51 protein-coding genes (2 of these 51 cut by a window edge) are annotated in these 55,696 nt (G+C 62.0%); 25 read left to right on the plus strand and 26 right to left on the minus strand.

The annotated features are described in order from the left end of the window. A protein-coding gene (locus QLQ16_RS01440; RefSeq protein WP_283222901.1) for an MFS transporter crosses the window boundary here: on the minus strand, nucleotides 1-1,179 show its 5' portion. The gene continues 33 nt to the left of window position 1, outside the view; only the first 1,179 of its 1,212 coding nucleotides appear in the window; the start codon lies at nucleotides 1,177-1,179; its stop codon lies off the left edge, out of view. 109 nt (nucleotides 1,180-1,288) lie between these two features. Here QLQ16_RS01440 and QLQ16_RS01445 point away from each other — a divergent pair, with 109 nt between their 5' ends. From QLQ16_RS01445 to feoB, 4 genes are all read left to right on the plus strand, one after another. Then, the gene (locus tag QLQ16_RS01445) at nucleotides 1,289-3,271 is read left to right on the plus strand and encodes a DNA topoisomerase IV subunit B (RefSeq protein ID WP_283222902.1); all 1,983 of its coding nucleotides are present in this window, start codon (nucleotides 1,289-1,291) and stop codon (nucleotides 3,269-3,271) included. Nucleotides 3,272-3,362: 91 nt separating this feature from the next. Beyond that, complete coding sequence (gene parC / locus QLQ16_RS01450; RefSeq protein ID WP_283222903.1) at nucleotides 3,363-5,726, plus strand: DNA topoisomerase IV subunit A; 2,364 nt, start codon at nucleotides 3,363-3,365, stop codon at nucleotides 5,724-5,726. Nucleotides 5,727-5,921: 195 nt separating this feature from the next. Next, nucleotides 5,922-6,164: a FeoA family protein gene (locus QLQ16_RS01455; protein ID WP_283222904.1), complete on the plus strand. Its 243-nt coding sequence runs from the start codon at nucleotides 5,922-5,924 to the stop codon at nucleotides 6,162-6,164. Continuing rightward, complete coding sequence (feoB, locus tag QLQ16_RS01460; protein ID WP_283222905.1) at nucleotides 6,157-8,052, plus strand: ferrous iron transporter B; 1,896 nt, start codon at nucleotides 6,157-6,159, stop codon at nucleotides 8,050-8,052. Before QLQ16_RS01455 ends, feoB begins: the two co-directional genes overlap by 8 nt. Before the next feature lie 22 nt (nucleotides 8,053-8,074). Here feoB and QLQ16_RS01465 read toward each other — a convergent pair whose 3' ends face one another. Next, nucleotides 8,075-8,842 (minus strand): helix-turn-helix transcriptional regulator, encoded by a 768-nt coding sequence (locus QLQ16_RS01465; RefSeq protein ID WP_283222906.1) that lies wholly within the window; start codon nucleotides 8,840-8,842, stop codon nucleotides 8,075-8,077. Nucleotides 8,843-8,920: 78 nt separating this feature from the next. On the opposite strand from QLQ16_RS01465, the gene QLQ16_RS01470 reads away from it, so the two are divergent. The 3 genes from QLQ16_RS01470 (at nucleotide 8,921) to QLQ16_RS01480 (ending at nucleotide 12,258) form a co-directional block, all read left to right on the plus strand. Then, entirely contained in the window at nucleotides 8,921-9,388 is a 468-nt protein-coding gene (locus QLQ16_RS01470) for a DUF3237 domain-containing protein (RefSeq protein WP_283222907.1), read from the plus strand. Nucleotides 9,389-9,459: 71 nt separating this feature from the next. Further along, a complete protein-coding gene (locus tag QLQ16_RS01475; RefSeq protein WP_283222908.1) occupies nucleotides 9,460-10,467 on the plus strand; it encodes a Bug family tripartite tricarboxylate transporter substrate binding protein in 1,008 nt (335 codons plus the stop codon). 63 nt (nucleotides 10,468-10,530) lie between these two features. Further along, nucleotides 10,531-12,258: a tannase/feruloyl esterase family alpha/beta hydrolase gene (locus tag QLQ16_RS01480; RefSeq protein WP_283222909.1), complete on the plus strand. Its 1,728-nt coding sequence runs from the start codon at nucleotides 10,531-10,533 to the stop codon at nucleotides 12,256-12,258. 18 nt (nucleotides 12,259-12,276) lie between these two features. Here QLQ16_RS01480 and QLQ16_RS01485 read toward each other — a convergent pair whose 3' ends face one another. Genes QLQ16_RS01485 through QLQ16_RS01495 form a run of 3 tightly spaced genes read right to left on the minus strand, consistent with a single transcriptional unit; the run spans nucleotide 12,277 to nucleotide 15,409 of the window. Continuing rightward, entirely contained in the window at nucleotides 12,277-13,587 is a 1,311-nt protein-coding gene (locus tag QLQ16_RS01485; RefSeq protein ID WP_283222910.1) for a DUF1254 domain-containing protein, read from the minus strand. After that, nucleotides 13,584-14,543: a Bug family tripartite tricarboxylate transporter substrate binding protein gene (locus tag QLQ16_RS01490; RefSeq protein WP_283222911.1), complete on the minus strand. Its 960-nt coding sequence runs from the start codon at nucleotides 14,541-14,543 to the stop codon at nucleotides 13,584-13,586. Before QLQ16_RS01490 ends, QLQ16_RS01485 begins: the two co-directional genes overlap by 4 nt. 41 nt (nucleotides 14,544-14,584) lie before the next feature. Then, entirely contained in the window at nucleotides 14,585-15,409 is an 825-nt protein-coding gene (locus QLQ16_RS01495) for an IclR family transcriptional regulator (RefSeq protein ID WP_283222912.1), read from the minus strand. 98 nt (nucleotides 15,410-15,507) lie between these two features. Between QLQ16_RS01495 and QLQ16_RS01500 the strand changes: the two genes are divergently transcribed. From QLQ16_RS01500 to QLQ16_RS01510, 3 genes are read left to right on the plus strand one after another with little or no spacing between them, the layout of a single operon-like run. Continuing rightward, on the plus strand, nucleotides 15,508-16,668 hold the full coding sequence (locus QLQ16_RS01500) for an acyl-CoA dehydrogenase family protein (RefSeq protein WP_283222913.1): 1,161 nt from the start codon (nucleotides 15,508-15,510) through the stop codon (nucleotides 16,666-16,668). 41 nt (nucleotides 16,669-16,709) lie between these two features. After that, a complete protein-coding gene (locus QLQ16_RS01505) occupies nucleotides 16,710-17,678 on the plus strand; it encodes a Bug family tripartite tricarboxylate transporter substrate binding protein (protein WP_283222914.1) in 969 nt (322 codons plus the stop codon). Between the two features lies 1 nt (nucleotide 17,679). Next, nucleotides 17,680-18,903, plus strand: a complete 1,224-nt coding sequence (locus QLQ16_RS01510; protein WP_283222915.1) for a CaiB/BaiF CoA transferase family protein — start codon at nucleotides 17,680-17,682, stop codon at nucleotides 18,901-18,903. 9 nt (nucleotides 18,904-18,912) lie between these two features. Here QLQ16_RS01510 and QLQ16_RS01515 read toward each other — a convergent pair whose 3' ends face one another. The 6 genes from QLQ16_RS01515 to QLQ16_RS01540 form a co-directional block, all read right to left on the minus strand. Beyond that, nucleotides 18,913-19,428 carry a DUF1993 domain-containing protein gene (locus QLQ16_RS01515; protein WP_283222916.1) on the minus strand — a complete coding sequence of 172 codons (516 nt, stop codon included), beginning with the start codon at nucleotides 19,426-19,428 and terminating at the stop codon, nucleotides 18,913-18,915. A gap of 43 nt (nucleotides 19,429-19,471) precedes the next feature. Further along, on the minus strand, nucleotides 19,472-19,675 hold the full coding sequence (locus tag QLQ16_RS01520) for a hypothetical protein (RefSeq protein ID WP_283222917.1): 204 nt from the start codon (nucleotides 19,673-19,675) through the stop codon (nucleotides 19,472-19,474). Nucleotides 19,676-19,775: 100 nt separating this feature from the next. Continuing rightward, nucleotides 19,776-20,234 (minus strand): RidA family protein, encoded by a 459-nt coding sequence (locus QLQ16_RS01525; protein ID WP_283222918.1) that lies wholly within the window; start codon nucleotides 20,232-20,234, stop codon nucleotides 19,776-19,778. A 91-nt stretch (nucleotides 20,235-20,325) separates the two neighbouring features. After that, on the minus strand, nucleotides 20,326-21,225 hold the full coding sequence (locus QLQ16_RS01530; protein ID WP_283222919.1) for a transglutaminase family protein: 900 nt from the start codon (nucleotides 21,223-21,225) through the stop codon (nucleotides 20,326-20,328). A 6-nt stretch (nucleotides 21,226-21,231) separates the two neighbouring features. After that, nucleotides 21,232-23,892 (minus strand): circularly permuted type 2 ATP-grasp protein, encoded by a 2,661-nt coding sequence (locus tag QLQ16_RS01535; protein ID WP_283222920.1) that lies wholly within the window; start codon nucleotides 23,890-23,892, stop codon nucleotides 21,232-21,234. 14 nt (nucleotides 23,893-23,906) lie between these two features. Next, a complete protein-coding gene (locus tag QLQ16_RS01540; protein ID WP_283222921.1) occupies nucleotides 23,907-27,299 on the minus strand; it encodes a transglutaminase family protein in 3,393 nt (1,130 codons plus the stop codon). Nucleotides 27,300-27,420: 121 nt separating this feature from the next. Here QLQ16_RS01540 and QLQ16_RS01545 point away from each other — a divergent pair, with 121 nt between their 5' ends. The 4 genes from QLQ16_RS01545 to QLQ16_RS01555 are packed head-to-tail and all read left to right on the plus strand — an operon-like array spanning nucleotide 27,421 to nucleotide 32,542. Further along, nucleotides 27,421-29,907, plus strand: a complete 2,487-nt coding sequence (locus QLQ16_RS01545) for a DNA internalization-related competence protein ComEC/Rec2 (RefSeq protein ID WP_283222922.1) — start codon at nucleotides 27,421-27,423, stop codon at nucleotides 29,905-29,907. A gap of 58 nt (nucleotides 29,908-29,965) precedes the next feature. Next, a complete protein-coding gene (locus QLQ16_RS01550; RefSeq protein ID WP_283222923.1) occupies nucleotides 29,966-31,417 on the plus strand; it encodes a circularly permuted type 2 ATP-grasp protein in 1,452 nt (483 codons plus the stop codon). Between the two features lie 16 nt (nucleotides 31,418-31,433). After that, entirely contained in the window at nucleotides 31,434-31,565 is a 132-nt protein-coding gene (locus tag QLQ16_RS15790; RefSeq protein ID WP_431310364.1) for an alpha-E domain-containing protein, read from the plus strand. After that, entirely contained in the window at nucleotides 31,565-32,542 is a 978-nt protein-coding gene (locus QLQ16_RS01555; protein ID WP_283222924.1) for an alpha-E domain-containing protein, read from the plus strand. Before QLQ16_RS15790 ends, QLQ16_RS01555 begins: the two co-directional genes overlap by 1 nt. Nucleotides 32,543-32,686: 144 nt before the next feature. Here QLQ16_RS01555 and xth read toward each other — a convergent pair whose 3' ends face one another. From xth to QLQ16_RS01585, 6 genes are read right to left on the minus strand one after another with little or no spacing between them, the layout of a single operon-like run. Then, on the minus strand, nucleotides 32,687-33,454 hold the full coding sequence (xth, locus tag QLQ16_RS01560) for an exodeoxyribonuclease III (RefSeq protein WP_283222925.1): 768 nt from the start codon (nucleotides 33,452-33,454) through the stop codon (nucleotides 32,687-32,689). A gap of 17 nt (nucleotides 33,455-33,471) precedes the next feature. Then, a complete protein-coding gene (locus tag QLQ16_RS01565) occupies nucleotides 33,472-34,044 on the minus strand; it encodes a DUF4337 domain-containing protein (protein ID WP_283222926.1) in 573 nt (190 codons plus the stop codon). Nucleotides 34,045-34,053: 9 nt separating this feature from the next. Then, entirely contained in the window at nucleotides 34,054-34,542 is a 489-nt protein-coding gene (locus QLQ16_RS01570) for a dihydrofolate reductase (RefSeq protein WP_283222927.1), read from the minus strand. Nucleotides 34,543-34,573: 31 nt separating this feature from the next. After that, nucleotides 34,574-35,413, minus strand: coding sequence for a thymidylate synthase (locus QLQ16_RS01575; protein WP_283222928.1), 840 nt, complete (start codon nucleotides 35,411-35,413; stop codon nucleotides 34,574-34,576). 34 nt (nucleotides 35,414-35,447) lie between these two features. After that, nucleotides 35,448-36,890 carry an FAD-binding oxidoreductase gene (locus QLQ16_RS01580; RefSeq protein ID WP_283222929.1) on the minus strand — a complete coding sequence of 481 codons (1,443 nt, stop codon included), beginning with the start codon at nucleotides 36,888-36,890 and terminating at the stop codon, nucleotides 35,448-35,450. Nucleotides 36,891-36,924: 34 nt separating this feature from the next. Beyond that, nucleotides 36,925-37,332, minus strand: coding sequence for a DUF2069 domain-containing protein (locus QLQ16_RS01585; protein ID WP_283222930.1), 408 nt, complete (start codon nucleotides 37,330-37,332; stop codon nucleotides 36,925-36,927). A gap of 21 nt (nucleotides 37,333-37,353) precedes the next feature. On the opposite strand from QLQ16_RS01585, the gene QLQ16_RS01590 reads away from it, so the two are divergent. Further along, complete coding sequence (locus QLQ16_RS01590; RefSeq protein ID WP_283222931.1) at nucleotides 37,354-38,613, plus strand: YihY family inner membrane protein; 1,260 nt, start codon at nucleotides 37,354-37,356, stop codon at nucleotides 38,611-38,613. A gap of 18 nt (nucleotides 38,614-38,631) precedes the next feature. Here the strand turns inward: QLQ16_RS01590 and QLQ16_RS01595 are convergent, their stop codons facing one another. The 4 genes from QLQ16_RS01595 to QLQ16_RS01610 are packed head-to-tail and all read right to left on the minus strand — an operon-like array spanning nucleotide 38,632 to nucleotide 42,374. After that, entirely contained in the window at nucleotides 38,632-38,931 is a 300-nt protein-coding gene (locus QLQ16_RS01595; protein ID WP_283222932.1) for an Mpo1-like protein, read from the minus strand. Between the two features lie 19 nt (nucleotides 38,932-38,950). Next, nucleotides 38,951-40,264, minus strand: a complete 1,314-nt coding sequence (locus QLQ16_RS01600; RefSeq protein ID WP_283222933.1) for a cytochrome P450 — start codon at nucleotides 40,262-40,264, stop codon at nucleotides 38,951-38,953. After that, entirely contained in the window at nucleotides 40,261-41,079 is an 819-nt protein-coding gene (locus QLQ16_RS01605; RefSeq protein WP_283222934.1) for an alpha/beta fold hydrolase, read from the minus strand. Before QLQ16_RS01605 ends, QLQ16_RS01600 begins: the two co-directional genes overlap by 4 nt. Further along, nucleotides 41,076-42,374: an O-acetylhomoserine aminocarboxypropyltransferase gene (locus QLQ16_RS01610; RefSeq protein WP_283222935.1), complete on the minus strand. Its 1,299-nt coding sequence runs from the start codon at nucleotides 42,372-42,374 to the stop codon at nucleotides 41,076-41,078. The genes QLQ16_RS01605 and QLQ16_RS01610 overlap by 4 nt, the downstream gene beginning before the upstream one ends. Before the next feature lie 114 nt (nucleotides 42,375-42,488). Here QLQ16_RS01610 and QLQ16_RS01615 point away from each other — a divergent pair, with 114 nt between their 5' ends. The 9 genes from QLQ16_RS01615 (at nucleotide 42,489) to QLQ16_RS01655 (ending at nucleotide 49,508) form a co-directional block, all read left to right on the plus strand. Next, on the plus strand, nucleotides 42,489-42,953 hold the full coding sequence (locus tag QLQ16_RS01615) for a CBS domain-containing protein (RefSeq protein WP_283222936.1): 465 nt from the start codon (nucleotides 42,489-42,491) through the stop codon (nucleotides 42,951-42,953). Nucleotides 42,954-43,040: 87 nt separating this feature from the next. Beyond that, nucleotides 43,041-44,138, plus strand: coding sequence for a chorismate synthase (gene aroC / locus QLQ16_RS01620; protein ID WP_283222937.1), 1,098 nt, complete (start codon nucleotides 43,041-43,043; stop codon nucleotides 44,136-44,138). After that, a complete protein-coding gene (locus QLQ16_RS01625) occupies nucleotides 44,138-45,328 on the plus strand; it encodes an MFS transporter (protein WP_283222938.1) in 1,191 nt (396 codons plus the stop codon). The genes aroC and QLQ16_RS01625 overlap by 1 nt, the downstream gene beginning before the upstream one ends. Then, nucleotides 45,325-46,197 carry an alpha/beta fold hydrolase gene (locus QLQ16_RS01630; RefSeq protein WP_283222939.1) on the plus strand — a complete coding sequence of 291 codons (873 nt, stop codon included), beginning with the start codon at nucleotides 45,325-45,327 and terminating at the stop codon, nucleotides 46,195-46,197. Before QLQ16_RS01625 ends, QLQ16_RS01630 begins: the two co-directional genes overlap by 4 nt. A gap of 9 nt (nucleotides 46,198-46,206) precedes the next feature. After that, entirely contained in the window at nucleotides 46,207-46,866 is a 660-nt protein-coding gene (locus QLQ16_RS01635; RefSeq protein WP_283222940.1) for a DsbA family oxidoreductase, read from the plus strand. 17 nt (nucleotides 46,867-46,883) lie between these two features. Beyond that, nucleotides 46,884-47,681 (plus strand): DODA-type extradiol aromatic ring-opening family dioxygenase, encoded by a 798-nt coding sequence (locus QLQ16_RS01640; protein ID WP_283223119.1) that lies wholly within the window; start codon nucleotides 46,884-46,886, stop codon nucleotides 47,679-47,681. Then, nucleotides 47,678-48,067: a thiol-disulfide oxidoreductase DCC family protein gene (locus tag QLQ16_RS01645; protein WP_283222941.1), complete on the plus strand. Its 390-nt coding sequence runs from the start codon at nucleotides 47,678-47,680 to the stop codon at nucleotides 48,065-48,067. Before QLQ16_RS01640 ends, QLQ16_RS01645 begins: the two co-directional genes overlap by 4 nt. Next, complete coding sequence (locus QLQ16_RS01650; RefSeq protein WP_283222942.1) at nucleotides 48,064-48,813, plus strand: formylglycine-generating enzyme family protein; 750 nt, start codon at nucleotides 48,064-48,066, stop codon at nucleotides 48,811-48,813. Before QLQ16_RS01645 ends, QLQ16_RS01650 begins: the two co-directional genes overlap by 4 nt. Beyond that, a complete protein-coding gene (locus tag QLQ16_RS01655) occupies nucleotides 48,813-49,508 on the plus strand; it encodes an SDR family NAD(P)-dependent oxidoreductase (RefSeq protein ID WP_283222943.1) in 696 nt (231 codons plus the stop codon). The genes QLQ16_RS01650 and QLQ16_RS01655 overlap by 1 nt, the downstream gene beginning before the upstream one ends. 34 nt (nucleotides 49,509-49,542) lie before the next feature. On the opposite strand, the gene QLQ16_RS01660 is transcribed toward QLQ16_RS01655, so the two are convergent. The 3 genes from QLQ16_RS01660 to QLQ16_RS01670 form a co-directional block, all read right to left on the minus strand. Beyond that, nucleotides 49,543-49,926, minus strand: a complete 384-nt coding sequence (locus tag QLQ16_RS01660; RefSeq protein ID WP_283222944.1) for a hypothetical protein — start codon at nucleotides 49,924-49,926, stop codon at nucleotides 49,543-49,545. Between the two features lie 28 nt (nucleotides 49,927-49,954). Further along, nucleotides 49,955-51,751, minus strand: coding sequence for an ATP-binding protein (locus QLQ16_RS01665; RefSeq protein ID WP_283222945.1), 1,797 nt, complete (start codon nucleotides 51,749-51,751; stop codon nucleotides 49,955-49,957). 74 nt (nucleotides 51,752-51,825) lie between these two features. After that, on the minus strand, nucleotides 51,826-53,757 hold the full coding sequence (locus QLQ16_RS01670; RefSeq protein WP_283222946.1) for a B12-binding domain-containing radical SAM protein: 1,932 nt from the start codon (nucleotides 53,755-53,757) through the stop codon (nucleotides 51,826-51,828). A gap of 113 nt (nucleotides 53,758-53,870) precedes the next feature. Here QLQ16_RS01670 and QLQ16_RS01675 point away from each other — a divergent pair, with 113 nt between their 5' ends. Then, nucleotides 53,871-55,025, plus strand: coding sequence for a J domain-containing protein (locus QLQ16_RS01675; RefSeq protein ID WP_283222947.1), 1,155 nt, complete (start codon nucleotides 53,871-53,873; stop codon nucleotides 55,023-55,025). Between the two features lie 29 nt (nucleotides 55,026-55,054). On the opposite strand, the gene gcvH is transcribed toward QLQ16_RS01675, so the two are convergent. After that, nucleotides 55,055-55,417, minus strand: coding sequence for a glycine cleavage system protein GcvH (gcvH, locus tag QLQ16_RS01680; protein ID WP_283222948.1), 363 nt, complete (start codon nucleotides 55,415-55,417; stop codon nucleotides 55,055-55,057). Between the two features lie 75 nt (nucleotides 55,418-55,492). Then, nucleotides 55,493-55,696: the 3' portion of a TRAP transporter large permease gene (locus tag QLQ16_RS01685; protein WP_283222949.1), read on the minus strand. It continues 1,074 nt past the right edge of the window; only the last 204 of its 1,278 coding nucleotides appear in the window; its start codon lies off the right edge, out of view — the gene reads right to left on this strand; its stop codon occupies nucleotides 55,493-55,495.

The raw sequence follows: 55,696 nt of genomic DNA on the forward strand, positions 1-55,696 counted from the left end.
GCTCTCGCGCACCGGCAGGTTCACCAGCGCCGCAAACACGCCCAGTGCCACGGCCAAGTACCAAACGATGTCGTAGCTGCCGGTCTTGTCGTACAGGTAGCCGCCCAGCCACACGCCCATGAAAGAGCCGATCTGGTGGCTGAAAAAGATGAAGCCGCCCAGCATGGACAAATGCGCCACGCCAAAAATCTGCGCCACCGCCGCGTTGGTGGGCGGCACGGTGGACAACCACAGCAAACCCATGACGGCCGAGAACAGATACACGCTGTTGGGCGTGAGTGGGGCCAACAGGAACAACACGATCGCCACCGAGCGTGAGAAATAAATCGTCGCCAGGATGTTCTTCTTGGCCATCTTTTGACCCAATGAGCCAGCGATGTAGGTGCCAAAGACGTTGAACAAGCCGATCAGCGCCAAGGCATAACTGGCCACTTGGGGCGGCAAACCGTGGTCCTTGAGGTAACTGGGCATGTGCACGCCGATGAACACCACCTGAAAGCCACAGACAAAGTAGCCGGCCATCAAGAGCTGAAAACTGGGGTATTTGAAGGCTTCGGCCAGAGCCTGGCCGATGGTTTGGTCGCGCTTGACTTGACCCGGTGCGCTCAAAGCCGGTTCGCGCAAGCCCCAAGCCAAGGGGATGATCAAAGCCGTGGCCGCGGCCAAGATCAACAAAGCGTTTTGCCAACCGGTGTTGCTGATCAACAGGCCCTCGACCGGCACCATGAGGAATTGGCCGAAACTGCCCGCCGCCGCCGCAATGCCCATGGCCCAGGAGCGCCGCTCGGCTGGTACATTGCGCCCGATGACGCCGTAAATCACGGCATAGGTGGTGCCTGCTTGTGCGGTGCCAATGATCACGCCGGTGAACAAGGCAAACAGCCAAGGCGTGGTCGCTTGCGACATGCCCACCAGACCCAGGGCATAGAGCAGAGCGCCCGCAATGATCACGCGAAAAGCACCAAACCGGTCGGCCACCATGCCCGCAAAAATGCCCATGAAACCCCAAGACAGGTTTTGGATCGCCATGGCCATGGCAAATTCCTGACGGCCCCAGCCTTGGGTTTGGGTGACCGGCTGTAGCCACAGGCCAAAGCCGTGGCGGATGCCCATGGACAGGGTGACGATGGCCGCGCCGCAGGCCAGCACCTGAAAAAGTGAGAGGGGTTTGTGTTGCATCCTTGGACTGTAACCAATGTCGGCGCACAGCAGCGTCGCGGCCAAGACCTGGATGAATACTGTTTATCCATCCAGTTTTGCGGCGCAATTCCCACTACAATCCGCCACCATGGCTACCCAAACATCTGTCAAAACCTCCAGCGAATACTCCGAAGGCTCGATCCGGGTCTTGAAAGGCCTGGAGCCGGTCAAGCAGCGGCCGGGCATGTACACCCGCACCGACAACCCCCTGCACATCATCCAAGAAGTGCTGGACAACGCCGCCGACGAGGCGCTGGCTGGGCACGGTAAAAAGATCAAAGTCACTTTGCACACCGACGGCTCGGTGGGCATCGAAGACGATGGCCGCGGCATCCCCTTTGGCATGCACCCCGAAGAAAAGGCCCCGGTGATCGAGCTGGTTTTCACCCGACTGCACGCGGGCGGCAAGTTCGACAAGGGCAAGGGCGGCGCCTACAGTTTCTCGGGCGGTTTGCACGGTGTGGGCGTGAGCGTGACCAACGCCCTGGCCAAGCGCCTGGAAGCCACCAGCCACCGCGAAGGCCAGGTGGCCACCTTGGTCTTCTCGGGCGGAGATGTGATCGAACCATTGGTCTCCCGCGCCCAAGAATCGGGCGACCGCAAGCAAGGCACCTCGGTGCGCGTGTGGCCCGACGCCAAATATTTTGACTCCGCCGCATTGCCCATGGGCGAGTTGACCCACCTCTTGCGCAGCAAGGCCGTGCTCATGCCAGGTGTGAGCGTGAGCCTGGTGAACGAAAAAACCAAAGAAACCCAGACCTGGCAATACAAAGGGGGCCTGGGCGACTACCTGAGCCAGACCTTGACGGCCGACCCGGTCATCCCCCTGTTTGTGGGGGAGGGTTTTGCCGATGCCAACAGCGACAGCTTTGCCGAAGGCGAGGGCGCCAGCTGGGCCGTGGCCTTCACCGAAGACGGCTCGGCCGTGCGCGAGAGCTACGTCAACCTGATCCCCACCAGCGCAGGCGGCACGCACGACAGCGGCTTGCGCGACGGCTTGTTCACCGCCGTCAAGAGCTTCATCGAGCTGCACGCCTTGCTCCCCAAAGGCGTCAAGCTCATGCCCGAAGACGTGTTCGCCCGCGCCAGCTATGTGCTGAGCGCCAAGGTGCTGGACCCGCAGTTCCAAGGCCAAGTCAAGGAACGCTTGAACTCGCGTGACGCGGTGCGTCTGGTCTCCAGCTTTGTGCGCCCAGCTCTTGAACTGTGGCTCAACGAGCATGTGGACTACGGTAAAAAATTGGCCGAGCTGGCCATCAAGGCCGCCCAATCACGCCAGCGTGCGGGCCAAAAGGTCGAAAAGCGCAAGAGCTCGGGCGTGGCTGTTTTGCCCGGCAAGCTGACCGATTGCGAAAGCAAAGACATCGCCGACAACGAGGTGTTTTTGGTCGAGGGCGACTCGGCCGGCGGCAGCGCCAAGATGGGCCGCAACAAAGAGTGCCAAGCCATCTTGCCCCTGCGCGGCAAGGTGCTCAACACCTGGGAAGTGGACCGCGATCGCTTGTTTGCCAACAACGAAATCCACGACATCTCGGTGGCCATCGGCGTCGACCCCCACGGGCCCAACGACTCGCCCGACATGAGCAATTTGCGCTACGGCAAGGTGTGCATCTTGTCCGACGCGGACGTGGACGGCTCGCACATCCAGGTGCTGCTGCTCACATTGTTTTTTCGTCATTTCCCTAAGCTGATCGAAGCGGGCCATTTGTATGTGGCGCGGCCTCCGCTGTTCCGCGTCGATGCGCCTGCACGCGGCAAAAAGCCTGCATCCAAAGCCTATGCACTGGACGAAGGCGAGCTGACGGCCATCATCGACAAACTGCGCAAAGACGGCGTAGCAGAAGGCAAGTGGAGCATCAGCCGCTTCAAGGGCTTGGGCGAGATGAGTGCCGAGCAGCTGTGGGACACCACCCTCAACCCCGACACCCGCCGCCTGCTGCCCATCGCGCTGGGCCCGCTGGACAACGCCGCCACAGAAAACCTGATGACTCAGCTCATGGGCAAAGGCGAAGCCGCTGCCCGCCGCGAGCTGATGGAGCTGCACGGCGATTCGATTGAAATTGACGTTTGAATTTCTTGTAGGTCGGAGTTTCAGCTCCGACACCTGTGTGCGCACCCCACGTCGGCGCTGAAGCGCCGACCTACACAACACCTGTCTTGCCATGACCACTGACCTGTTGACTCCCGAAACCACCGCCGCCCCTGAAGGCGACCACCTGGGCGCTTATGCCCAGCGGGCGTATCTCGAATACGCGCTGTCCGTCGTCAAAGGCCGCGCTTTGCCCGATGTGTGCGATGGGCAAAAGCCGGTGCAGCGCCGCATCTTGTATTCGATGGACCGCATGGGCCTGTCCTTCAGCGGCCCCAACAACGCCACAGCGGCCAAGCCCGTCAAGAGTGCCCGTGTGGTGGGCGATGTGTTGGGTCGCTACCACCCGCACGGCGACACGGCGGCTTATGACGCACTGGTCCGCATGGCGCAAGACTTCTCGCAGCGCTACCCGCTGATCGACGGCCAGGGCAACTTTGGCTCGCGCGACGGCGACGGCGCCGCCGCCATGCGTTACACCGAAGCGCGTCTGGCCCGCATCACCAGCTTGTTGCTCGATGAGATCGAAATGGGCACGGTGGACTTCATCCCCAACTACGACGGCTCGACCGAAGAGCCCAGCCAGCTGCCTGCGCGCTTGCCGTTCACGCTGCTCAACGGCGCCAGCGGCATTGCCGTGGGCCTGGCCACCGAGATCCCCAGCCACAACCTGCGCGAAGTGGCCGATGCCTGCGTGGGGCTGGTGCGCAACGACAAACTGAGCGACGCCGAACTGGTGGCCATCATCCCCGGCCCCGACTACCCCGGTGGCGGCCAGATCATCAGCCCGGCCAGCGACATTGCCGACGCCTACCGCACCGGTCGCGGCAGCCTCAAGGTGCGCGCCCGCTGGAAGATCGAAGACCTGGCCCGTGGCCAGTGGCAACTGGTGGTGAACGAACTGCCGCCCGGCGTGAGCACACAACGCGTGCTCGAAGAGATCGAAGAGCTGACCAATCCCAAGGTCAAGGCCGGCAAGAAAACCCTGAGCCAAGACCAGCAATTGCTCAAGGCCAGCATGCTGGCCGTGCTGGACGTGGTGCGTGACGAATCCAGCAAAGACGCCCCGGTGCGTCTGGTGTTCGAGCCCAAAACCAGCCGCATTGAACAACAGGAACTCATCACCGCCTTGCTGGCCCACACCAGCCTGGAGACTTCGGCCCCGATCAACATGACCATGGTCGGCATCGACGGCAAACCGATCCAGAAATCGCTGCGCCAGATCCTGACCGAGTGGATCAGCTTCCGCCAAACGACCATCACCCGCCGCAGCCAGCACCGCCTGAACAAAGTGCTGGACCGCATCCATATTCTGGAAGGCCGTCAGTTGGTGTTGCTCAACATCGACGAGGTGATCCGCATCATTCGCCACAGCGACGAGCCCAAGCCCGCCCTGATCGGGGCCTTCAAACTCAGCGACCGCCAAGCCGAAGACATCCTGGAAATCCGCCTGCGCCAACTGGCCCGCTTGGAGGCCATCAAGATCGAGCAAGAGCTGTCCGAGCTGCGCGGTGAGCAAGGCAAACTCGAAGAGATTTTGGGCAGCCCCGCTGCGCTGCGCCGCCTGATGATCAAAGAGATCGAAGCCGATGCCAAGACCTTTGCCGACCCGCGCCGCACGCTGATCCAGGAAGAGAAAAAAGCCGTGGCCGAAGTCAAGGTGGTGGACGAGCCGGTGACGGTGGTCGTCTCTGAAAAAGGCTGGGTGCGCGCCCGCACCGGTCACGGCCACGACGCCACCAGCTTTGCCTTCAAGGCGGGCGACGGCCTGTATGGCACCTTTGAATGCCGCACGGTGGACACCTTGCTGATCTTCGGCAGCAACGGCCGCATCTACAGCGTGCCCGTGGCCACACTGCCCGGTGCACGTGGCGACGGCCAGCCGGTGACCACGCTCATCGAGCTGGAACCCACCACACAAATCGCCCACTACTTTGCAGGCCCGTCCAACGCCACGCTGCTGCTCAGCGGCTCGGGTGGCTACGGCTTCATGGCCTCGGTCGAAAATATGATTTCGCGCAACAAGGCGGGCAAAGCCTTCATCAGCATCGCGGATGGCGAAACCGTCTGCGCCCCCAGCCATGTGAGCGGCTCCAGTGCCACCGTGCCGGCCGACAAACAGCCCATGCCAGCGGCCACCAGCGTCTGCTGCGCGAGCACCGGCGGCCGTGTGCTGACATTCGAGATCAGCGAACTCAAAACCATGGAAAAAGGCGGCCGGGGCCTGATGCTGATCGACCTCGAAGCCAAAGACACCCTGGCGGGCGCATCGGCCTACACCCGCAGCGTCAAGATCGAAGGCATCGGCCGGGGCGGCAAAGAGCGCGACGAAACGCTGGAGATCCGCAGCCTGAACAACGCCAAAGCAGCCCGCGCTAAGAAGGGCCGCGTGGCGGACTTGGGCTTCAAGCCGAACCGGGTGACGCGGGTGGAGTGAAGGCGCGGTCAGGCCTGCGTGGCGCTGACTGTTTTTTGAGCACGCCCCGCCAGCCCAGGCTGGACGCGGCATCGGGGACTTATCCCTGCACTTGTCCACAAACTTGGGCACGGCAGCTGGGGATACTTTGCGTTGGATCAGCCGAAATGAGAATGGTTCTCGATAAAATCGATCTGCTCCTTGAATTTGCTCCCGATGAACCTCGCTCAAGCCCCCTTGTCTGCCGTGCTGCGCGTGGCGCGGGTGCGTGTGATTGCGGGGCAGGAAGCCCAAGCCCGGCAACTGGAAGAGATTGGTTTTTTGCCTGGCGAGCCGGTGTGCGTGATGGCGCGTGGCTTGTGGGGCGGCGACCCGCTGGCGGTGCGGGTGGGTTTGTCCACCTTTGCTTTGCGCCGAGAAGAGGCCGCTTGCATCGAGCTGGAAGCGCCCGATGCGTGAGCAGCGCCTGCACCTGACGCCTCGCGGCACCTTGGTCGCGCTGGTGGGCAACCCCAATTGCGGCAAGACGGCGCTGTTCAACCGCCTGACCGGCAGCCGCCAGAAGGTGGCCAATTACGCGGGCGCCACGGTCGAAAAGAAAGAGGGCAGCTTGCCCATGCCCGAAGGCGCCCCGTTGCGGGTGCTCGATTTGCCCGGCGTTTACAGCCTCTACCCCCGATCGGACGACGAACGCGTGGCCTGCGATGTGCTGTTGGGCCGCTTGCCCGGCGAAACACGCCCCGATGCATTGGTGTGTGTGGTGGACGCCACCAATTTGCGCCGGGGTTTGCGTCTGGTCTTGGCCGTCAAGCGCTTGGGCCTGCCTTGTCTGGTTGTGCTCAACATGGCCGATTTGGCTGCGGGGCGTGGCCTGAAGATTGACCCCGAGGCACTGTCGAATGCCTTGGGTTTGCCGGTCGTCACCAGCGTGGCTGTTCACGCGGGGGGCGACGCCGCCATTCGCCAATGGTTGTTTGCCAGGCCGTGGACCTCGTGGTCACCTGTGCCAGAGGCGGCCGATGGCCCGCAGCTCAGCCAGGAGCACGATCGCATCGAGGCCGACCATGCGGTGGTGCAGGGCATCTTGCGCCGATTGGGTCTGGACTCGTTGGTGCCCGATGTGCTGAGCGACCGCATCGACCGTGTGGTGCTGCACCCATGGGCTGGGCCCGTGATTTTGTTGGCCGTGCTTTTCTTGGTGTTTCAAGCGGTGTTTGCCTGGGCGGTGGTGCCCATGGATTTCATCAAGGGGTGCACCGATGCCTTGGCCAACGCCGCTGTGCAGGCCTTGCCCGCTGGCTGGTGGCGTGATTTGCTGGTGCAGGGCCTGTTGGCCGGCATGGGCGGCGTGCTGGTCTTCTTGCCGCAGATCCTGATTTTGTTTTTCTTCATCTTGTTGCTGGAAGAGTCGGGCTACCTGCCACGCGCGGCGTTTTTGCTCGACCGCATCATGGGCGGGGTGGGGCTGTCGGGGCGCTCGTTCATCCCTTTGCTGTCGAGCTTTGCCTGCGCGGTGCCCGGCATCATGGCCACGCGCAGCATTGCCAACCGGCGCGACCGTTGGGTCACGATTTTGATTGCGCCCCTGATGACCTGCTCGGCCCGTTTGCCGGTCTACACCTTGCTGATCTCGGCTTTCATTCCGGCGGGCACCTGGCAGGGCATGCACCTGCAGGGCTTGGTCTTGCTGGGCCTGTACCTCACGGGGATTGCGGGCGGCATGGCGGTCGCCTGGGTGCTCCAGTGGCTCACCCGATCGGGGCGTCAGTCACGCCCTTTGATGATGGAGTTGCCGTCATACCACTGGCCCACTTGGCGCAATCTGGCCATGGGTTTGTGGCAGCGGGCTTGGATTTTCTTGCGTCGCGTGGGCACAGTGATTTTGTTGCTGTCGGTGGCCCTGTGGTGGCTGGCCAGCTACCCTGCTGCGCCAGCGGGCGCCTTGGGTCCAGCCATCGAGCACAGCTATGCCGGCCAAATCGGTCACGCCCTGCAGGGGGTGTTTGCGCCCCTGGGCTTTAACTGGCAGATCAGCGTGGCGCTGCTGACAGGCATGGCCGCACGCGAAGTGGCCATTGGTGCGCTGGCCACGGTCTATGCTGTGGTGGCCGGAGACGGCGGGGCGGCCACTGCGCTGGCCCCGGTGCTGGCTGGGCAATGGAGCCTGGCCACGGGCATGGCGCTGTTGGCTTGGTACATCTTTGCCCCGCAGTGCCTGTCCACGCTGGTGGCCATCCACCGCGAGAGCGGCAGCTGGAAGCTGCCCGCCATCACCTTGCTGTACCAGTTGGCCTTGGCTTATGGCGCGGCCTTCGTCACCTTTCGGGTGGTGTCGCTCTGGGCCTGAGGCCTTGAACCCTTGAACGGTATCAACCGGCGAACAAGGCAAACAACTCGCTTTTGAAGTGGATGCCCAGCCGGGCAAAGGCGCGGTTGCGGTAGGTCTTGACCGTGGGCAGGCTGACGCCCAGATCACGCGCGATGCCTTCTTGCGTCATGCCCGATAAAAGGCGTGCGCAGACGTCCCGCTCGCGTTCGGTCAGTGCGGGCGCCAGGCTTTGCAAGGGCTGCACCCAGTCGCTGGGGCTGCGCTTGCCCAGCCGGGGGCGCGTCAGCTCGATTTGCTTTTGCGCCAAGCTCAGCAAAGCCGGTGCCAGCGCTTCGAAGTCGGACAGTTGCCCATCGCTGAAAGGGCGCTGGTGGTCGTGCCGGTAAAAGTTGATCGCGAAGATCGCCGCGTTTTGCCGCTGGACGATCGACACCCGCTCGGCCATGCCGTGTGCTTCATAGACGCGGGTGCGGTGCGGCGCGGGCACTTCGGGGGCTGTGATGTGGCAAAGCACCATGCCATCGGGCGCTGTGTCTTGCACGGCCAGGGTGCGGTCACTGCGGTAGGGGCCCGACAGGTAGGCGTTCCAGCATTCACGGGTGGTGTCGGGAATGCCCAGGCTGGACGACATGAAGCGGGTCGGATCGCAACCGCTGCCGGTTTGGTAAATCGAATAAGACGCCGCCGGCACCAGCGGCTGGACATGGCCCAGCAGCGAGGTTTCAAACTCGCGCTGCCCCATCAGGCCGATGAGGCCTTGCAGCACCTGAACGGGGCTGCTGGTACACGAGGGGGTCCATTGGCGCATGACTGAAAAAAGGGGCGGGTTTTCCTGTCATCTTAAGGGAGGACAGACAGCCCAAGCCCTTAGGAATACCCTAGGCCCATGCTGAATTTGCCGACGCCTCCTTTGAATTTTTTTGCTGATTTTTCCGTGCAGGTCGACAAGCCTCAGGAAGTTGGCCAGACCCACCACGGCGTGCGCCGCCTGATCCCGATCTTGGGCGGTCAAGTGCAGGGCCAAGACTGGACAGCGCGCGTGTTGCCCGGTGGCGCTGATTTTCAGCTGATCGTCAACGAGCGCATGGCCGAGCTGGACGCGCGCTACACGATCGAGACCGATGGCGGTGATTTGATCTACGTGCAAAACCGTGCGGTGCGCACGGCTGCGCCAGAGGTCATGGCGCGATTGGTGCGTGGCGAAGCGGTGCCGCCCGAGTTGGTTTACTTTCGCTGCAGCCCCAGTTTTGAGACGGCTTCGGCTTCTTTGCGCTGGATCACCGAGCGTTTGTTTGTGGGCACGGGTGCCCGCCATCCGGACCGCGTGGTCATGCGTTTGTTTGAAGTGGCCTGATCCGCTTTGTAGCGGTTTCAAGCCCCCATTCTTTCTTTGATTTTTGACATCTTTCTTTGGAGACATTCACCATGAAAACCGTTTTGAACCCCTTGACTTCTTGGAACCGCCGCCATGCCTTGTTGGCCGTGGGTTTGGCCGCCAGCGCTGTGAGCCTGGGCGTGCAAGCGCAAACCCAGTACCCCTCACGTCCAGTGCGCATGATCGTGGGCTTTCCGGCCGGCACAGGCCCAGACATCGTGGCGCGTTTGCTGGCGCAAAAGCTGTCCGAGGGCTGGGGCAATATGGGCGTGATCGTGGACAACAAGCCCGGTGCCGGTGGCCTGATCGCCGCCAGCGAAGCGGCCCGCGCCACGCCCGACGGCTACACGATCATGTTGGGTGAAACCGGCCAGCTGAGCATCGCCCCCAGCAGCTACAACAAACTGCCTTACGACCCGGTCAAAGACTTCGCCCCCGTGAGCCAAGTGGTCAGCGCCGACTTTGTGCTCTTGGTCAACCCGCAAAAAGTGCCCGCCAAAAACGTCAAGGAATTTGTGACCTGGACGCAGCAGCAAAAGGGCTTGTTCATGGCCACCTTTGGCGCGGGCACGCCCGGCCACTTTGGAGCGTTCATGTTTGGGGACGCGGTCAAGCTCAAGCCCGAAGCGGTGCACTACAAGAGCACGGGTGATGCGCTGGGCGGCCTGTTCAGTGGCGATGTGCAAGGCGTGTTCGCCAGCGTGGGTTTGGCTGCGCCCAACGTGAAGGCGGGCAAGTTGGTGGCCTTGGGCAGCACCGGTGCCACACGCACCGGCGCTTTGCCCGACGTGCCCACCATCAAGGAGCAGGGCTTCAACAACCTGGAGTTTTCATCTTGGTTTGGCATCGTGGCGCCATCCAAAGTGCCGGCCGACATCCTGGCCAAGCTGAGCGCCGACATCCAAAAAGCCGTCAAATCGCCTGAGACCAAAGCCAAGCTCGAAGAGTCGGGCTTTCGCGTGACCGGCACGAGCCGCGAAGAGTTCACGCGCATCATCGCGGCCGACACCGTGACCTGGGGCAAGGCCGTGGCGGCCACCGGTTTCAAGGCCGATTGAGACAGATTGAAATAGATTGAAATAGATTGAAATAGATTGAAATAGATTGAAAAGGAGACCGGCATGAAATCGAAAATTGGGCACCGCACCCTCCAAGGGGCGGGCGTTTTGTCGGCCGTAGGCTTGCTGATGGCGTGCGGCACTTTGCCGGGTTCTTCGGTGGCGCCCCTCAAGGCGGCCACGGGCGCCACGTTGGCCAACTGCTCGGCCTTGGTCTCCTCTTTGAAATTGGCCAACACCCGCATCGAGTCCTCTGCGCCGGTGGCCGCAGGGGCTGTCATGCAGGGCGACCGTCCCGTGCCTGAGCACTGCCGGGTTTTGGGTCGCATGCACGAGCGCAAGGGCAGCGATGGGCGCGACTACGCCATCGGTTTTGAGATGCGTTTGCCTATGGCCTGGAACGGCCGGTTTTATTACCAAGGCAATGGCGGCCTGGACGGCTCGGTCCAGCCTGCCTTGGGCGCTTTGGGCGGTGGCCCGCTCACTGGCGCTTTGATGCAAGGCTTTGCGGTGATCAGTTCGGACGCAGGCCATTCGGGCCCGCAAACGACGGTGTTCGGCTTGGAGCCTCAAGCCCGACTGGACTACGGCTACCAAGCGGTTGAAAAGCTCACGCCCATGGCCAAGCAATTGATCGCGGGGGCTTACGGCAAAGGGCCTGACCGCTCCTACATTGGCGGCTGCTCCAACGGTGGGCGCCACGCCATGGTGGCCGCCGCCCGTGTGGGCGATCAGTACGACGGCTACTTGGTCGGTGCGCCGGGTTACCGTTTGCCTTATGCCGCGCTCACGCAAATCTGGGGGGCCCAGCAGTGGGCCACCATCGCCACACCCGGCGCGACGGTGAAGAACCCGATGAACCCGAACGGCACGCTGCCCGATCTGGCCAGCGCCTTCACCCCGCAAGAGCGCATCACCGTGGCCAAAGCCATTGCCGAAAAATGCGATGCCCTGGACGGCGTGCGTGACGGCATGGTGCAGGCCACACAGGCTTGCCAGGCCCAATTCAACGTGCAAACCGATGTGCCCACCTGCACCGGCGAGCGCCATGGCGCGTGCCTGAGCACGGCGCAAAAGAACGTTATCGCCAGTGTGTTCGCTGGGGCCAAGACATCATCTGGCCAAGCGTTTTACGCCAGCTTTCCGTATGACATGGGCATCGCCGGGGCCAATTGGGGCACATGGAAGTTCATCGATTCATTGATCCGCGATCCGCTGGCCATTGGCACCATTTTCAGCGTGCCGCCTATGCCGCTCAAGCCGCTCCAAGAAAACGTCACAGCACGTCTGGCCATGTTCTCGGCCACCAACGACAGCTACCGTGAATCGGGCTGGTCGCTCATGACGCCGCCCGGAGAGGCCAACCCCGCCAACATGGCCGCCTTGCGTGCCCGGGGCGCCAAAGTGGTGATGTACCACGGCGTGAGCGATGCGATCTTTTCGGCCGAAGACACCCGTCAGTGGGTCGAGCGCCTGAACCGTGTGAATGCCAACCCTGGCGCGGACTTTGCCCGCTACTTTCCGGTCCCCGGCATGAACCACTGCAGCATGGGCCCGGCCGCCGACCAGTTTGATTTGCTCGGACCGCTGGTGCAGTGGGTGGAGCAGGGCGTTGCACCCCAGGCCGTGGTGGCCAGCGTGCGCGGCGCGGGCAATGCCGGTGGCGTGAACACCGAGCTGCCCGCCGATTGGTCGGCCAAGCGCACCCGGCCGCTTTGCGCCTACCCCACCGTCGCCACCTACAAGGGCAGCGGCTCGGTGGAAGACGCCAGCAACTTCAGCTGCCGTTGAAATGCGCGGGGCGCCGACTCAGCCCGGTGCCTCACTTTGCATTTCGATGGCCGGGTATGTGTAGGTGTGGTTCTGGTGAACCTCGCCTGGCAGGTACAAGCGCAGGGCCAGATAAAACGGCTCTGCAGGCGCGGGTAGCCAGTTGCTGATGTCATCTGGGCGCTGGTGACTCAGCTGCAGCGTCAGCCCCCCTTCGCTGTCGTACGTCAGTCCGGCCGTGCGGTCTCCGATGGCAAACTTTTGCTCCGGGTGGTCGTAGAACAGGTAATCGGCTTTGCGGTACATCGTGAGCGACCAAAACGAATCCACCTGAGGCAGACCGCCCGGCGCAAATCGCAATTGGTAGCGGTTTGTGCCATCCAGCACCTGGCCTTGGCTGTCTCGAAAAGCCAGCAGGTAGAGCACCTCTTGCGAACCCAAAATGCCAATGTAGGCACGGGCCACGCGGGCGCGTGTGAGCCAGTCGCCATTGAAGTTGTCTTGTACTTCCACGGCGGTTCTCCAGCCCCCTGCCAGATCGGTGTCTTCTGGGGTGTCGATCTCCTGCAAGGTCGCCGCCAGGGCGGATTGAAGCAGGCTGATATCTGCGGGTACTTCAAGTCCTGGGCCGATACCCAGCTGCGCCCACTGCTGCAATGGCAAGCGGTCTCTGTCGGGCGGGGGATTGAGTGCCATGGCTTGGTTCACCACCCGCACAAAGCTGCGGGCATCGCCTGGCAATGCTTGGGGTTGGACCAGGCATTCACTCACCCGCTGGGCGGGACGTCCCTCGAGCGTGGTGATCTCGAATGCATCTTGCAGGGCATGCACGGGGCCCATGTCTTCATCGGCGTTGGCCAAGATGCGTCCCAAGACCCAGACGTGGGGCGTTGGACAGGCCACTGCAGTGCAACCCGCAGGCACAGTGCCTTGCCATTGGGGGCCATGCACAAAGAAAGTTTGCGCACCGTTGCCGGTGGTGCGTGTGCCAAGGTGTGCAAAAGGGTTGGTGTAAAAGTCCAGCAAGCCCAGCACGTAATAGCGCTCGCCGGTATCGGGCGTTTTGATCAGCACCGGCCCATCACTCAAATCGAGCCAGGCGTTGGTGTAGAGCGTGTCGTTGTTGGGAGTGACCACGCGGCGGTCGCTGGCGTTGAGCAATCGGCGTGAATGTGAAAACAGGTTGATCCAACGCTTCAATGACTCCGGGCCTGCCGTCGGGTCGGACAGCTCGCCTTGGGCATTTTTGCGTGGGCTGCTGGAGGCCCGCATGCGCGCCATTTCATAGATGGGCAGGGCATACAAGATGGCCTCCCGAGCCAGGGCGTTCAGGTCAGTCAGCTTGTTCATTTGCGCAGCGTCCGGTTGATGCGTTCCCACATTTGTGTGTCGCTGGCGATGAATCGGGTGAACTCGTCGGTGCCCATGAAGGCCGCTTCCCCGCCTGCACTGACCAGGCGTGTTTGGGCTTCAGGCTTTTGAATGGCCGCCTTGATGGCCGCTTCCAGTTTGCGCAGCACGGCCGCAGGCGTGTTGGCGGGAGCGTGCAGGCCATACCAGGAGATGACGGTGGCATCCGGGTAACCCGCCTCGGCAATGGTGGGAACATCTGGCAACTGGGCGGAGCGGGCTGAACTGGTGGTGGCCAGTGCTCGCAATTTGCCCGATTTGACATGGGGAAAGGCCACGCTGGAAGGCAGCACCGACATGGAAAAGGCGTTGTTGATCAGATCCAGCGCCAGCGGTGGTGCGCCTTTGTAGGGCACGGCCTCCAGTTCGATGCCGGTGGTGGATTTCAAAATCTCGACCGCCATGGTCTGCGTGGTGCCCGCGCCCGGATCGCCAAATTGCAAAACAGGTTTGGCCCGCTTGGCCATCTCCACATAGTCGCGAACGGTCTTGGCAGGCGAAGCTGCCGGCACGCACATGAAGCTGGGCGACATGGAAAACCGCGCTACAGGTATCAAGTCCTTCGGCGCCCAGCGCAAGGCGTTTTCCTGCATGGGGTTGTTGATCAAAAAAGGCGCTGACACCAGCAAGGTGTAGCCATCAGCGGCCGCGCGGGCCACCGCTTCGGCAGCCAGGTTGCCGTTGGCACCCGCTCGTGACTCCACCACCACCGCTTGCCCCAGTTCTGTCGTCAGCCCTTGGGTCATGGCGCGGGTTTGGACATCGACCACGCCGCCCGCCGGGTAGGGCACGATCACTTTCAGGGGGCGATCGGGGTAGGTATCTTGTGACTGAGCCAAAGCACTGTAAGCAGCGCTCATGGCCAATGCGGACAGGGTGAATGTTCTGCGTTGCATGAAGTCTCCTGGTCTGGGTTGCGAGGTGGATGGGTTGGGGTTCAGCGCACACCGGTTTGTGCATCGGCCATGCGCACCATGTCGGTCAGCCGTGGGCCGATGGTTTTGAGCAGTTCTTGTGGCTTGACGCGGTAGCCGGGCACGGCGCAATTGAAAAGCAGTTGGCGCGAGCCATAGCGGATGCGGGAGGCGACTCCCACGGCCAACACCCCCAAGCCTGCATCGCCCATGTTGATGGCAAAGCCGCGCTTTCTGTAGTGGCTGAGGCTTTCTTGCACACCTGTAAGGCAGCGTTCGTGGTCTTCAGGCCTTTGCAGGCGAACCCGTTCGAGGATGTCTTGTCGCGCTGATTCGTCCAGCGATGCCAGCAAGGCCCTTCCCATCGCGGTTTCCACAATGCCGCGCACGGCGCCCACGGCAGGCCGCTTCAAGGTGCCTTGCTCATGGGTGCAGGACTCCAGGTAAACGACGTCCAAATCCATGGCCACACCAATCGAAACGGCCCCCATCATTTGGGTGGCCATGGCTTGCATGGCTGGGCGTAACTGGTTGATCAGTGGTGTGCTGATCAGGTAAGGGTAGCCCAATGAGACGATGGCCGGTCCTATGAAATAGCGGTCCAGGCGCTCGTCATGGTCGAGGTAGCCCATGGCTTGCAGCGTGCGGCACAGTCTTGAGACGGTGGGCCTGGGGATGCCCAGCCGCTTGGCCAATTCGCTGTTGGCATGTGGGCGTGGGTCACTCACAAAGCATTGCAAGATCATCATCCCTTTGGCCAAGGTGCCTGCAAAACTGGGGTTGTCTTCGCGCAGCAGTTGCAACTCGGTTTGGTCACGCAAATGTTGAGGTGCAGTGTTCGCTCGCATGGGGTAATGGTCGTTGTTAGGTCACATGTGGGCGATAGAAGTTTCATTATTTGAAACATGCGTTCACACCTTAAGCACAATCGCGCACCATGGCAAGCATGATCAGAGACCCTCAAAAACTGCAAAACCTCCTGTCCGAAGTGCGTGCCTATGTGCGAGAGCAGTGGCATCCGCTGGAAAACACCGTCGAACAACTTGACCACGTGCCCGACGACATCGTCCAGGATTTGCGGGAACGCGGTTTTTTTGGCTGGAGCATTCCCGAAGCCTACGGCGGCCTGGGACTGAGCACCGAAGAGTTGATCCTGGCCGCTTTTGAACTCTCGCAAGCATCGGTTGCATTGCGGGCACGGGTGGGCACCAACACCGGCATCGGCTCCGAAGCCTTGGTGGCCGACGGTACCGAAGCCCAAAAGCAACGATGGTTGCCGCGCATGGCCACCGGTGAGCTGACCGGGTGCCTGGCATTGACCGAGCCCGATGCAGGCTCCGAAGCCAGCAATGTGCAGACCACCGCCCGCTTGGAGGGGGATCACTATGTCTTGGATGGCCGCAAGTGCTACATCACCAATGCGCCGATTGCCGATGTTTTCACCGTGGTGGCGCGCACCGAGCCCGGCACCAAGGGCAGTTCTGGCTTGTCGGCTTTCATCGTTGAGCGTGGCACGCCGGGTTTGCGCACCGGCCCGGCGTACAAAAAAATGGGGCAGGCGGGTTCGCCCGTTTCGGATGTGTTTTTTGAAAATTGCCGTGTTCCCGTGGGCAACCTGATCGGTGGACAGGAGGGCGTGGGCTTTAAGACCATCATGAAGGTGCTCAACAAACAGCGTTTGCACTTGTCGGCTCTGTGCACGGGACCGGCCATTCGCATGCTGGACTTGGCCATGGAGCACACCCAAAATCGGCAGCAATTCGGTAAGGCGGTGGGCAACTTCCAGTTGCTGCAGGCCATGGTGGCGGACAGCCAGACCGAGATTTATGCGGCGCAATCGATGATTTTGGAAGCCGCCCGTGCGCGTGACCGTGGCGAAGACGTGGCCCTCACCGCGTCAATGTGCAAATACTTTGCGTCCGAGATGTGCGGTCGCGTGGCTGACCGCTGTGTGCAGATGTTTGGCGGAGCAGGTTATGTGGCCGACTTCAGCCCGATCGAGCGGTACTACCGCGATGTGCGTTTGTTCCGGCTCTACGAAGGCACAAGCCAGATCCATCAGATGAACATCGCCAAGCTGGTTTTGCGCGAGCACGGCGCGACTTGATTCAGCACACCCGCATTTTTTTGACTTTCTGGAGACTTCCCATGCCTACCTTTTCTATCCGTCCAATGGCCGCTGCTGCGCTCCTCCTGTTGTCCATGGGTGTGCATGCGGCAGACTATCCCGTGCAGTCCATCCGCGTGGTGGTGCCGTTTCCAGCAGGGGGCAGCACCGATTTGGTCACCCGTGCGCTGGCCGTGGAGTTGGGGGCTGTGCTCAAGCAGTCGGTGGTCGTGGACAACAAGGCGGGGGCAGGGAGCTTGCTGGGCTCGGAGCTGGTGTCCAAAGCACCGGCCGATGGCTACACCTTGCTCATGGCGGGGCTGACCAATGTGTTTTTGCCTTATGTCCATAAGAATTTGCGCTTCCATCCGGTGGACGATTTCGCCAACATCGGCTTGGTGGCGGACTTGCCCAATGTGATTGCGGTGAATGCGTCCATGCCCTACAAAAAACTCGACGAGTTGATCAAGGCCGAGAAAGCCAAGCCCAAAACCATCAACTTTGCATCTGCAGGCGTGGCCACACCCTCGCACCTGGTGTGCGAGATGGTCAACTTCCAGACCGGCAGCCAGTTTGAACATGTCCCCTACAAGGGCAACGCGCCTGCTGTGGCCGATTTGATGGGCGGGCACATTCCTGTCATGTGCAATAACTTAGGCGGTACGCTGCCCTACATGAACAGCGGGCAGATCCGCATCCTGGCGCAAACGGGCAAGACCCGCTCTGCGGCAGTGCCCGATGTGCCGACCTTTGCCGAATTGGGCATTTCCGGCTTGGAAGCGGGTTTGTGGATGGGTTTGGTCGCTCCCAAAGGCACCCCTGCAGAGGTGATCAAAACCCTCAATGCGGCGTTGGCCAAAGCCATGACCTCACCCGCACTCAAAGACAAATTGCAGCAACTGGGCGCTACACCTTTGCCCACTTCTGTTTCGGCCTTCGATGACCGTGTGCGGCAAGACCGTAAGGCTTGGGACCCGATGCTGGGCAAGCTCAACCTGTCGGGCAATTGAGATGGCGCAAACCCAAGACACGCAGTCGCAGGGGCCATTGCGCGGTGTGCGCATTCTGGATTTGGCCACCGTGGTGGCCGCCCCCATGGCTGGGACTTTGTGCGCTGACATGGGTGCAGAGGTGATCAAAGTCGAGCTGCCCCGGGGGGGCGACGCTTTGCGCTCGCTGGCACCGGTTTGGCAAGGCCATGAACTGTTTTGGAAAGTCACCAACCGCGGTAAGAAAGGCATCACCCTAGATGTGCGTCAAGCGGATGGCCGAGCCCTTTTTTTGAGCATGTTGCCGCAGTTCGACGTGCTGATTGAAAACTTCCGCACCGGCACGCTCGATGCATGGGGTTTGGACATTCAGACACTGCACCAACACCACCCGAATTTGATTGTCTTGCGTTTGACCGGCTTTGGCCAAACCGGGCCCTATGCCAAGCGCCCGGGCTTTGCCCGTGTTTTTGAAGCCATGAGCGGCTTCACCCATTTGACCGGGGAAACCGATGGGCCGCCCCAGCACATGAACTATCCCTTGGGGGACGCCATTGCGGGCCTTTTTGGGGCCTTTTCCATCTCCACGGCGTTGGCAGAAAAGGCCAGAACGCCGCCCGAGCAGTACCGCGGATCTGAAATCGATTTGGCTGCCACCGAAGCTTTGTTCCGCCTGCTCGATCCACTGGCCGCAGAGATGCAGTTCATGGATGTGGTGCGGCAACGCAACGGGTCACGGGCGACCTACACCGCGCCCTCCAATGTCTACCAATCGGCCGATGGCCATTGGATCACCATTGTGGGGACAGGCAACCCCATTTTCGAGCGCATCTGCAAGGCCATGGACCGACTGGACTTGCTGACCGACCCACGCTTTGCCAACAACCTGGAGCGAACCCGCCACTTGGTCGCGCTGGACAAAGAGGTGGCCGATTGGTGCCGCCAGCATTCCATGGCCTATGTCATGCAGCGTTTGGACGAGCAAGATGCGCCTTACGGACGCATCAACTCGATTGCCCAAGCGGCTGAAGATCCGCATTTTCAGAGTCGCCAGGCCTTGATCGATTTGCCCGATGATGCCTTGGGCAGCGTCAAGGCCCCTTGCATCGTGCCACGGTTTGTGGGGCGTGAGCTTCCTGTTCCGCACACCGGTCCCGGCCGAGGCGAGCACAACGCTGAGTTTTATTCAGCGCTGGGGCTCACCGAGGCAGACTTGCAGCGTTTGCGGGACAGTCAAAGCATTTGAAGCCTGTGCTCAGCCCTGCGCGCCCAGAAGGTAATCCACCTTGCCGACTTCGACGCCGTTGTGGCGCAGGATGGTGTAGGCCGTGGTGATGTGGAAATACATATTGGGCAGCATCCAACCGGTGAGGTAGTCCTGACCTTTGAGGGTGCGTGTTTTGCCCGGCCCTGCGGGGAAGGTGATCTCTTTGTCCTCGGTGCCATCCAGCGCAGCGGCAGGCACGGTGGCGATGTAAGCCAAGGTTTTCTGGATGCGTTCTTGCAGTTGGGCGAGCGTGGTTTCGGTGTCGTCGAATTTGGGCGCTTCCACACCAGAGAGGCGGGCCACGCCGTTTTTCACCGCATCGCAGGCGATCAGGATCTGGCGCGTGAAGGGCAGCATGTCGGGCGCCAGGCGGTAGGTGGTCAGTGCCGCAGGGTCGATTTTTTTGGCCTCGACGAATTGCTCGGCTTTGCTCAGGATGTGGCTCAGATTGCTCAGCATGCGGGTGCACACAGGCAAGCTGGCGCTGGACATGGAAATGGTCATGCAAGTCTCCGGTGGTGAAAGGTTCTGGCCAAGGATTGGCCCGTTATCGGGATTCTGGGGCGAGTTGGCTGCGCTCTTTTTGGTATTGGTCGTAGCGCGGCAAGCCCGTGCCAGGCGGCACAGACGTGCCCACCGCCTTGGCCCTTTCTTGAGCGCGAATTTCATCGTAAACGGCTTGGCTGGACGTCAGGCCACAGCCCGACAAAACGCTCAGGAGTGACAAGGCCATCAGGGCTTTGTGGATCATGGACATGTTTTGAAAAGCCTTGTCGTGGCTAAAGCCACCGACCTACAACAACTAGAGAGGTCGGTCGGAAGCATCAGTGACGACATGGGGATGCCGATGGTCAACCGATTTCAGCAATCAGCTCGATCTCGACGCAAGCGCCCAGCGGGATCTGGGCCACGCCAAAGGCGCTGCGGGCGTGTGCGCCGACTTGGGGGCCAAAGACTTGGCCCAGCAGTTCGCTGCAGCCGTTGGTCACCAGGTGCTGCTCGGTGAAGTCGCCGGTCGAGTTGACCAGGCTCATCACTTTGACGATGCGCTTGATCTTGTTCAGGTCGCCCACGGCGGCGTGCAGCGTGCCCATCAGGTCAATCGCCACGGCACGGGCCGCTTGCTGGCCTTCGGCGGTGCTGGTGTCTTTGCCCAATTGGCCGGCCCAGACTTTGCCGTCTTTCTTGGCGATGTGGCCGGACAGGTAAACCAGATTTCCGCTTTGCACAAAAGGCACATAGGCCGCAGCGGGCACAGCCACGGGGGGCAGTTCGATGTGGAGGGATTTCAGGGTGTCGTAAACGCTCATGGCAGGGGTCGTTCCAAGGGAAAAAAGAATGCGTTCAGCAGGGGCTGAACAACCGAAAAACAAGTCAGATTGTCGCCGAAGGGCCGAGGGTTCATTCGCCCACTGGCGCCACCGTCACGGCCACTTCCAGGGTGTGGGCGCCGCCGCCTTGCAGCACGCCGCGCAGCGGCGACACATCGGCAAAGTCGCGGCCCACGGCCAGGCGCACATAGTCCAGGCCCGGGCTGGCCAGGCCGCAGCGGTTGTTGGTGGGGTCCAGGTCCAGCCAGCCTTGGCTGGCGTGGCTGGCCAGTTCGGGCAGATACACCGAGGCCCAAGCGTGCGAGGCATCGCTGCCCACCAGGCGCGGCTGGCCTGGGGGTGGTTGCGTGAGCAAATAACCGCTCACGTAGCGTGCGGGCAAACCCAGCGATCGCAAGCAGGCCAGCAAGATGTGCGCAAAGTCCTGGCAAACGCCGCGACGGCTTTCCAGCGCTTCGATCGCTGGGGTGTTGATGTCGGTGCTTTGCGAGGCATAGGTGAAGTCGCGGTGCATGCGCGCCGTGAGCTCTATGGCCGCTTGCATCAAGGGGCGGCCGGGGCTGAAGCTGCTTTGGGCATAGGCCAAAAAAGCTTCGTGCACGGGGGCGTGGTGCGAGCCGAACACAAAGCCGTTGTTCACATCGGCGGGGTGGCCGCCCCGGTAGCGGAAATGTTCGCGCACCGACTCCCAGCTTTGCGACGAAGTGGCGGGTGCGATGGTCGAGGTTTGGAGTTCGCTGTAGGCACGCACCCGCAAGCCGTCGTGCGGGTTGTTCAGCGCCCAGTAGGCGCGGTGGTTGCAAAAGGCATCGATGTTGTGCTGCACCGTGGCAGCGGGCTCCACATCCAGTTGGTGCTGCAGCACGGTTTGGCAGGGCGTGTTGGCCGGTTGCAGGTGGGCCACATGCTGCGCGGTTTGCACTGCGGGGCTGTAGCTGTAACGGGTTTCGTGGGTGATGGCCAGGTGCATGGGGTCTCAAGCGCCAAAGCTGAAGCGGGCGTCGCCACTGTGGGTGAAAAACAGACCGCACAACTGGTCTGACACATGCCGTGCCGAGCTTTGGCATTCGGCCAGGGCCGCGTGCAAGGGCAGGGGGTGTTCGGCGCTGGCCAAGATGGCGTCGGCCGTGCAGTCCAGTGGCCACAGGGCTTCGGGCGTGAGGTCCACCAAACGCGGCACCACCGCGGCCAGGGGCACGGTGGCCCCATCGGCCAAGTTGCCCATGCGCAGCAAGCGCGAGCGCAAGGTGTGCGCCACCCAGCCCAAGGCGCGGGGGTTGTCTGGGTTGGTCACCAGCAGGTCCATCAGCGCTTGCGGGGTGCGGCTTTGCTGGTACTGCGCATGGAAGCTGATGGTGCTGTCAAACAGGTCCAGCACCGCGTCAAAGCCGGCCTGCTCGCCGATCAGGCCGCCTTGCACGGCGGTGCTCAGGGCGCTCGATAAAAATTCCAGTCGCTCGATGTGGCGGCCAATCGACAACAGGCGCCAGCCATCGTCGCGTGTCATGCGGTCGGTTTGTGCGCCGGTCAGGGCCGCCAGCATCTGGCTGGTCTCGGCCAACAGGGCTTGGACTTCCACCGTGTCCTGCGAGTTGTCGCTGGCCACCGAATTGAAAAAGCGCGATTCGGCCTGCTCCAGCAAACGCCAGTGCTCGGGCGACAAACGCTCGCGCACCGACGAGGCGGCCAAACGCACCGAGCGCAAATTGAACCCCACGCTGGTGGCCAGTTTGTTGTCCCACAGGCCTGCAATGAGCGATCGCTCGAACACGCGGTGGGCTTGCGCTGCGGCAGGCACGCCCGGGCGCACCAGGCCGTGGCGTGTGGCCATGGCGGTGATGAAGTTCAAGAGCTGCGGCTGGTTCTGGTTTTCGCTGTTCAAAATCTCCAGGCTCAGGCGCACCAAGCGCAGCGTGTTTTCGGTGCGCTCGGTGTAGCGACCCATCCAGAACAGGTTTTCGGCGGCGCGGCTGGTGACCAGGCGCTGGCGCTGGGCCAGCACGCTGGCCGAGGGTTGGGTCGATTCGGCTTTGGGCACGCTGATGGGGGCATTGGCTGGCGAGGTGACTGGCGAAGCGGTGGTCTCGGTCGCTTTGGCTTGCACCCACACATCGGCACTGCTGCCGCCGCGTTGCATGGAGGCAATGCCCGCGCGGGTGCCCAGCCGGGCCAGACCGCCGGGCAGCACTTGCCAGCCGCCTTGGGCATCGGCCACGGCAAACACGCGCAGCACCACCGGGCGCGATTCGATCGCGGGCTGGCCATCGGCCTGCACCTGCCATGTGGGCTGGTGCGACAGCGGCAACCAGGACTGCAAGGTGTAGGCATCGGGGTCGCGCAGGATGCGCCCAGCCCATTCGTCTTGCTCGCGGCGGCTCAGTTGGTGGCCCAGCACCGGCTCAAAGCTGTGGCGGTCGGTGTGGTAGGGGTAAGTGGGTTTGATCACACAACCCTGGATGCGCGGCAGCACGTCTTGCAGGGCCGCCGCTTCGCCACACCACCAGCTGGGAATGGCGGGCAGCTGCAGCTCTTCCCCCAATAAATCTCGCGCCAGCGCAGGCATGAAGCCCAGCAGCGCGTTCGACTCCAAAAAGCCCGAGCCCGGCGTGTTGGCCACCAACACATGGCCGCTGCGCACCGCTTGCAACAGACCGGGCACACCCAGGGTGGAGTCGGCGCGCAGCTCCAGCGGGTCCAGCCAGTCGTCGTCCACACGGCGCAAAAGGCCGTGCACCGGTTGCAGGCCCTGCAGGGTTTTGAGGTAAAGCTTTTCGTCGCGCACCGTCAGGTCGTTGCCCTGCACCAGGCTCAGGCCCAGGTAGCGGGCCAGGTAGGCGTGCTCAAAATAGGTTTCGTTGTAAGGACCAGGCGTGAGCAGCGCGATGTGGGCCGAGGCGCCAGCCGGGCTGCGGGCCTTGAGCCCATCGATCAGGGTGCGGTAGGTCTCGGCCAGGCGCTGCACCGGAAAGCCTTCAAACGCTTTGGGGAACTGGCGCGAGACGATGAGGCGGTTTTCAAGCAAATAACCCAGGCCCGATGGCGCTTGCGTGCGCTGCGACAAGAGCCACCAGCAGCCGTCTGGCCCACGGGCCAAGTCAAACGCGGCCAGCGACAGGTAGCGGCCACCCACGGGCGGCACGCCGTGCATGGCGGGCAGGTAAGCGGGGTGACCTTGTATGAGTGCGGCCGGTAAATGGCCGTCGAGCACCAGTTTTTGGGGGCCGTAGGCATCGGCCATGATGCGTTCGAGCAATTGCATGCGCTGCAAAACACCGGCTTCGATCTGCTGCCAGTTGGCCTTTGGCACCATGAGCGGGAAGAGGTCGAGCGACCAAGGGCGCTGCGGCTGGTCGGCCGCGGCATAGACGTTGTAGGTGATGCCGTTGTCGCGCACTTGCCGCTGCAAGTTGCCCATGCGCAGCCCCAATCCGTCCAGGCCCTCGCTGCCCAGGTGCTGGATGAAGGTCTGCCAGGCTTCGCTCATCTGCGCCGGGTCTTGGGGCGATGGCGCCGCCGTGTTGGCCAATCCTCGCAGCTCGTCCCAATGGCCCGCGGGCGCCGCCAGAGCCTGGTGCGCCAACCAATTCATGGCTTGCGCATCCAAGTTTTCAGAGCGGTTTTCGCGGGAATCATTCATGCAGCCATTGTCGCTCAGGCTTTGCGCAAATCCAGGGTGTACGGGAACTCTGGGCTGGCGTGCAGGGTCACGTTGGGGCCGAGAGCCGCCAGTTGCTTCATGGCGCCGGGCGTGTGGCCCATGCGGAAGAAGCGCGACAAGCGGCGGCTTTCGGCCTCGTAGGCGTTGACCGGGAAGGTGTCGTAATTGCGGCCACCGGGGTGGACCACGTGGTACTGACAGCCGCCCAGCGAGCGCTTCATCCAGGTGTCCACCAGGTCCACCGTCAAAGGCGCATGCACACCGATGCTCGGGTGCAAGGACGACGGCGGGTTCCAGGCTTTGTAGCGGACGCTGGCCACGTACTCGCCCACCACGCCGGTGGGCTGCAAGGGCAGGGGCTTGCCGTTGACGGTGAGCATGTGGCGCGAAGGGTTGATGCCGGTCACGTGCACTTCGATGCGCTCGAGCGACGAGTCCACATAGCGGGCGGTGCCGCCTGCGCCGTTTTCTTCGCCCATCACGTGCCAAGGCTCCAGCGCATTGCGCAGGGTCACCACCGCGCCGTCGACTTTGACTTGGCCGACCAGCGGAAAGCGGAACTCGAAATGTGGCGCGAACCAGCTCGGGTCAAAGTGAAAGCCCGCATCGCCCAGCTCGGTGAGCACGTCGTCAAAGTCCTTGTGGATCCAGTGCGGCAGCATGAAGCGGTCGTGCAGCTCGGTGCCCCAGCGGGTCACGGGGGCTGCATAAGGCGCGTCCCAGAAGCGGGCCACCAGGGCGCGCAGCAGCAACTGCTGCACGATGCTCATGCGGGCGTGCGGCGGCATCTCAAATGCGCGCAGCTCCAAGAGGCCCAGACGCCCGGTGCTGCTGTCGGGTGAGTACATCTTGTCGATGCAAAACTCGCTGCGGTGCGTGTTGCCGGTGACGTCGATCAGGATGTTGCGCAGGGTGCGGTCCACGATCCAGGGCGGCATGTCGGCGCCGTACTTCTGGCGGTTGCGCATGATCTCGCGCAGCGCAATTTCCAGCTCATAGACCTGGTCGTTGCGGGCCTCGTCCACGCGCGGAGCCTGGCTGGTGGGGCCGATGAACATACCGGAAAACAAGTAGCTCAAAGACGGGTGGTTGTGCCAATACAGGATCAAGCTGGCCAGCAGTTCGGGGCGGCGCAAGAAGGGGCTGTCGGCGGGCGTGGCGCCCCCCATCACCATGTGGTTGCCGCCGCCGGTGCCGGTGTGGCGGCCATCGGTCATGAATTTTTCGGCGGACAGGCGCGTCTCAAAGGCCGCTTGGTACAAAAACTCGGTGTGGTCGACCAGCTCGGCCCAGTTGTGGGCCGGGTGGATGTTGACCTCGATCACGCCGGGGTCGGGCGTGACCTGCAGCAGTTTCAGGCGCGGATCGCGTGGTGGCGGGTAGCCTTCCATCACCACCCTCATGCCCAGCTTCAAGGCGGTGGCTTCCACCGCGCTCACCAGGGCCAGGTAGTCCTCCAGACGCGCCAGCGGCGGCATGAAGACATACAAGACGCCAGACTTCTCACCTTTTTTCAGGGCATCGGCCTCGACCTTGGGGCCGTTGGCGCGGTTCGGGTCGCGCACTTCCACGCACAAAGCGGTGCGCACCACCGACGGGTCCGACTCAAAGCGCTTGGCCGCTTGCGCAGGCACAGCCTGGCTGCTGTGTCGGGTTTGCAGTGTGATGGGCGCGGCAGGCAGGGCGGTGCGGGCCGTGAGGTGCGGTGAAAAAGGGTCCTGCTCGATCATGTGCAAGCGGTCGGTGGGGGCAGACCATGGCAGGGAGTCCAGCGGCAAGCGCCAGCCCATGGGCGAGTCGCCTGGCATGAGGTACATGCGCTCTTCACGCAAGAACCAGCGGCCCGTCTCCCACGAGGAGATGGCCGGGTTGCCGGTGTCCAAAGGTTGCAGGGGCAAGACATAGCCCACCTCTTGTTCCAAACCTTGGCTGAAGACGCGGCGCAGGCGGTTGCGCTCCATCTCATCGTCCAGGCGTGCATCGAACGGGTCCACGTTGACGGGCAGACGGCGTTCGCGCCAGAGGTAGTACCAAGCGTCTTCGTGGCCGGGCAGTACGGTTTGGCTGCCCAAGCCCAGCTGCTCGGTCAGGCCCAGCATGAAGCGTTTGGCATCGGCGCTGGTGTAGTGGCTGGGCTCGCGCTCGTCGGCAAAGGCCGCGGGGTTGTGCCAGCAGGGCTTGCCGTCTGCCCGCCAATAGATGCTCAGCGCCCAGCGCGGCAGCTGCTCGCCGGGGTACCACTTGCCTTGGCCGAAATGCAAAAAGCCGCCTTGGCCGTATTGCTGGCGCAGCTTGTGCACCAGCTCGGTGGCCAGGCCCCGTTTGGTCGGGCCCAAGGCGTCGGTGTTCCATTCGGCGGCATCTCGGTCTTGGGTGGCCACAAAGGTGGGCTCGCCGCCCATGGTCAGGCGCACGTCTTGGGCCAGCAGTTGGGCATCCACCTTGTCGCCCAGGCTCAACACATCGGCCCATTGTTCTTCGGTGTAAGGCTTGGTCACGCGGGGCGATTCGTGGATGCGGGTCACCTTCATTTCGTGGCTGAACTCGACCTCGGCCTTGTCCATCAGGCCTTCGATTGGGGCGGCCGCCGAGGGCTGCGGTGTGCAGGCCAGCGGAATGTGGCCTTCACCGGCTAGCAGACCCGAGGTCGGGTCCAGTCCCACCCAGCCTGCGCCGGGCAGGTAGACCTCGCACCAGGCGTGCAGGTCGGTGAAGTCGACCTCGGTGCCGCTGGGCCCATCGAGCGATTTCACATCGGGGGCCAGCTGGATCAAATAGCCCGACACAAAACGGGCCGCGATGTTCATGTGGCGAAACAGCTGCACCAAAAGCCAAGCCGAGTCGCGGCAGGAGCCGCTTTTCAGGGTCAGCGTTTCCTCGGGCGCTTGCACGCCCGGCTCCATGCGGATGGTGTAGCGGATGTCTTGGTGCAGGCGCTGGTTGATCTGCACCAGGAAATCGATCGTGCGCTGGCGCTTGCGGTCCAGGCTGCACAGGTATTTCTTGAACTTTGGGGTCTTGTTTTCTTTGACCAGGTAAGACTGCAGCTCTTCCTTGACCACATCGGTGTACTTGAAGGGCACTTCCTCGGCCGAGGGCTCCAAAAAGAAGTCGAAGGGGTTGAACACGGCCATTTCGGTGACCACGTCCACCGTGACCTTGAATTGGGTGGTTTTCTGGGGAAAGACCAAGCGTGCCTGGTAATTGGCAAACGCATCTTGCTGCCAGTTGATGAAATGTTCTTCGGGCTCGACTTTCAGGCTGTAGCTCAGGATGCGGCTGCGGCTGTGGGGGGCAGGGCGCAGGCGGATGACTTGGGGGCCCAGCTGAACAGGACGGTCGTAGGTGTAGTGGGTGACGTGGTGCAGGGCAACGTGTATCGACATATTTCTAACAGCGCAACAGGGGCTGCACGCATGACAAGTGCAGCTTGGGCTTTTTAAACTAGCAAGACACGCGCCAGGCCAGACGCTGGCGCCCCACAACAGCCATTCAGGGAGGCTGAAGATGCACAACTTGCGCTGGGCCCGGGGCTTATCGCCTGTGTTGCTGGCCTGGTGCGCTGGGGTGGCGGTGCAGTTGCAGCAAGTGGCGCTGTGGTCTGCGTCCAGTTATGCGGTCACGTTTGCCGCCACCTTTGCGGCCCTGGCTGGGCTGGCGCTGCGGGGGCGTGGGCATTCACGGCGCTTTGGCGCATGGCGGCCAATGGCTGTGTGTGGCGCGGTTGGCGTGTTGGCTTTTGCCGTCACCGCAGGCCATGCGCTACTCAAGGTGCAGGCCATCGATCCCGCTCTGGAGGGCCAAGACCTGGTCTTGGTGGGCGTGGTGCAGGCCATGCCGCAGCGCCAAGACATCGGCTGGCGCTTTCGCTTTGAGGTGGAAACGGCCCACCGGGTGCAAGGCGGTCAAGCGGTGCGTGTGCCCCGCCACGTCTATTTGGGCTGGTATGGCCAAGACGGCGTGAGCGACAGCGGCTGGAACCTGTCGGCCCTGCCCGAGCCGGTGCAAGCCGGTGAGCGCTGGCGCTTACGCGCACGCCTGAAGGCCCCGCACGGCAACATGAATCCACGCGGCTTTGACTACGAACTGTGGCTGTGGGAGCAGGGCCTGGGCGCCACAGGCACCGTGCGCACAGGCGCAGCCCACCCACCGCCAGAGCGCCTGGCACAAACCTGGGCGCACCCGGTGGAGTGGTGGCGGCAAAGCGTGCGCGATCGCTTGCAAAACCGCCTGGCGCCTGAGCATGCCAGCGTGGCGGGCATCGTGGTGGCGCTGGTCACGGGCGATCAAGCGGCGATTGACCGCAGCCATTGGGACGTGTTTCGTGCCACCGGCGTGGCGCACCTGATGAGCATTTCGGGCCTGCACGTGACCATGTTCGCATGGCTGGCTGCCGTGGCTATGGCTGGGTGTTGGCGGCAGTCGGCGCGGTGGGGGTTCAAGGGTGCATTGCGCTGGCCTGCGCCGCAGGTGGGGGCCGTGGCGGGGCTGGGTTTGGCGGTTTTGTATGCGGTGTTCAGCGGCTGGGGCGTGCCCGCGCAGCGCACCGTGTGGATGCTGGGCGTGGTGACGCTTTTGCGCCTGTCGGCCAGGCAATGGGCGGCGGGTCAGGTGTGCCTGTTGGCTGCAGCCGTGGTGTTGGCGCTGGACCCTTGGGCGCTGTTGCAGCCCGGTTTTTGGCTCAGTTTTGTGGCGGTGGCGGTGCTGCTGTGGACCGATCAACGCAGCGCAGTTGTGCACCGCTTGGGTGCCAAAGAAGGTGCGCCGTGGTGCCCCGCATGGGTGCGTTCATGGGTTGGGCGGCTGTGGGGATTGTTGCGCGAGCAATCGGTGGTCACGCTGGCGCTGGCGCCATTGTGTTTGCTGTTTTTTGGGCAGGTGTCGCTGGTGGGTTTGCTGGCCAATCTGGTGGCCATTCCGTGGGTGAGTTTTGTGGTCACGCCGCTGGCCATGTTGGGCGTGCTGTGGCCGGGTCTGGCCGTGTGGGCCGCATGGGCGCTCGAGCCCTTGACCGCCTTGCTGGTGTGGCTGGCCGCTTGGCCCGCAGCCAGTGTGCAACTGGCATTGCCGCCTGGGGGCTTTGCCCTGCTGGCGCTGGTGGCGGCGCTCTTGTGGGTGTCGGCCTGGCCCCGATCCTGGAAGCTCGCCAGCCTGACTTTGCTGTGGCCCGCACTGTTTTGGACGGCGCCTCGTCCCGCATTGGGAACTTATGAATTGCTCATCACCGATGTGGGGCAAGGTAACGCTGTTTTGGTGCGCACGGCCAAGCACAGCTTGCTCTACGACGCGGGGCCGCGTTATTCTGCCGAGAGCGACGCGGGGCATCGGGTGCTGGTGCCTTTGCTGTCGCAGACCGCCGAAAAGCTCGATGTGCTCATGCTCAGCCACCGCGACAGCGACCACACCGGTGGTGCCGCGGCGGTGCTGGCCATGCAGCCGCAGGCTGGGCTCATGTCCTCGTTGGAGGCTTCGCATCCTTTGTGGGGCATGGCCCGTACGATGCAACTTTGCCAGCGTGGCCAGCGCTGGGCATGGGACGGTGTTCAGTTTGAGGTGCTGCACCCGACAGCCGGGGCGCTTGATGGGGCAGAGCCTCTGGCCAAACCCAATGCTTTGAGCTGTGTGCTGCGCATCAGCGACGGGGCGCGCTCGGTGCTGCTGGCCGGCGACATCGAAGCGCCGCAGGAGCGGGCGCTGGTGGCCGCTGGTCTGGACCCGGTGGACCTGCTCTTGGTGCCGCACCACGGCAGCAAGACCTCGTCCACACCCGAATTTTTGGCGGCTTTGCAGCCGCGGCTGGCGCTGGTGCAAGCGGGTTACCGCAACCGCTTTGGGCATCCTGCGCCTGCGGTGGTGGCGCGGTATCAGGCCTTGCACATCCGTTTGATCGACAGCCCCCACTGCGGCGCAGCCACTTGGCGCAGCGATGCGCCCGAGCAGGTCGTTTGCGAGCGCGAACGTTCCCGCCGCTATTGGCACCACGCACCGCCTTGACGCGGGTCAAGTGCGATTGGTATGCATCTTGCTATCCTTTGCTCAGGAGTAATGAGCTATGCGCCAATTTGACGAGATGTACAGCCGCTTGCCTGCTGCGGGCGATGCGGGCGAGGTGAGAAAACACTACGAGGCTTATGCCCGTTGGTTGCAGGCGCAAGACCCCCAGACCATGGCCGCTCGCCGCGAAGAAGCCGAGATGATCTTTCGCCGCGTGGGCATCACCTTTGCGGTCTATGGTGACAAAGACGAAGACGGCTCGGGCACCGAGCGTTTGATCCCTTTTGATCTGATCCCCCGCGTGATCGCCGCCCAAGAGTGGAAGAGCATGGAAGCCGGTTTGGTGCAGCGCGTCACGGCGCTCAACCGCTTCATCCACGACGTTTACCACGACCAAGACATCCTCAAAGCGGGCGTCATCCCGCGCGAGCAGATCGAAAACAACGCCCAGTTCCGCCCCGAAATGGTGGGCGTGGATGTGCCCAACAACATCTATTCACACATCAGCGGCATCGACATCGTGCGCGCCCCCGACAGTTCGGGCAATGGCGAGTACTACGTGCTCGAAGACAACCTGCGCGTGCCCAGTGGCGTGAGCTACATGCTGGAAGACCGCAAGATGATGATGCGGCTGTTCCCCGAGTTGTTCAGCCAGCACCGCGTGGCCCCGGTGGCGCACTATCCCGACTTGCTGCTGGAGACCCTGCGTGCCAGCAGCCCCGCCACCACGGCCGAGCCCACGGTGGTGGTGCTCACGCCCGGCATGTACAACAGCGCTTATTTTGAGCACGCCTTTTTGGCGCAGCAGATGGGCGTGGAGCTGGTCGAAGGGCAAGACCTGTTTGTCAAAGACAAGTTCGTTTACATGCGCACCACACGCGGCCCCAAGCGGGTGGACGTGATCTACCGCCGGGTGGACGATGACTTTTTGGACCCCAACGTGTTCCGCCCCAGCTCGACCCTGGGCTGCGCTGGCCTGATGGAAGCTTACAAAGCGGGCCATGTGGCGATCTGCAACGCGGTGGGTACCGGCGTGGCCGACGACAAATCGATCTACCCCTATGTGCCCGACATGATCAAGTTCTATCTGGGCGAAGAACCGATCTTGAAGAACGTGCCCACTTATCAGTGCCGCAAACCCGACGACCTGCAGTACACCTTGGCCAACCTGAAAGACTTGGTGGTCAAGGAGGTGCACGGCGCAGGCGGCTACGGCATGTTGGTCGGCCCGGCCTCCACCAAAGAAGAAATCGAGCGCTTCCGTGGCGCCCTGTTGGCCAACCCCGAGGGCTACATCGCGCAGCCCACCTTGAGTCTGTCGAGTTGCCCCACCTTTGTGGACAGTGGCGTCGCGCCACGGCACATCGACCTGCGGCCCTTTGTGCTGTCTGGCCGCACGGTGCAGATGGTGCCCGGTGGCCTCACGCGCGTCGCGCTCAAAGAAGGCTCTTTGGTGGTGAACTCGTCACAAGGCGGCGGCACCAAAGACACCTGGATATTGCAGGACTGAAAAGGGGAGAACACACATGCTTTCAAGAACCGCCGACCACCTCTTCTGGATGTCCCGCTACATGGAGCGGGCCGAAAACGAAGTTTCGCCAAAACACGGCCGAGCGCGCAGCGCTTGCGGGGTTTTCGGCCTCAAGGGAGTTATCTGATGCTGAGCCGTACCGCCGACCACCTTTTCTGGATGTCCCGCTACATGGAGCGGGCCGAGAACACCGCAAGGATGTTGAACGTCAGTTACGAAACCTCCTTGCTGCCGCAATCAGCTGCTGCCGTTGAAGCCGGTTGGGAAGGCATCTTGTCGATCAGCGAGTTGCTGCCGTCCTATTTGGCTTTGTACAAAACCATCACGCCACGCGATGTGATGGCTTTCATGGTCAAGGACGTGGACAACCCATCTTCGATCATCTCGTGCCTGCGCGCCGCACGCGAGAACGCCCGTGCGGTGCGCGGGACCCTGACCACCGAGGTCTGGGAGACGCAAAACCAGACCTGGCTCGAAGTCAACCGCATGCTCAAGAGCGGAGAGTTCGAGCGCGATCCGGGCCAGTTTTTTGAGTGGGTGAAGTTCCGCTCGCACCTGTCACGCGGCGTGACGGTGGGCACCATGCTGATGGACGAGTCGCTTTACTTCATGCGCATGGGCACGTTTTTGGAGCGGGCCGACAACACGGCGCGTTTGGTGGATGTGAAGTTCCACGCCATGAACAACGACTTTTTTGGCGCACCGCAGTACGGCACCTCCGAGGCCGAGAGCACGCAGGAATACGACTTCTACCACTGGAGCGCGATCTTGCGCAGCGTCAGCGGCTTTGAGGTCTACCGCAAGGTGTACCGCGATGTGATCCGCCCCGAGCGGGTGGCCGAGCTTTTGATCTTGCGCTCGGACATGCCGCGCTCTTTGCACGCCAGCCTCAATGAGGTGGTGTCCAACTTGGCGCTGGTCTCGCACGACCGCGAAAGCGACACCTTGCGCCACGCAGGCCGTCTGCGCTCAGAACTGGCCTTTGGCCGCATCGACGAGATTTTGGCGACCGGCTTGCACGCTTACCTGACGCAGTTTTTGGACCGCGTGAACGTGCTGGGCGGCCGCATCAGCCGGGAGTTCTTGATGCCGTCAGCGGCATAAACCGTCCTGGCGCGAGAAGTTAAGCAGGCACAGCTCTTGGCGTGCAATCGTCGTTGCGAGCGAAGCTTGGCAATCCAGCTGCGCGCTTGACGAGACATCTGGACTGCCGCGTCGCTGCGCTCCTCGCAGTGACGATTTGACCGATCAATCGCCCAGCGTCAACACCACGGGGGCGTGGTCGCTGGGGCGTTCATTCTTGCGTGGGGCGCGGTCGATCACGCAGGCGGTGGCGCGGTCCTTGAGCGCTGGGGTGATCAGGATGTGGTCGATGCGCAGGCCGCGGTTGCGGCGAAAGCCAAACTCGCGGTAGTCCCACCAGCTGTAGCTTTTCTCGGGCTGCTCAAACAAACGGAAACTGTCCGTGAGGCCCAGATCGGTCAGGGCTTGGAGCTTTTCGCGCTCTTCCACCGTGCAGTGGATGGTGTCTTTGAGGCCCACCGGGTCCCACATATCCAGCTCGTCAAAGGTGATGTTGTAGTCGCCCATCAGCACCAGATTCGGGTGGCGTGTCATTTCGTCCTTGACCCAGTCGCGCAGCGCATCGAGCCAGCGCATCTTGTAGGCGAACTTGTCGCTGTCAGGCGCCTGGCCGTTGGGGAAATACGCGCCGATCACCCGCAAATCACCGTAGGTGGCCGCGATCACACGCGACATCTCGTCTTCAAAGCCGGGGATGTTCTTGACCAGGTCCACACCCTCGGTGCGCGAGATCAGCGCCACGCCGTTGTAGGTCTTCTGGCCAAACCAGTGGGCCTGGTAACCGGCTTCCTTGAAAGCTGCGACCGGGAATTTGTCGTCGGTGAGTTTGAGTTCTTGCAGGGCCAGCACGTCGGTGGGGTTGGCGGCGAGCCAGTCCAGCACCTGAGGCAAGCGCACCGACAGCGAGTTGACGTTCCAGGTCGCGATGTTCATGAAGCCGTGTGTCTCTCTCAAATGTGCAGGTAAGCCAAAACGCCGACAACCACGCCGCCAGCGCCTGCGCCGTACATGACGTATTCCAGCCATTTCTTTCTGGACAGCAGGGCAATCGCGGCCATGGCAATGGCCACTTGCAGCACGGTGGTGGCCTGCGCCCAGCGGTGGTGCTGGTGCATTTGTTCGTCAGACCGCTGGTCCCAGGCTTTGGCTTCGGCTTCGAGCTTTTCAGCACCGGCCTTGATTTCGGCTTTTTCGCCCTTGTAGCGCTTGATCTCGTCTTGGTAGAACTCTTTTTTGCCGGGTGACAATTCCAGAGCCAGCTCGCTCAGGTTTTGCTTGCTGCTCTTGGCTTGGTAGTAGTTCCACTGGTTGGAGGCTTCGGTCTTTTTGATGGCCGCGTTGTTTTTGTACAGGCCTGCATTGGCCTGCGTGGCTCCGCCCATGTAGCCAAACAGGGCCCCCACCGTGGCGATCACGGCGGTGAACATGGCGATCGAGCTGGTGTGTCCGTCGCCGTGGCCTTGGGCGGCGTGCTCCAACTCATGGTCGTGCGGGCCGTGAACGTGAAAACCTTGTCCAGACATGGTGTCTCCTCAGATAGGGTGTTGGTATGTGACAAAACTGAAGGGCAGGCCACTGGCTGCCACATGCTGTTCGCGCCGGACTTCTTGCCAGCCCGCGCCGAGTGTAGGGGCGAATGCATCCCCCTCGAAGTCCTGGTCAATTTCAGTGACCACTGCGGTGCTGGCGTGCGGTTCGGCCTGCGCGTAAATCTCGGCACCACCGATCACCCAGGCATCGGTGGCTTCGGGGCACAGGTTTTGGGCTTCGTCGATGGAGCCAGCACGCACAGCGCCTTCGGCCTGCCAATCGGTTTGGCGGGTGACCACGATGTTGACGCGGCCGGGCAGGGGGCGGAATTTGGGCGGCAGCGAATCCCAGGTCTTGCGGCCCATGATGACCGGCTGGCCCAGCGTGGTGCGCTTGAAGTGCGCCAGGTCTTCGGGCAGGTGCCAGGGCAAGGTGTTGTGGACGCCGATCACGCCATTGCGGGCGCGGGCATAGATCAGGTGAAGTTTCATCTCAGGCAGGCGCCAAGGCCTCAGCAATGTGTCAAACAGCCACGGGCGCTTTGATGGCCGGATGGCACTCGTAGCCCAAGACCTCGAAGTCTTCGAATTCGTAGTCAAAGATGGAAGCGGGCTTGCGCTTGATGTTCAGCGTGGGGTAGGCCATGGGCGAGCGGCTCAGCTGCAGCTCGACCTGTTCGTGGTGATTTGAGTAAATGTGGCAATCGCCACCGGTCCAGATGAAGTCGCCCACGTCCATGTCGCATTGCTGCGCGATCATGTGGGTCAGCAGTGCATAGCTGGCGATGTTGAAGGGCACACCCAAAAAGATGTCGGCGCTGCGCTGGTAAAGCTGGCAGCTGAGTTTGGGCTTGTCGCCCGCCTTTTGGGGCGGCGCCACATAGAACTGAAAGAAAGCGTGGCAAGGCATCAGCGCCATTTGGTCCAGCTCGGCCACGTTCCAGGCGCTCACGATGATGCGGCGCGAGTCGGGGTTGCTTTTCAGCGTGTCCATCACCTGCTGGATCTGGTCGATGTGCCCGCCGCTGGGCGTGGGCCAATTGCGCCACTGCACGCCATACACCGGGCCGAGGTCACCGTCTTCGCGGGCCCACTCGTCCCAGATGGTGCAGCCGCGCTCTTGCAGCCATTTCACATTGCTGTCGCCGCGCAAAAACCACAGCAGCTCCACGATGATGGCCCGCAAAAATACCTTCTTGGTGGTGATCAGCGGGAAACCTTCGTTCAGGTCAAACCGCATTTGGTGGCCAAACACGCTGCGCGTGCCGGTGCCGGTGCGGTCGCCTTTTTGCACGCCGGTCGTGTAGACATGGCGCATGAAGTCTTCGTATTGGCTGCGGATGGGGCGTGCGGGCGTGTTCATGGGGTGGAGTGTAAATGCTGTCGAATTTGTCAGATCACGGGCAGTTGATGACCCGTCCTGGGTTCAGCAGGTTCTGCGGGTCCAGCGCTTTTTTCACGGCCCGCATCATGGCCAGCGCGGTGGGATCTTTGTACAAGGGCAGCTTGCCCACTTTGAGTTCGCCCACGCCATGCTCGGCGCTGATCGAGCCGTCGTATCGGGCCACTTGCTCAAACACCAAGGTGTTGACGCGTTCTTCGTTGTCGCGCAAAAAGACTTGGCCATCGACGCCTTCGGGGGCTTGCACGTTGTAGTGCAGGTTGCCGTCGCCCAAGTGGCCAAAGTCCACCATGCGCACGCCGGGCACTTCGCGCGCTAGCAGGGCATCGGTCTCGGCCACAAAGGCCGGGATGCGCGAGACCGGGATGCTGATGTCGTGCTTGATGTTCAGGCCTTCTTCGGCCTGCGCCAAGGTGATGCTTTCGCGGATGTGCCACAGGCCCCTGGCTTGCGTCAGGTTTTCGGCCACCACCGCGTCGCTCACGCAGCCAGCTTCCAGTGCGGCTTCGAGCAAGGCTTCAAATTGAGCACGCGCATGGGCTTCGTTCTCGCTGTCGGAGTTTTCGAGTAGCACGCACCAGGGCGTGTCTTGCCAAAGCGGCACGCGCAACTGCGGGTAATGCTTGTCCACCAGGCCGAGTGCAAACTGGTTCATGACTTCAAAGCCTGTCAGGCCCGGGCCCAGGCGCTGGTGGGCCAGGCCCAGCAGATCCACCGCCGCTTGCATGCTGGGCACTGCGGCCCAAGCGGTCAGCTGCGCGGCGGGCAGGGGGTAGAGCTTCATGGTGGCAGCGGTGATGATGCCCAGCGTGCCTTCGCTGCCGATCATCAGGTTGCGCAGGTCGTAGCCGGTGTTGTCTTTGCGCAGGCCTGTCAGGCCGTTCCAGACTTCGCCTTGGGCATTGACCACTTCCAGGCCCAGGCACAGCTCGCGCGTGTTGCCGTAGCGCACCACTTGGGTGCCGCCCGCGTTGGTGCCCAGGTTGCCGCCAATCGTGCAGCTGCCTTCGGCGCCCAGGCTCAGTGGGAACAAAAATCCAGCGTTTTCGGCCGCAGCCTGCAGGTTTTGCAGCACGCAACCGGCTTCCACGGTGATGGTCAAGTTGGCCGGGTCGATCGCGCGGACCGCGTTCATGCGGGTCATGCTCAGCACAATCTGGGTGCCCGAGTTGTCGGGCACGCCGCCCACCACCAGGCCGGTGTTGCCACCTTGCGGCACGATGGACGCGCCCGCTGCGGCGCAGGCCTTGACCACGGCGGCCACCTCTGGGGTGTTGGCGGGGCGCACCACCGCCAGGGCATGGCCTCGCACGCGTTTGCGCCAGTCTTGCTCCCAGGGGCTGAGGTCGGCACCGGGGTCGTCGTGGGTGAGCACGTGGGCCGCGCCGCAAATCTGGCGCAGTTGGGCAATCAGGTCGTGGCTGGGCAGGTCGGTCATGAGCAGGTCAGCCGGTGGCTGAAAACAAGAAAACTCAATTCTTGGGCACGGGCACAAAGTTGCCCGTCGCCTTGGCGGCTTGGATGCGGATGCGCACGTGCAAGGCGCAAGCCACAAACAAGCTGGTGCACAAGATCACTTGCAGCAGGGCCAGGCCATTGGAGGGCCATTTGTCGCCCCAAGCGCGCACAACGCCTTCGGTGAAGTACAGCCAAACCAGCAGGCTCACCCAGCGGTAGGTGTACATGCGGTGTTTGAGCAAACCGGCCAGCGGCAGGCACAAAGGCAGCACCTTGATGGCCCACCACGAGCCGCCCGGGCGCAGCGGCGCCAGCCACAACTCCCAGGCCAAGCCCACCAAAATCAGGCCGAGCAAGCTGCCCACGGCAAGCCAGCGCGTGAAATTCACGCCAGAGGGGATGTTGTCAGTATTTGTGTTCATGGCGGTGGCATCATACCGGTCATGAAATCCCTTCCTCCCGTGCTGACTTGGCGCGAACATTTCAAAGCTTGGTGGCAAGAGCTGACCGAGTTGCCTTGGCGTCAGATGCTGGGTGTTCTGGCGCAGCGATTTCGCGATGCGCGTTTGGGCGTGAGCGCCAGTTCTTTGACCTTCACCACAGTGCTGGCCTTGGTGCCTTTGTTTGTCGTGGGTCTGTCGGTGTTTGCGGCCTTTCCGGTGTTTGGCAAGTTCCAGGACACCATCCAGCGCTGGCTGATCGACAGCCTGGTGCCCGAGAGCATTTCGCGCCAGGTGCTGAACTACCTGACGCAGTTCTCACGCAAAGCCAGCCGCTTGGGCGCAGTGGGTTTGGTGGCGGTGGTCATGACGGCCGTGGCTTTGATGGTGACCATCGAGCGCACCTTGGGGCAAATTTGGCGCGTTGACCGGCAGCGGCCCCTGGCGCAACGGGTCTTGCTGTACTGGTCGGCCATCACTTTGGGCCCTTTGTTTCTGGGCGCCAGTCTGGCCATCACCTCGTATGTGGTGACCGCCTCGCAAGATGTGGTGAACGTTTTGCCCGGCATCGTGCGCGGTTTGCTCGATGGGGTGGAGTTCTTCTTGTTGGTGGCGTGCCTGAGCGGCTTGTATTTTTATGTGCCCAACGCTCGGGTCCAGTGGCGCCATGCCCTGACGGCAGGCTTCTTGGTCGCTGGTGGCATCGAGATCGCCAAGAAACTGTTGGCGGTGTACCTGACGCAATTTCCGACGTATTCGCTGATTTATGGCGCGTTTGCGGCGGTGCCGATCTTGCTGGTCTGGATTTATGTGACTTGGGTGATCGTGCTTTTGGGCGCCGTGATCGCGGCCAGCATGCCCGAGGTGAGGCGCCAGCATTTGCGCCAGCCCGAGGGGGCCGGTTGGTCGTTCCGTGTGGCGCTGGAGGTGTTGGCCGCCTTGCATGCCGCCCGCCAAACGGCACCCCACGGCATGACGGCCGATGCCATGAGCGTGCAGCTGCGCCTGGATGTGCGTGAGGTCAATGGGGTGCTCGAAGTCTTGCGCGGCTTGGACTGGGTGGGCTTGTTGCGCGACGACGGTGGGCCGCAGGCTTCACGCCATGTGCTGCTGATCAACCCCACCGAGACGCAGGCAGGGCCCTTGGTCAATCGATTGCTGTTGCGCCAAGAATCGGCGTCTTATCCCTTCTGGATGGCGACAGGCCTGGACCAAACGCCTTTGTCCAGCATGTTGCCTATCGCATGGACCCCTCAGCATTGAGGGGACCTGGATTCACCCTCAAAAGGGGATCTTGCCCTTCCAGATGTCCTTGTACATGACCCAGTCCCCCATGAAGCTGTAGAGGGGGCGCTTGAAGCTGGCGGGTTTGTTTTTCTCAAAGCCAAAGTGGCCGATCCACGCGCAGCCATAGCCACACAGCAGGCCATACAAAAAGTATTGCGGCTTGCCGGTGTAGGCGAGCATGGCCAAGCAGATCAGTGACAGCGTGCTGCCCACAAAGTGCAAACGGCGGCAGGTGCGGTTGTTGTGCTCGCTCAAATAAAAGGGGTAGAACTCGGCAAAGCTGCTGTGGGTCATGGTTGTCTTCTCTTGTGTTTTAACGGGTGCTGAAGGGGGCGCTCAAAAAGCCTCTGAAACGGGCTCGCCCACCGCGCTCGGGTTCGCGGGTCAAGCGGTACTCGGGAAAGCGCCGCAAAAAGCGGCCAATCGCGATGCGGCCTTCCAGTCGCGCCAAGCTCAGGCCTGCGCACTGGTGCACGCCAAAGCCAAAAGCCAGGTGCTTGTTGCCGGTGCGGCGCAGGTCCAGCTGCTCGGGATTTTCATAAACCGCCGGGTCGCGGTTGGCCGCGCCAATGCACAGCGTGACCAAGGCGCCTGCGGGCAAATCCACCCCATTGACCTGCGTGGCTTGCAAGGCGCGGCGGTTGCCCAGTTGGTTGGACGACTCAAAGCGCAGGAATTCGTCCACCGCCAAACCCAGGATCTGTTCCTCGGCTTCTTCGTCGGGGGCTTGCTGCAGGTCCGACAACAGGCGCATGCGCTGCTCGGGCCATTCTTGCAGGCTGATGAGTGCGTTGCCAATCAGGTTGGTGGTCGTTTCGTGTCCGGCGTTGAGCAGGAAGACACAGTTTTGCAAAAGCTCGACTTCGCTCAAGGCGTCGCCATTGTCCTCGCCTTGGATCAAGCGGGTCAGCACATCGTGCTCGGGGTCGCCCGGGTGCTGGCGACGCTGGGCCACCAGCTCGCGCAGGTAGGCCAAAAATTCATTCACGCTGCGGTTGCCCAAGGCTTCTTGTTCGGGCGTGAGCGAGGGCTCCAGTGCGCCCAGAATGGCCAGCGACCAGGCACGCAAAGGTTCGCGGTCGGCATGCGGCACATCCAGCAAGTTGCCGATGATCTCCACCGGAATGGCCGAGGCAAAGTCCTCGATCAGGTCGCCGCCGCCTTGAGCCTCGATCTTGTCCAGCAGGCTGTCGACCAGACTGATCAGACCAGGCTCCATGGCCTCGATGGCGCGGCGGGTGAGGGCGCCCATGATCAGGCGGCGCACCCGGGTGTGCAGCGGCGGGTCGTTGAAGACCAGGCTGTGGGTGTGGTGCTCAAACAGCGGGGCTACACCGCCAGCGGCGGTGTAGGGCGGCTGGTTGAAGGGCGCGTGGTTGTATTTGGGGCCGAACTCGACTTGTTTGTCTGAGCTGAAGACCTTGGCGTCGCGGTACACCGCCACCAAGTCGGCATGGCGCGTGAGGAAGTACGAGCCATCGGGCATGCGCTTGAAGGGCTCGGTCTCGCGCAGCGCGGCATAGACCGGATAGGGGTTGTCCAAAAAATCGCGCGGCAGCGCACGCAAGTCCAGCGTTCGGGCAATGTCTTGCGCCCGCTTGGGCGACAAGGGTGGGGTGATGCTCATGGTTTCAGGAAATCTTTGAGGGCTTGCAGTACGCCTTCAGGCGCTTCGGTCATCAGCGAATGACCTGCATGCAACTGCGCCACGGTGGGGTGGGCACACAGCTGGATCAGGCTTTGCGCGGCTTTGGGCGGCGTCATCTGATCGGCCTTGCCCAGCACAAACAAGGTGGGGCAAGTCACTTGTGGCATGGCCTTTTCGGCGCCGGCATAGCTGTCGCAGGCTTTGAAGCCGGTGTGGAACACATTGACCTGGGTGTTGCTGGCCAGCACGCGGCGCATGAGTGCCTTGCTGCCGCCATACAGCCAAGTGCCGGGGCCCAGGGCCGAAGGCGGTGGCGCCAATGTGGAGTGTGAAAAGCTGTTGACCATGTCGATAGCCTTGAACGGTGCGCTGACCGACAAGTCGAGCAGGGCGGGCGAGACGCGCATCGGGTAGGCCGTGCCGACCATGACCAGACGGCTGACCCGGCCAGGGGATTGGACGGCATCGCGTGCCGTGGCTTCCAGCGCAATCAGCGAGCCGAAGCTGTGGCCGATCAAGGCGGCCCGCTCAATCTTCAGGGCGTCGAGCAAAGCGATGACGGTGTCGGCCGCTTCTTCCACACTTTGCGGGGGAGTGCCTGCGCTTTTGCAGTGGCCCGGCAGGTCGATGGCCAACACGTTCCAGCCGTGGTGCGCCAGGTAGCGGGTTTGCAAAATCCAGACGCTGTGGTCGTTGAGCACACCGTGGATGAAGACGGCCGTGGGTTGTGCGGGATTGAAGTCTTTGCCGCCGGTGTAGGCGTAGAGCTCGTGGCCTTGGACAGAAATTTTCATGCGGCTTTCTCCGCAGCCTTCAGGGCTTTTTTCAGGTCATCGATCAAATCGTCGGGGTCTTCCAGGCCAATCGACAGGCGGATCGTGCCGGGGCCAATGCCGCTGGCGGCCAAGGCTTCATCGCTCATGCGAAAGTGCGTGGTGCTGGCCGGGTGGATCACCAGGCTGCGGCAGTCGCCCACATTGGCCAGGTGGCTGAAGACCTTGAGGGTTTCGATGAACTTTTGCCCTTGGGTACGGCTGCCCTGGATGTCGAAGCTGAACACCGAGCCAGCGCCGCGAGGCAACAGCTTTTGCGCGAGCTGATGCGAAGGGTGTGTCTCCAACATGGGGTGGCCCACGCGGCTGACCAGCGGGTGTGCTGCCAAAAAGGCCACCACCTTTTCGGTGTTGCCCATGTGGCGGGCCATGCGCAAGGGCAAGGTCTCGATGCCTTGCAAGATCAGCCAGGCGGTGTGCGGGCTCATACAGGCCCCAAAGTCGCGCAGGCCTTCGCGGCGGGCGCGCAACAAGAAGGCGCCCACGGTGCTTTCTTCGCTGAAGACCATGTTGTGAAAGCCCTCGTAGGCTTGGCTCAGCTCGGCAAATTTGCCGGACTTGTCCCAGTCAAAGCTGCCGCCATCGACCACCACGCCGCCCACCACGGTGCCGTGGCCCGACAAAAACTTGGTGGCCGAGTGGTAGACCAGATCGGCCCCGTGGTCAAAAGGCTTGATCAGCCAGGGCGAGGTCAAGGTGGAGTCCACCAACAGGGGCACACCGGCTTCGTGCGCGATGGCGCTGATGGCCGGGATGTCCAGCACGTCCAAGCCCGGGTTGCCCACGGTCTCGCCAAAAAACAGCTTGGTGTTGGGCTGCACGGCGGCTTTCCACGCGTCCAGATCGCCCGGTTTGACAAAGGTGGTGCTGATGCCAAAACGGCTGAGCGTGTAGTGCAGCAAGTTGTGTGAGCCGCCATACAAAGCGGTGGACGCCACGATGTGCGAGCCCGCACCCATGAGGGTGGCAATGCTCAGGTGCAGCGCCGCTTGGCCGCTGGCGGTGGTGATGGCGCCAATGCCGCCTTCGAGGGCCGAGATGCGCTGCTCCAGCACCGCGTTGGTGGGGTTGCTGATGCGGCTGTAGACGTGGCCCGGGCGCTCCAGGTTGAACAGGGCGGCAGCCTGGTCGCTGGACTCGAACACAAACGAGGTGGTCAGGTGGATCGGCACAGCGCGGGCGCCGGTGCTGGGGTCGGGTTCGGCGCCTGCGTGCAGGGCGAGGGTGTCAAATCCGGGGTCGCTGTAACCAGCCATGAAAAGTCTCCGAAAAAGAAAGTATGCGGCAAGCTTGTTTCGCTACGCTTTGCATCCATTGTGGGCTATATTGAGAACCAAATTCACCTCGGTTCGACCCTCAGGAGACACACCATGAAAGTCAGCGACATCCTCCGCGTCAAAGGCAACACCTTGTTCACCGTGATGCCCGATGAACCCTTGGGCACGGCCATGAGTTTCATGGCTGAAAAAGACATCGGCTCCCTGGTGGTGATGGCCAAAGGCGAGCTGGCCGGCATGCTCACTTTCCGTGAGGTGATCCAGCGCATCGTCAAAAACGGCGGTCAGGTGGGCAACACCACCGTCAACGATGCGATGGACAGCACGCCCATGACTTGCAGCAGCGAAACCGATCTGGACGAAGTGCGCCGCATGATGCTGGACCGCCATGCCCGTTACATGCCCGTCATGGACGGCCGCATGCTCATGGGCGTGATCAGTTTCTACGACGTGGCCAAGGCCGTGGTCGATGGCCAGAACTTCGAAAACAAGATGCTCAAGGCCTACATCCGCGACTGGCCCGACGAAGCCAACGCCGAGCCTGCTGTCAAAATCTGAGCTCACCCACCCCTTCAAAGGGCCTGACGCAGCGCTTGCGTCAGGCCCTTTTCCATTGGGACGCCGCCATTCGGGGATAATCCACGCATGAGCGGCAATACCTTCGGAACCCTATTCAACGTCACCAACTTTGGTGAATCCCACGGCCCGGCCATCGGCTGCGTGATCGACGGCTGCCCACCGGGCTTGCCGCTGTCTGAGGCCGACATCCAGCCTGATCTGGACCGCCGCCGCCCAGGCACCAGCAAATTCGTCACCCAGCGCAACGAACCCGACGCGGTGCAAATTGTCTCGGGCGTGTACCAAGGCCTGACCACCGGCACCCCGATTTGCCTGCTGATCCAGAACACCGACCAGCGCAGCAAGGACTATGGCGACATCTTGCAGACCTTCCGCCCGGGGCATGCCGATTACACCTACTGGCGCAAATACGGCCTGCGCGATCCGCGTGGCGGTGGCCGTTCGTCGGCCCGCCTGACCGCGCCCATGGTGGCTGCGGGTGCGGTGGCCAAGAAGTGGCTCAAGGAGAAACTGGGCACCACCTTTGTGGGCTGCATGACGCAAATCGGCGATGTGCCGATTGGCTTTGAGAGCTGGGACCATGTCCCGAACAACCCGTTTTTCGCCCCCGTGGCCGATGTGTCGGCCTTGGAGGACTACATGAACGCACTGCGCAAGTCGGGCGATTCGTGTGGTGCGCGTTTGCGTGTGGTGGCCCAGGGCGTACCCGTGGGCCTGGGCCAGCCGCTGTTTGACAAGATGGACGCCGACATCGCTTATGCCATGATGGGCATCAACGCCGTCAAGGGCGTGGAGATCGGCGCTGGCTTTGGCTGCGTCACGCAAAAGGGCAGCACGGCCGGCGACGCCCTCACGCCCGAGGGCTTTGTGGGCAACAACGCCGGCGGCCTGTTGGGCGGCATCACCACCGGTCAAGACTTGGAAGTGTCGATCGCTGTCAAGCCGACCAGCTCGATTTTGATTGCACGCGAGTCGATCGACTCGAACGGCCAGCCGACCGAGGTCATCACCAAGGGCCGCCACGACCCTTGCGTGGGCATCCGTGCCACGCCGATTGCCGAGGCCATGCTGGCCTTGGTGGTCATGGACCATGTTCTGCAACACCGAGCCCAATGCGGTGATGTGGCGCATGCCGTGGCCCCGATCGCTGCCGTCAAACCCTGATGCCCGACAGCCGCAAGCAGCTGTTGCCATTTGCGGCCATGTCGGCCGCGTACTTCGCCCACATCGGGTTTTTCAATCCCTACTTGCCGCTGTGGCTCAAAGAGATGGGCATGGGCCTGTTGGCCATCAGCGTGCTCACCTCGGTGCAAGCGGCCACCCGTTTGTTTGCGCCCTATGCTTGGGGTGCTCTGAGCGACCGCACCGGTGAGCGGGTCAAGCTGCTGCGCCTGGGCGCGGCGGTGGCTTTTGCTTCTGCTTGCTTGCTGTGGCTGAACTGGGGTCCGGTGGGTCTGGGCGTGGTCTTGCTGGTCATGTTCACCCACACGAGTTCGATGATGCCCATGAGCGAAGCGGCCATGGCGCATTTGGTCAGCCAAGGCGGTGGCTTTGATGCCAAGCGCTACGGGCGTGTGCGCCTGTGGGGCTCGCTCGGGTTTTTGGTGACGGTGTTTGTGGCCGGCGCCTGGTTCGAGGCCTTTGGCATGCACCATTTCCCGGGCTGGACGGTGTTCAGTTTGGGAGCGGTTTTGCTCAGCGCCTTGTGGCTGCCTGACCTCAAAGAAGCGGTGCACGCCGACCACACGCATTTGCCCGTGGGGCCGGTGCTTCGGCAAGAGCCTGTCCGTTGGTTTTTTGCGGCCGCGTTTTTCCATGTGCTCTCGCACATCGGCATTTATGTGTTTTTCTCGCTGTACCTCGATTCGCTGGGCTACAGCAAAACCATGATCGGTTTGCTGTGGGCGGTGTCGGTCGCGGTCGAGATCGTGTGGTTCTTCACCCAGTCACGCTGGCTGCCGCGCCTGCCTTTGACCGCTTGGCTGGTGGCCTGTTCGGCGGCCATGGTGCTGCGCATGACGCTCACCACCGTGTGGGCCGATGTCTTGTGGGTCTTGCTGCTGGCGCAAGCCATCCATGCGCTGACTTTTGCAGCGCACCACACCGCCTGCATTGCCTTGCTGTCGCACCACTTTCCGGGGCGTTTGCGGGGCCGCGGCCAAGCCTTGTATACCGTGATCGCATATGGCTTTCCGGGGGTGCTGGGCGGTTTGCTCGGTGGCGTGCTCAGTGAGCGTTGGGGTTTGCAATCGGTTTTTGCCATCAGCGTGCTGACCAGCTTGGTGGCCACCGCTTCGGCCTACAAGGTCTGGCGTTTGCAGCATCCGGCCAAGGCTCAGGATGCCCTGCCATGAAGCTCTTGCCGAATTTTTTGCCCGCTGATTTGAAGCGCGATTTGGCCGGTGTGCAGCGGCATGTGACGCAGTGTCAAGGCGCAGCCACCGTGTGGCACACATGGGGAGAGGCCGACCGGCCGGTGGTGGTTTTGTTGCACGGCGGCAGCGGCAGCTGGACGCATTGGGTGCGCAACATCGCGGCCTTGCGCGATGCCGGCTGGCGCGTTCTGGTGCCCGACTTGCCGGGGTTTGGCGATTCAGAATTGCCCTCAGGCTGCACCGATGTGGATGCTTTGCCTGTGCACCTGCACGAGGGCTTGCGCCAATTGAACCCGGTGGGTTCGGTGGCCTTGGTGGGCTTTTCCTTTGGCGGCATGGCGGCAGCGCTGTGGCTTGAGGCTTTTCCGCAGGATGCACAGCATTTGGTCTTGGTGGGCGCGCCCGGGATGGGCTTTGCATTGCCAGAGCGGATCCCGCTCAAGGGTTGGCGGCACCTGCCCACCCCCGAGGCGCAAACCGAAGTGCACCGGCACAACCTGATGGCCTTGATGCTGCAAGACCCCACAGCTTTGGATGGTTTGGCGCTGAGCCTGCATGCGGCCAATGTGCAGCGTGACCGCATGCCGCGAAGGCGCTTGTCTTCGACCGACATCGTGGCGCAAGCCTTGCCACGCCTGACCTGCCGCATCAGCGCCATGTACGGTGAGCACGACGCTTTGTACCGTTGGCGCTTGCCCGAAGTCCACTTGGCCATGCAGGCTTGGGCAAAAAATTGGGGGCAGTGGCACACTGTGCCGGGTGCTGGGCATTGGGTGCAGTTCGAAGCTGCCGCGCCATTCAACCTGGCCTTGTTGAACACCTTGGGCCTTGTGCCCCAAACGCTTTGAAGGATGGCCATGACCGCCACGTTGAAAATCGATTTTGTTTCCGACATTGCTTGCCCCTGGTGCGCGGTGGGATTGGGTTCACTCGAAAAAGCCTTGGAGCGCCTGCAAGGCGAGGTCAAGGTTGAGTTGCATTTCCAGCCTTTTGAGCTGAACCCCCACATGCCGCCTGGCGGCCAGGACTTGGGCGAGCACCTGACCGAAAAGTACGGCTCCACGCCTGAGCAACAAGCCCAGATCCGCCAGACCATTTCCGCGCGGGGTGCCGAGGTGGGTTTTGAGTTTCACCCTGGCGGTCGTGGCCGTGTGTACAACACCTTTGAAGCGCACCGCTTGCTGCACTGGGCCGAGGGCCAAGGCGCAGGCCAGCAGCATGCCTTGAAAAAAGCCTTGCTGCGCGCCTACCAAGGCCGTGCGGAATGTGTGGAAGACCCCGAGGTCTTGCTGGCCGCGGTGGCCGATGCCGGTCTGGATGTGGCTGCTGCACGACAGGTGCTGTCCAACCAGGACAACGCTTTGGCGGTGCGCGAGCGTGAGCAGTATTACGTGCAAGCGGGCATCCGCTCGGTCCCTGCGGTCATCATCAACGACCGCCATCTGATCTCGGGCGGTCAGCCCGTGGAAGTGTTTGAGCAGGCCTTGCGCCAGATCGCCGCAGGCCAGGTGTCTTGAACACCGGTCCCGCCGCCATGCCCCGCACACCGGTTTTGTTTGTCTCGCATGGCTCGCCCATGTTTGCGCTCGACCCGGGCACCACGGGCCCGGCCTTGAGCGCATGGGTGCAGGCCCACGCGCCAGCGCCAAGGCTCCAAGGGATCGTGATCATGTCGCCGCACTGGATGACGCGCGGCATCGGTGTCATGAGCACCCCTGAGCCTGAAACCTGGCACGACTTTGGCGGCTTTCCCGAGGCGCTGTACCAATTGCAGTACCCCGCCAAGGGCGATCCTGAATTGGCCCAACGCGTGTTGGCTTTGCTGCAGGCGGCCGACTTGCCTTGTGGTGAAGACCCCGAGCGCCCCTACGACCACGGGGCCTGGATTCCCATTCGCCAGATGTACCCGCAAGCGGATGTGCCGCTGGTGCAGCTGTCTTTGCCGGCCCATGTGCCGACCTCGGTGATTTACGCCATGGGTCAGGCCTTGGCGCCCCTGCGTGAGCAAGGCATTTTGCTGATCGGCTCAGGCAGCATGACACACAACCTGCGTGAGTTGCGCCGCGAAGCGGGACCCACCGAGCCGTATGTCACCGCGTTTTGCGGCTGGGTGGAGAGCACCCTGCAAAGCCGCGACCTGAGCGCCATGCTGGACTACCGCACCCGTGCGCCTAGCGCTGCGCGGGCACACCCCAGCGACGAACATTTTTTGCCGATTTACTTTGCGCTGGGCGCTGCAGGCTGGGGGCTCGGCAGCGAGGCCTTGCCGCAATACATCAGCCGCGAAGTGATTTACGGGTCGCTGTCCATGGACGCGTTCAGCTTCTCATGACCACAGAAACCGAGCCACGTTTGACGGTCTACTTTGATGGCTCTTGCCCGCTGTGCAGGCGCGAGATCGCGCTGTACCGTCGCCTGCCGCAAGCGGCCTGCCTGGCTTGGCTGGATGTGAGCGAAGGTCAGGCTTTGGGCGAAGACCTCAGTTGTGCGGCCGCCATGGCCCGTTTTCATGTGCGCGACCCCCAGGGCCGCTTGTTCAGTGGTGCGGCGGCGTTTTCTCAGATGTGGCGACAGTTTCCGGGTTGGCGCTGGCTGGGCTACTTGTCGGCTTGGCCGCCAATGTCCTGGCTTTTTGAGTTTGCGTACCGTTTGTTTTTGCCCATTCGACCCCGCTTGCAACAGTGGGTTCGGCGCTGGTCGAGGGAGGAGCGGTCGTGAACTTGTCGCGCTGCGTGTTCCGTGCAAGCGGCTGGGGCGCTGCGGCTTTGTGGGCCATCTCCGCCGCTTATGCGCAGGTGGGCGAGAAGGTGGCCTTGCCCTTTGTGACCATCGACCGCACCGAAGTCACGATCGGGCAGTTTGAACGCTACGTGCGGGCCACCGGCACGGTCACGCGGGCCGAAAAAGAAGGTGGCGGTTTTGAATACGGCGCAGGCTGGGAGCGCCGCCCGGGCTGGTCCTGGCGACAACCCGATGGCCAAGCGACGCACAGCGATATGCCGGCTGTGCATCTGGATTTTGAGGAAGCCCAGGCCTATTGCCGTTGGGCGGGCGGTCGTTTGCCCACGGGCGCTGAATGGCAAAAGGCGGGCTTTACCGAATCGCGCGATGCGCCCCCTGCGCCTTGGGTCAAAGGTCGCACCTATGCCTGGACGACCGGCGACAGCCCGCAAGGGGCCAACACCAGTGACGCCGACCCATGGCCCCGTGCAGCGCCTGCTGGCGCGACCCGTCAAGGCGTCAATGGCTTGTACGACATGGGGGCCAATGTTTGGGAATGGACCACCGATGCCCAAGGCCAAGAGCGCCGAACGGTGGGCGGCTCCTGGTGGTATGGCGCTTTCAACATGAAGGCCGATGTGGTGGCCTTCAAACCCGCCAATTTCTACGCCGTGTACATCGGCTTTCGCTGTGTGTATGACCCGCAAGCTCAGCCCAGCAGCCAGCGCAAGGCGCAGCCATGATGCAGTCGTTGCCTCAGGGTTACCGCGCTGTGGTGTTCGGCGCCAGTGGCGCCATCGGTGGGGCCTTGGTGCAAAGGCTCAAGGCCGATCCGCGTTGCGAACAGGTGCTGGGCATTTCACGCGCCACGCAGCCTGGATTTGACCTGCTGGACGAGGCCAGCTTGGCCCGTTGCGCCGCTTCAATGGCGCATGCCGGACCATTCCATTTGGTGATCGATGCCACCGGTGCGCTCACGCTGGGCGGACAGGGCCCCGAAAAGCGGCTCGATGAATTGGATGCCGATCGCTTGCTGCGCGCCATGCACCTCAATGCGGTGGGACCAGCCTTGCTGCTCAAACATGTCGCGCCATTGCTGGCCTCGGGAGAGCGGGTGATCTGGGCCAAGTTGTCGGCGCGAGTGGGCAGCATCGACGACAACCACAAGGGCGGTTGGTACGGTTACCGCTCGGCCAAGGCCGCACTGAACATGTTGCTGCAAACGGCCAGCATTGAAATCGCACGCCGAAGACCCTTGGCGGTGGTGGCGGCGCTTCAGCCCGGCACGGTGCGCTCGGCCTTGAGCCAGCCTTTTGTGGGCGATGCGGCTTTGGATCCGCTGGACTCGGCCACGAACCTGCTGAAGGTCCTGGATGCCTTGCAGCCGACAGGCCGTGCCTGGTTCATGGACCACAAGGGGCAAACCATCCCTTGGTGATGTGTTTGTTCAGGCGGGTGTAGGGTCCATGGTTTCAGGGCACACAACTGCGCACGGCATTGGTCAGCTGGGCATGCGACAACGCTTGTGTTGTCACGATCGTGCACGCTTGCTGCATTTGCAAAAAAACGCAGCCTTGCTGAGGCAACACCAGCATGCGCCGCCCCAATGGCGTTTGGCTTGTTTGGCATAAGGTCAGAGCGTCAGCGCTTTGCATCCAACGCACTCTGGACGGGAGTTTTTGGCGCCAACTCGGATCAATTTCGACTTGGGCAGCGCTGGAATCTGTACAGTCTTCGGGGCCTGTTTTGACGGGGGTGATGAAGCGAATGTCCCCGGTCTTTGCATCCACTTCGAGGTTGCGGTATTCGCACAAAGGCTCGGCGGCATGGAGGGAGGGCACTGCGAAAAAGGCCATCAGACACATCAGTGTCCAAAGATTCTTGTCAGACATCATCATTTTTTCGGGTACTGCGTCGCGCATATTGAAGGATTTTTTTGCCGAGCAATTCGCGGTCAAATGGCTTGGCAATCGCCTCGTTCATGCCCACGGCCATACAGCGCTCGTATTCGCGTGGATCGTTGCAGGCCGTCAGTGCAATGATGGGAATCTCACACAGAGGTTTGGCCAATTCAAGGCGTATTTTTTGGGTGGTTTCGAAGCCATCCATACCAGGCATCAACAGGTCCAGCAGCACCACATCGAAGGGGCGGTCTTGAATTTTCTCAAGGGCTTCTTGACCACTTGCGGCCTCTTCGATCACGGCTTCCAGGAGCTGGCGTCGCAGTTGTAGAGAGGCAATCTGACGATTGAGGGGGTTGTCATCCACGATCAGGATTCGGATGGGGCCTTGCTCTTGCAAAGGCACCTCACTGTCGATCGGGGTATGGGGCGCTGTCGTGCTCTGGCAGGGCAGACTGATGAAAAAGCGGCTGCCTTGCCCTGAAGTGCTGTCAACACCGATCTTGCCCGCCATGGCCTCGACCAGGTCGCGCGTGATGGAAAGGCCAAGACCGCTGCCACCGAAGCGACGGGAAATGCTGTCATCGGCTTGTACGAAGTGCTCAAAAAGCTTGGCCAAATTTTCAGAGGGGATGCCAATTCCACTGTCACGAACTTCGATGTGCAAGGTGCCGTGCTGAGCATCTTCGATGCTTTCCTCGTATTGGCATCTGAGGCTGACAAAACCTTCGTGGGTGAACTTGACGGCGTTGCCCAACAGATTCACCAGGATCTGTGTCAACCTGTGCGCATCGCCCACAATCCATCGCGGCACACCATGGCCCATGTTGAGCGTGTAGCGAATGGCTTTCGTGTGGGCTCGCGATTGCAAGATCATGTAAGCCGTTTTCAGTGTGTCGTGCAGGTCAAAAGGCTCGTGGACGATGCGCAAGGCACCTGCCGATATCTGGGAATAATCGAGCAGGTCGTTGATGATGGTCAGCAGGTGTTCAGAGGATTTTTGGATGTTCCCGACTTTGATCTTGATGTCTTCAGGCAAGCGCTTGTCGTTTTCAATCAGATCGGCCAGGCCCAAGATGGCATTCATCGGGGTGCGCAGCTCATGGCTGACCGATGCGACAAAAATATCCTTTTGTTTTTGAGCGTGAACCAGATCGTTTCGCATGCGTTGCAGCAGGCGTGTGTGACGATGCAGACGTTCCAGTCTTTTGATGCGCAATCGCTGCAAACGATGCAACAAGCCCATTTGGAATGCCAAGACCAGCAGTGCCACCAACAGGTGCCAGTGCACCAGCATTTTGGGCTCCACCCCCAGCATGACCTCGCCACCTTGCAGGGCATAAAGGTACATGGCCAAAATGAGGAGTGTGTTCGCGCCGATCCACCAGTGACCGTGCCGTACCGATCGCTCAATCACCGAAGGCAAACAAGCCCAGGAAAGCCAGATCAGCATAGGGGAAAAAATGCCTCCACTGGTCCAAGCCAATGCCAGCGCCTGTAACAGCAATGTCCATTGCGTGAAGATCACCAAGCCCGGCAGGGTATTGCCGCGCCATCGCCATGCGATCACCAAGCCATTGATCAGCAGCCCGATAAGGTGTAACCATGCGCCTTCTGTATAGCCCAGCCGCCACGACACCAGCCCAAATGCAAGATTGGCCAAGGCCAGGATGCTCAGGTAAGTCAGGAAGAGCTGACCGCGTTCACCCCGCATCGCCACGGGCACCCAAGGTCGACGAACCGCATGGGTTGGCTCACGTGATTTGGGGATTGTGTTCACACGGTTTGTATTGGGCTCGCGCTCCATAGGATCTCCAAACACAAACCTTGATTATGATTAAAAATAAATTGTAATCAATTAATGGTAAATGATTGAGAGATCTTATTGCGTTTGACGGTGGGCTTGGGGCAGACGCCCCGTGGCAGATCAAACCACCCCCGCACATCCTGATCGAGCCCCACGCCGTGCATGAAGTTGTAGATGGCTTTTTTGAGGCCTTGGCCCAGCAAGTCATGGTCCACACCTGGCGGCATCGGGGTCGGATCGACAAAGCCCACATCGTTTTTGGCAAAGCTGCCTTCGGGTAGGGGCAGCAGCGTCACGCCATAGGCATCAGGATTCAGCCCCACGGGCGAATGCACGGTGCAGACAAAGCGGTGGAAAAAGCCGCTGTGGATGCAGCCGTTTTCAAACAGCTGGCGCACGTATTCGAGCGCGTCCACCGTGTCTTGCACGGTCTGCGTGGGAAAGCCATACATCAGGTAGGCATGCACCAGCACGCCCGCATCGGCAAAGCCTTTGGTCACTTGCGCCACCTGCTCGACCGAGACGCCTTTTTTCATCAGCGCAAGCAAGCGGTCAGAAGCGACCTCGAGACCGCCCGACATGGCAATGCAGCCGCTTTGGGCCAACAGCTCGCACAGCTCGGGGGTGAAGGTTTTCTCAAATCGGATGTTCCCCCACCAAGAGATTTGCACGCCCCGGCGCAGGATTTCCTCGGCCAGGGCCTTGAGGGCTTTGGGTGGCGCCGCTTCGTCCACAAAGTGAAAGCCGGTCTGGCCCGTTTCGGCCACGATCTGTTCGATGCGGTCCACCAAGGTGCTGGCCTGCGCGGTTTCGTAGCGGCTGATGTAGTCCAAGCTCACATCGCAAAAGCTGCACTTCTTCCAGTAGCAGCCGTGCGCCACGGTGAGCTTGTTCCAGCGCCCGTCGCTCCACAGCCGGTTCATCGGGTTGAGCATGTCCAGCAGCGACAAGTACTTGTGCAGAGGCAAGCCATCCCAAGTCGGTGTGCCCACGTCATCAAATGCGATGTCGGGCTCTTGCAGGTTGATGTATTGCACTTGGCCTGCACCGTTGCGCACAAAGGTGCGTTGCAATCTTTGCAAGCTGCGCTGGCCTTGCAGGTGCTCGATCAAGCTCAGCAAAGGCCGCTCGCCGCCGTCGAGCGTGACGAAATCCACATGGTCGAAAACGCGGGCGTCTTTCAGCTCACGCAACTCGGTGTTGACAAAGCCGCCGCCCAATCCGATGCGTATGTGCGGGTGAGCCCGCTTGATGCACTGGGCGATGCGAAACGCCGCATAGACCGAACCGGGAAAGGGCACGGACAGCAAGACCAGCTGTGGCTGGTAGCGCTTGATGGCCTCAAGCGCCAGACGCTCGAGCGTGCTGTCGATCAGGTTGGGGGGCTGCGCCAATGCATCGGCCAAGGCATCAAAGCTGGGCTGACTCGCGGCCAGTCGTTCGGCATAGCGGACAAATTCAAAGCCTTCGTCCACCGCATCGCGCAGCACATCGGCCAGATCGTTCAGGTACAGCGTGGCCAAGTGCCGAGCACGGTCGGTCTGGCCCAAAGCACCAAAGGCCCAGCCGATCGGATCGCCCGTGCCGTCGTCGTCGTACGCATCCAACGCTGCAAAGCGCTCGCCTTCGGGCAAAAAGCCTCGGCCTGCGATGCGGTGGCTGAGTGTGCTGTCACGGCCTTGCAAGAACGCGATCACCGGGTCGATGCTGACGGCGTAATCGTGGAAATGGTCGAGAAAAAAGTTCACCGGCCCCGAGCGTTCTTCGACGGGCAAGTCCAGCGCCGCATCGCGCAGCGCCGCGATGCCTTGTCGGTTGAGCAAGGCCAGCACCGTGGCCAAGGCCAGGTCTTCTTGCACCGCCTCGATGCCCCGCGAACGCAGAAAACCCGTCAGGTAAGCGGTGGACGGGTAGGGCGTGTTGAGTTGCGTCATCGGAGGGATGAGGCTCAGCACTTTGAAAGGGGTGGGGCTGGACATGGGCGGCAGGGACAAACGTATGCCTGATTATCGGTGCACAGGCTTTAACATCGGGGCCACCCCAGTGGGTAAGCCTTGTCCGGCCCCACCCCATCTGCCCTATTGAGATCGCCTTGTCCGAAACCCCAGTCTCCCATGCCTTGCCTTTGACCGATTTTTCGGGTCTGGTCCTGCGTGCCCCTGAACAAGTCCAACTGAGCCCGGCCCAAAAGCGTTTCAATGAATTGTTGGCGCGTATTGAGCGGCTGACCCACAACCTGCAGCGCTTGCAGGCATGGTCCGACCGCCACCGGCATGCGCACGTGCAGGCGCTGCACACCGCTGCGCAGCAGATGCGCGCATTGCGCAAAAGCCTTTTGCTGTTCTTGCATGACCAGTTGCACAGCGCCGACTTGACTGCACAGCAGCAGCGCATGGCCCGCAACAAGTTGCGCAGCTTGCTCGACGTGTTGTCCCCCTTGGCCGATCCGCAAGTTCAAGCCTTGGCCGATTTGTACGGCGACGATGGGCTTGATCAGGAAGAAGCCGCCGAATTGGCCGAAGCCGCCGAGCGGGTGCGTGCCAAGATCGAGGCGGCTTTGGGCCAGCCCATCGACAACCCCAGCCAATACAAGACGCCCGAGGCCATGGTGGCTGCCGGCATGCGCCAGTGGCAGCGCCAGCAGCAAGCCGATGACGAGCGCAAAGCCCACAAGCGCGCGGCCCGCAAAGCCAAGAATAAACCGGTGGCCGACCAAGCCGAGGCACCCCAAGCCGACGCCAAAACGACTTTGCGCACCATTTACCGTCAGTTGGCCAGCGCCTTGCACCCCGACCGCGAGCCCGATGCGCAAGCGCGTGAACACAAAACAGCGCTGATGAGCGAGGTCAATGCCGCCTACGAAAAAGCCGACCTCACCACCTTGATGCGCTTGCAGATGCAGGTCACGCAAGTCGATGCCAAGGCCAGCTCACGCTTGGCCGATGACAAATTGACCGCCATGTGCGCTTTGCTCAAGGAGCAGGTCGCTGCGCTGGAAGATGATTTGGAGCAGTTGCAAATTCGCCTGTCTCGGGAGCTGTGCATCGCGGTGCGGGCCGATGCCGACGAGGCCCTGATGACCCAGGCCTTGCAGCGCATGCAGGCCGATCAACGCCATGAGGTGGACACTTTGGAGGCGGATTTGAGGCGGATTGCCCATGAAGCCGAGCTCAAACGCTGGCTCAAAGAGCAGGCACAAATGGCCAAAGAAAAAGCCCGTCAGGAGCCTGCGGGCTGGTGGGACTGAGCGCAGGCCATGGCGGCCTTGCGCGGTCTTCAGGTGATTTTTTGGTAGGCCGCTTCGTCGAGCAGGCTGTCCAAATCGCCCAGGTTGGTCAAGCGGGCCTTGAAGAACCAGCCTTGGCCCAAGGGGTCTGAGTTGGCCAAAGAGGGGTCGGCGCGCAAGGCTTCGTTGACCTCGATGATCTCGCCGCCTGCAGGCATGTGCACATCGGCGGCGGCTTTGACCGATTCGACCACACCGGCCACGGCCTTAGCCTTGAATGTGGCGCCGATGGCCGGCAGGTCCACAAAAACAATGTCACCCAGCGTGTCTTGCGCATGGACGGTGATGCCCATCACGGCGATGTCGCTATCGCGTTGCAACCAGGTGTGTTCGTCTGAAAAAAGGAAGGACATTGTGAAGCTTGTTGAGGCTTGGCCCTTGATTCGCTCAAGGGCCAAGCCAGGTGGGAAGTGGCGCAAATTCTAGCTTTATTTGGCGTACACCAAGTCTCGCAGCGTCAAGGACAGAGCGGGTACATAGCTCACCACCATCAGGCAAACCAGGATCACCAGCACGAAGGGGATCAGGTCCTTGATCATCCGGTCCAGCGAGATTCGGGCCACTGTACATGCTGCGAACAGGTTCACACCAAAAGGCGGGGTGATCATGCCCAGGGCCAGGTTGACCACCAT

It is taken from the genome of Limnohabitans lacus (genome assembly GCF_030053395.1).
In the GTDB taxonomy this organism is placed as follows: Bacteria; Pseudomonadota; Gammaproteobacteria; order Burkholderiales; family Burkholderiaceae_C; genus Limnohabitans_A; species Limnohabitans_A lacus.

What these genes read in the sequence shown, in the direction of transcription:
- QLQ16_RS01445 (WP_283222902.1), top strand. Translation starts at nt 1,289, where the DNA reads ATGGCTACCCAAACATCTGTCAAAACCTCCAGCGAATACTCCGAAGGC.
- parC (WP_283222903.1), top strand. Translation starts at nt 3,363, where the DNA reads ATGACCACTGACCTGTTGACTCCCGAAACCACCGCCGCCCCTGAAGGC.
- QLQ16_RS01455 (WP_283222904.1), top strand. Translation starts at nt 5,922, where the DNA reads ATGAACCTCGCTCAAGCCCCCTTGTCTGCCGTGCTGCGCGTGGCGCGG.
- feoB (WP_283222905.1), top strand. Translation starts at nt 6,157, where the DNA reads ATGCGTGAGCAGCGCCTGCACCTGACGCCTCGCGGCACCTTGGTCGCG.
- QLQ16_RS01465 (WP_283222906.1), bottom strand. Translation starts at nt 8,842, where the DNA reads ATGCGCCAATGGACCCCCTCGTGTACCAGCAGCCCCGTTCAGGTGCTG.
- QLQ16_RS01470 (WP_283222907.1), top strand. Translation starts at nt 8,921, where the DNA reads ATGCTGAATTTGCCGACGCCTCCTTTGAATTTTTTTGCTGATTTTTCC.
- QLQ16_RS01475 (WP_283222908.1), top strand. Translation starts at nt 9,460, where the DNA reads ATGAAAACCGTTTTGAACCCCTTGACTTCTTGGAACCGCCGCCATGCC.
- QLQ16_RS01480 (WP_283222909.1), top strand. Translation starts at nt 10,531, where the DNA reads ATGAAATCGAAAATTGGGCACCGCACCCTCCAAGGGGCGGGCGTTTTG.
- QLQ16_RS01485 (WP_283222910.1), bottom strand. Translation starts at nt 13,587, where the DNA reads ATGAACAAGCTGACTGACCTGAACGCCCTGGCTCGGGAGGCCATCTTG.
- QLQ16_RS01490 (WP_283222911.1), bottom strand. Translation starts at nt 14,543, where the DNA reads ATGCAACGCAGAACATTCACCCTGTCCGCATTGGCCATGAGCGCTGCT.
- QLQ16_RS01495 (WP_283222912.1), bottom strand. Translation starts at nt 15,409, where the DNA reads ATGCGAGCGAACACTGCACCTCAACATTTGCGTGACCAAACCGAGTTG.
- QLQ16_RS01500 (WP_283222913.1), top strand. Translation starts at nt 15,508, where the DNA reads ATGATCAGAGACCCTCAAAAACTGCAAAACCTCCTGTCCGAAGTGCGT.
- QLQ16_RS01505 (WP_283222914.1), top strand. Translation starts at nt 16,710, where the DNA reads ATGCCTACCTTTTCTATCCGTCCAATGGCCGCTGCTGCGCTCCTCCTG.
- QLQ16_RS01510 (WP_283222915.1), top strand. Translation starts at nt 17,680, where the DNA reads ATGGCGCAAACCCAAGACACGCAGTCGCAGGGGCCATTGCGCGGTGTG.
- QLQ16_RS01515 (WP_283222916.1), bottom strand. Translation starts at nt 19,428, where the DNA reads ATGACCATTTCCATGTCCAGCGCCAGCTTGCCTGTGTGCACCCGCATG.
- QLQ16_RS01520 (WP_283222917.1), bottom strand. Translation starts at nt 19,675, where the DNA reads ATGATCCACAAAGCCCTGATGGCCTTGTCACTCCTGAGCGTTTTGTCG.
- QLQ16_RS01525 (WP_283222918.1), bottom strand. Translation starts at nt 20,234, where the DNA reads ATGAGCGTTTACGACACCCTGAAATCCCTCCACATCGAACTGCCCCCC.
- QLQ16_RS01530 (WP_283222919.1), bottom strand. Translation starts at nt 21,225, where the DNA reads ATGCACCTGGCCATCACCCACGAAACCCGTTACAGCTACAGCCCCGCA.
- QLQ16_RS01535 (WP_283222920.1), bottom strand. Translation starts at nt 23,892, where the DNA reads ATGAATGATTCCCGCGAAAACCGCTCTGAAAACTTGGATGCGCAAGCC.
- QLQ16_RS01540 (WP_283222921.1), bottom strand. Translation starts at nt 27,299, where the DNA reads ATGTCGATACACGTTGCCCTGCACCACGTCACCCACTACACCTACGAC.
- QLQ16_RS01545 (WP_283222922.1), top strand. Translation starts at nt 27,421, where the DNA reads ATGCACAACTTGCGCTGGGCCCGGGGCTTATCGCCTGTGTTGCTGGCC.
- QLQ16_RS01550 (WP_283222923.1), top strand. Translation starts at nt 29,966, where the DNA reads ATGCGCCAATTTGACGAGATGTACAGCCGCTTGCCTGCTGCGGGCGAT.
- QLQ16_RS15790 (WP_431310364.1), top strand. Translation starts at nt 31,434, where the DNA reads ATGCTTTCAAGAACCGCCGACCACCTCTTCTGGATGTCCCGCTACATG.
- QLQ16_RS01555 (WP_283222924.1), top strand. Translation starts at nt 31,565, where the DNA reads ATGCTGAGCCGTACCGCCGACCACCTTTTCTGGATGTCCCGCTACATG.
- xth (WP_283222925.1), bottom strand. Translation starts at nt 33,454, where the DNA reads ATGAACATCGCGACCTGGAACGTCAACTCGCTGTCGGTGCGCTTGCCT.
- QLQ16_RS01565 (WP_283222926.1), bottom strand. Translation starts at nt 34,044, where the DNA reads ATGTCTGGACAAGGTTTTCACGTTCACGGCCCGCACGACCATGAGTTG.
- QLQ16_RS01570 (WP_283222927.1), bottom strand. Translation starts at nt 34,542, where the DNA reads ATGAAACTTCACCTGATCTATGCCCGCGCCCGCAATGGCGTGATCGGC.
- QLQ16_RS01575 (WP_283222928.1), bottom strand. Translation starts at nt 35,413, where the DNA reads ATGAACACGCCCGCACGCCCCATCCGCAGCCAATACGAAGACTTCATG.
- QLQ16_RS01580 (WP_283222929.1), bottom strand. Translation starts at nt 36,890, where the DNA reads ATGACCGACCTGCCCAGCCACGACCTGATTGCCCAACTGCGCCAGATT.
- QLQ16_RS01585 (WP_283222930.1), bottom strand. Translation starts at nt 37,332, where the DNA reads ATGAACACAAATACTGACAACATCCCCTCTGGCGTGAATTTCACGCGC.
- QLQ16_RS01590 (WP_283222931.1), top strand. Translation starts at nt 37,354, where the DNA reads ATGAAATCCCTTCCTCCCGTGCTGACTTGGCGCGAACATTTCAAAGCT.
- QLQ16_RS01595 (WP_283222932.1), bottom strand. Translation starts at nt 38,931, where the DNA reads ATGACCCACAGCAGCTTTGCCGAGTTCTACCCCTTTTATTTGAGCGAG.
- QLQ16_RS01600 (WP_283222933.1), bottom strand. Translation starts at nt 40,264, where the DNA reads ATGAGCATCACCCCACCCTTGTCGCCCAAGCGGGCGCAAGACATTGCC.
- QLQ16_RS01605 (WP_283222934.1), bottom strand. Translation starts at nt 41,079, where the DNA reads ATGAAAATTTCTGTCCAAGGCCACGAGCTCTACGCCTACACCGGCGGC.
- QLQ16_RS01610 (WP_283222935.1), bottom strand. Translation starts at nt 42,374, where the DNA reads ATGGCTGGTTACAGCGACCCCGGATTTGACACCCTCGCCCTGCACGCA.
- QLQ16_RS01615 (WP_283222936.1), top strand. Translation starts at nt 42,489, where the DNA reads ATGAAAGTCAGCGACATCCTCCGCGTCAAAGGCAACACCTTGTTCACC.
- aroC (WP_283222937.1), top strand. Translation starts at nt 43,041, where the DNA reads ATGAGCGGCAATACCTTCGGAACCCTATTCAACGTCACCAACTTTGGT.
- QLQ16_RS01625 (WP_283222938.1), top strand. Translation starts at nt 44,138, where the DNA reads ATGCCCGACAGCCGCAAGCAGCTGTTGCCATTTGCGGCCATGTCGGCC.
- QLQ16_RS01630 (WP_283222939.1), top strand. Translation starts at nt 45,325, where the DNA reads ATGAAGCTCTTGCCGAATTTTTTGCCCGCTGATTTGAAGCGCGATTTG.
- QLQ16_RS01635 (WP_283222940.1), top strand. Translation starts at nt 46,207, where the DNA reads ATGACCGCCACGTTGAAAATCGATTTTGTTTCCGACATTGCTTGCCCC.
- QLQ16_RS01640 (WP_283223119.1), top strand. Translation starts at nt 46,884, where the DNA reads ATGCCCCGCACACCGGTTTTGTTTGTCTCGCATGGCTCGCCCATGTTT.
- QLQ16_RS01645 (WP_283222941.1), top strand. Translation starts at nt 47,678, where the DNA reads ATGACCACAGAAACCGAGCCACGTTTGACGGTCTACTTTGATGGCTCT.
- QLQ16_RS01655 (WP_283222943.1), top strand. Translation starts at nt 48,813, where the DNA reads ATGCAGTCGTTGCCTCAGGGTTACCGCGCTGTGGTGTTCGGCGCCAGT.
- QLQ16_RS01660 (WP_283222944.1), bottom strand. Translation starts at nt 49,926, where the DNA reads ATGGCCTTTTTCGCAGTGCCCTCCCTCCATGCCGCCGAGCCTTTGTGC.
- QLQ16_RS01670 (WP_283222946.1), bottom strand. Translation starts at nt 53,757, where the DNA reads ATGTCCAGCCCCACCCCTTTCAAAGTGCTGAGCCTCATCCCTCCGATG.
- gcvH (WP_283222948.1), bottom strand. Translation starts at nt 55,417, where the DNA reads ATGTCCTTCCTTTTTTCAGACGAACACACCTGGTTGCAACGCGATAGC.